This window comes from Micromonospora sp. NPDC050980, assembly GCF_040653835.1.
In the GTDB taxonomy this organism is placed as follows: Bacteria; Actinomycetota; Actinomycetes; order Mycobacteriales; family Micromonosporaceae; genus Micromonospora.
The window spans coordinates 1-47,497 of sequence record NZ_JBFAGS010000029.1 but is presented as its reverse complement, the minus strand read 5'-3'; the positions used below and the strand labels follow the sequence as shown (position 1 = coordinate 47,497).

The 47,497-nt window shown below is 68.4% G+C and carries 38 protein-coding genes; 20 read left to right on the top strand and 18 right to left on the bottom strand.

Annotation, left to right across the window (positions count from 1 at the left end):
* Positions 1-567: 567 nt before the first annotated feature.
* The 11 genes from AB0H28_RS27385 to AB0H28_RS27335 all read right to left on the bottom strand — a co-directional run bounded on the left by AB0H28_RS27385 (position 568) and on the right by AB0H28_RS27335 (position 17,349).
* Entirely contained in the window at positions 568-1,638 is a 1,071-nt protein-coding gene (locus AB0H28_RS27385) for a Wadjet anti-phage system protein JetD domain-containing protein (protein ID WP_358046084.1), read from the bottom strand.
* Positions 1,635-6,128 (bottom strand): hypothetical protein, encoded by a 4,494-nt coding sequence (locus AB0H28_RS27380; protein WP_358046081.1) that lies wholly within the window; start codon positions 6,126-6,128, stop codon positions 1,635-1,637. The genes AB0H28_RS27385 and AB0H28_RS27380 overlap by 4 nt, the downstream gene beginning before the upstream one ends.
* A 10-nt stretch (positions 6,129-6,138) precedes the next feature.
* A complete protein-coding gene (locus AB0H28_RS27375) occupies positions 6,139-6,936 on the bottom strand; it encodes a hypothetical protein (RefSeq protein ID WP_358046078.1) in 798 nt (265 codons plus the stop codon).
* Positions 6,933-8,432 (bottom strand): hypothetical protein, encoded by a 1,500-nt coding sequence (locus AB0H28_RS27370; protein ID WP_358046075.1) that lies wholly within the window; start codon positions 8,430-8,432, stop codon positions 6,933-6,935. The genes AB0H28_RS27375 and AB0H28_RS27370 overlap by 4 nt, the downstream gene beginning before the upstream one ends.
* Positions 8,433-8,826: 394 nt before the next feature.
* Positions 8,827-10,230: a hypothetical protein gene (locus tag AB0H28_RS27365; RefSeq protein ID WP_358046072.1), complete on the bottom strand. Its 1,404-nt coding sequence runs from the start codon at positions 10,228-10,230 to the stop codon at positions 8,827-8,829.
* A gap of 42 nt (positions 10,231-10,272) precedes the next feature.
* The gene (locus AB0H28_RS27360) at positions 10,273-11,538 is read right to left on the bottom strand and encodes an IS701 family transposase (protein WP_358046093.1); all 1,266 of its coding nucleotides are present in this window, start codon (positions 11,536-11,538) and stop codon (positions 10,273-10,275) included.
* A gap of 94 nt (positions 11,539-11,632) precedes the next feature.
* On the bottom strand, positions 11,633-12,442 hold the full coding sequence (locus AB0H28_RS27355) for a DUF262 domain-containing protein (RefSeq protein WP_358046070.1): 810 nt from the start codon (positions 12,440-12,442) through the stop codon (positions 11,633-11,635).
* A gap of 11 nt (positions 12,443-12,453) precedes the next feature.
* On the bottom strand, positions 12,454-13,116 hold the full coding sequence (locus AB0H28_RS27350) for a hypothetical protein (protein ID WP_358046067.1): 663 nt from the start codon (positions 13,114-13,116) through the stop codon (positions 12,454-12,456).
* 654 nt (positions 13,117-13,770) lie between these two features.
* Positions 13,771-15,084: a tyrosine-type recombinase/integrase gene (locus AB0H28_RS27345; RefSeq protein WP_358046064.1), complete on the bottom strand. Its 1,314-nt coding sequence runs from the start codon at positions 15,082-15,084 to the stop codon at positions 13,771-13,773.
* Positions 15,085-15,775: 691 nt separating this feature from the next.
* On the bottom strand, positions 15,776-16,759 hold the full coding sequence (locus AB0H28_RS27340) for a hypothetical protein (RefSeq protein WP_358046061.1): 984 nt from the start codon (positions 16,757-16,759) through the stop codon (positions 15,776-15,778).
* Positions 16,756-17,349 (bottom strand): hypothetical protein, encoded by a 594-nt coding sequence (locus tag AB0H28_RS27335; protein WP_358046058.1) that lies wholly within the window; start codon positions 17,347-17,349, stop codon positions 16,756-16,758. Before AB0H28_RS27335 ends, AB0H28_RS27340 begins: the two co-directional genes overlap by 4 nt.
* A 274-nt stretch (positions 17,350-17,623) precedes the next feature.
* Here AB0H28_RS27335 and AB0H28_RS27330 point away from each other — a divergent pair, with 274 nt between their 5' ends.
* Together AB0H28_RS27330 and AB0H28_RS27325 are read left to right on the top strand one after the other, a co-directional pair.
* Positions 17,624-18,316 (top strand): hypothetical protein, encoded by a 693-nt coding sequence (locus AB0H28_RS27330; protein WP_358046055.1) that lies wholly within the window; start codon positions 17,624-17,626, stop codon positions 18,314-18,316.
* Positions 18,317-18,679: 363 nt separating this feature from the next.
* Positions 18,680-21,079, top strand: a complete 2,400-nt coding sequence (locus AB0H28_RS27325) for a bifunctional diguanylate cyclase/phosphodiesterase (protein ID WP_358046053.1) — start codon at positions 18,680-18,682, stop codon at positions 21,077-21,079.
* Positions 21,080-21,131: 52 nt separating this feature from the next.
* Here the strand turns inward: AB0H28_RS27325 and AB0H28_RS27320 are convergent, their stop codons facing one another.
* On the bottom strand, positions 21,132-22,067 hold the full coding sequence (locus AB0H28_RS27320) for a DUF6545 domain-containing protein (protein WP_358046050.1): 936 nt from the start codon (positions 22,065-22,067) through the stop codon (positions 21,132-21,134).
* A gap of 299 nt (positions 22,068-22,366) precedes the next feature.
* On the opposite strand from AB0H28_RS27320, the gene AB0H28_RS27315 reads away from it, so the two are divergent.
* The 8 genes from AB0H28_RS27315 (at position 22,367) to AB0H28_RS27280 (ending at position 30,071) form a co-directional block, all read left to right on the top strand.
* A complete protein-coding gene (locus AB0H28_RS27315; RefSeq protein ID WP_358046047.1) occupies positions 22,367-23,203 on the top strand; it encodes an SAM-dependent methyltransferase in 837 nt (278 codons plus the stop codon).
* Between the two features lie 148 nt (positions 23,204-23,351).
* A complete protein-coding gene (locus AB0H28_RS27310; RefSeq protein WP_358046044.1) occupies positions 23,352-23,594 on the top strand; it encodes a hypothetical protein in 243 nt (80 codons plus the stop codon).
* A gap of 1,127 nt (positions 23,595-24,721) precedes the next feature.
* Positions 24,722-25,240: a hypothetical protein gene (locus AB0H28_RS27305; RefSeq protein ID WP_358046041.1), complete on the top strand. Its 519-nt coding sequence runs from the start codon at positions 24,722-24,724 to the stop codon at positions 25,238-25,240.
* Positions 25,241-25,281: 41 nt separating this feature from the next.
* Positions 25,282-26,004, top strand: coding sequence for a tryptophan 2,3-dioxygenase family protein (locus tag AB0H28_RS27300; RefSeq protein WP_358046038.1), 723 nt, complete (start codon positions 25,282-25,284; stop codon positions 26,002-26,004).
* Positions 26,005-26,129: 125 nt separating this feature from the next.
* Positions 26,130-27,158 carry an aminotransferase class V-fold PLP-dependent enzyme gene (locus tag AB0H28_RS27295; protein WP_358046035.1) on the top strand — a complete coding sequence of 343 codons (1,029 nt, stop codon included), beginning with the start codon at positions 26,130-26,132 and terminating at the stop codon, positions 27,156-27,158.
* A complete protein-coding gene (locus AB0H28_RS27290) occupies positions 27,155-28,390 on the top strand; it encodes a tryptophan 2,3-dioxygenase family protein (RefSeq protein WP_358046032.1) in 1,236 nt (411 codons plus the stop codon). The genes AB0H28_RS27295 and AB0H28_RS27290 overlap by 4 nt, the downstream gene beginning before the upstream one ends.
* A complete protein-coding gene (locus AB0H28_RS27285; RefSeq protein WP_358046029.1) occupies positions 28,387-29,646 on the top strand; it encodes a nitric oxide synthase oxygenase in 1,260 nt (419 codons plus the stop codon). The genes AB0H28_RS27290 and AB0H28_RS27285 overlap by 4 nt, the downstream gene beginning before the upstream one ends.
* Complete coding sequence (locus AB0H28_RS27280; protein ID WP_358046026.1) at positions 29,607-30,071, top strand: hypothetical protein; 465 nt, start codon at positions 29,607-29,609, stop codon at positions 30,069-30,071. Before AB0H28_RS27285 ends, AB0H28_RS27280 begins: the two co-directional genes overlap by 40 nt.
* A 591-nt stretch (positions 30,072-30,662) precedes the next feature.
* On the opposite strand, the gene AB0H28_RS27275 is transcribed toward AB0H28_RS27280, so the two are convergent.
* From AB0H28_RS27275 to AB0H28_RS27260, 4 genes are all read right to left on the bottom strand, one after another.
* Positions 30,663-32,012, bottom strand: a complete 1,350-nt coding sequence (locus tag AB0H28_RS27275) for an MFS transporter (RefSeq protein WP_358046023.1) — start codon at positions 32,010-32,012, stop codon at positions 30,663-30,665.
* On the bottom strand, positions 32,009-33,340 hold the full coding sequence (locus AB0H28_RS27270; RefSeq protein ID WP_358046020.1) for an APC family permease: 1,332 nt from the start codon (positions 33,338-33,340) through the stop codon (positions 32,009-32,011). The genes AB0H28_RS27275 and AB0H28_RS27270 overlap by 4 nt, the downstream gene beginning before the upstream one ends.
* Positions 33,337-33,861 carry a MarR family winged helix-turn-helix transcriptional regulator gene (locus tag AB0H28_RS27265; protein WP_358046017.1) on the bottom strand — a complete coding sequence of 175 codons (525 nt, stop codon included), beginning with the start codon at positions 33,859-33,861 and terminating at the stop codon, positions 33,337-33,339. Before AB0H28_RS27265 ends, AB0H28_RS27270 begins: the two co-directional genes overlap by 4 nt.
* Positions 33,862-34,188: 327 nt before the next feature.
* On the bottom strand, positions 34,189-34,392 hold the full coding sequence (locus tag AB0H28_RS27260; RefSeq protein ID WP_358046014.1) for a hypothetical protein: 204 nt from the start codon (positions 34,390-34,392) through the stop codon (positions 34,189-34,191).
* A gap of 627 nt (positions 34,393-35,019) precedes the next feature.
* Here AB0H28_RS27260 and AB0H28_RS27255 point away from each other — a divergent pair.
* The 3 genes from AB0H28_RS27255 (at position 35,020) to AB0H28_RS27245 (ending at position 39,669) form a co-directional block, all read left to right on the top strand.
* On the top strand, positions 35,020-35,439 hold the full coding sequence (locus tag AB0H28_RS27255) for a hypothetical protein (protein WP_358046090.1): 420 nt from the start codon (positions 35,020-35,022) through the stop codon (positions 35,437-35,439).
* 1,396 nt (positions 35,440-36,835) lie between these two features.
* Complete coding sequence (locus tag AB0H28_RS27250; protein WP_358046087.1) at positions 36,836-37,819, top strand: DUF5954 family protein; 984 nt, start codon at positions 36,836-36,838, stop codon at positions 37,817-37,819.
* A 32-nt stretch (positions 37,820-37,851) separates the two neighbouring features.
* Entirely contained in the window at positions 37,852-39,669 is a 1,818-nt protein-coding gene (locus tag AB0H28_RS27245; protein WP_358046011.1) for a hypothetical protein, read from the top strand.
* A gap of 218 nt (positions 39,670-39,887) precedes the next feature.
* Here the strand turns inward: AB0H28_RS27245 and AB0H28_RS27240 are convergent, their stop codons facing one another.
* Together AB0H28_RS27240 and AB0H28_RS27235 are read right to left on the bottom strand one after the other, a co-directional pair.
* A complete protein-coding gene (locus AB0H28_RS27240) occupies positions 39,888-40,217 on the bottom strand; it encodes a hypothetical protein (protein ID WP_358046008.1) in 330 nt (109 codons plus the stop codon).
* Positions 40,218-40,349: 132 nt separating this feature from the next.
* The gene (locus tag AB0H28_RS27235; RefSeq protein WP_358046005.1) at positions 40,350-40,853 is read right to left on the bottom strand and encodes a prepilin peptidase; all 504 of its coding nucleotides are present in this window, start codon (positions 40,851-40,853) and stop codon (positions 40,350-40,352) included.
* Positions 40,854-41,493: 640 nt separating this feature from the next.
* On the opposite strand from AB0H28_RS27235, the gene AB0H28_RS27230 reads away from it, so the two are divergent.
* From AB0H28_RS27230 to AB0H28_RS27200, 7 genes are all read left to right on the top strand, one after another.
* Positions 41,494-42,093: a hypothetical protein gene (locus tag AB0H28_RS27230; protein ID WP_358046002.1), complete on the top strand. Its 600-nt coding sequence runs from the start codon at positions 41,494-41,496 to the stop codon at positions 42,091-42,093.
* A gap of 23 nt (positions 42,094-42,116) precedes the next feature.
* Positions 42,117-42,947, top strand: coding sequence for a hypothetical protein (locus AB0H28_RS27225; protein WP_358045999.1), 831 nt, complete (start codon positions 42,117-42,119; stop codon positions 42,945-42,947).
* 83 nt (positions 42,948-43,030) lie between these two features.
* Positions 43,031-43,615: an SAF domain-containing protein gene (locus AB0H28_RS27220; protein WP_358045996.1), complete on the top strand. Its 585-nt coding sequence runs from the start codon at positions 43,031-43,033 to the stop codon at positions 43,613-43,615.
* A 25-nt stretch (positions 43,616-43,640) separates the two neighbouring features.
* Positions 43,641-44,381, top strand: coding sequence for a hypothetical protein (locus AB0H28_RS27215; RefSeq protein WP_358045993.1), 741 nt, complete (start codon positions 43,641-43,643; stop codon positions 44,379-44,381).
* Positions 44,378-45,688, top strand: a complete 1,311-nt coding sequence (locus AB0H28_RS27210) for an ATPase, T2SS/T4P/T4SS family (protein ID WP_358045989.1) — start codon at positions 44,378-44,380, stop codon at positions 45,686-45,688. The genes AB0H28_RS27215 and AB0H28_RS27210 overlap by 4 nt, the downstream gene beginning before the upstream one ends.
* Before the next feature lie 2 nt (positions 45,689-45,690).
* Positions 45,691-46,533, top strand: coding sequence for a type II secretion system F family protein (locus AB0H28_RS27205; RefSeq protein ID WP_358045986.1), 843 nt, complete (start codon positions 45,691-45,693; stop codon positions 46,531-46,533).
* Positions 46,530-47,399 (top strand): type II secretion system F family protein, encoded by an 870-nt coding sequence (locus AB0H28_RS27200; protein WP_358045983.1) that lies wholly within the window; start codon positions 46,530-46,532, stop codon positions 47,397-47,399. Before AB0H28_RS27205 ends, AB0H28_RS27200 begins: the two co-directional genes overlap by 4 nt.
* Positions 47,400-47,497: the final 98 nt, after the last annotated feature.

Here is a 47,497-nt window from a genome sequence, read left to right as displayed (position 1 = left end):
CGACACCGAACAGGCCGATCACACCCCGATCGCCGCATAGCATCAGACCGGATCCAGCGATGGCCGTCTCTTACACCACCAGCGCGGACGTGACCTTCTGCCCGACACTGTCACATCGGCAGAGGCTGTGAACCGGGCCCACGCGAAGACCCGCGCCCGTGGCAAGCGATCGGATAGTCTTCAGCATGTAGATGTTGCCTTCGATCGCACCGCTACTTCAAGGCAGGCGCGTGCACACCGCGTCCCGCGATCGGTGTCCGCGATCCCTCATCGATCCGGGCGATTAGGCTGGTGCGGCCCTGCTACCGGGCGAGACCCAACTGCTCGTACAGCGGCCCGGGGTCGAATCGGCCCATGCGGCTGATCGAACTGGCCGACCGAGACGTTTATATACATCGGCCCGGTGCGCAACGTCCCGGTGATGTCCTCGCCTGGAGTCACCGGGCTCGGGGCGAGCTGCCATCGCGGCACCGGAATCCGCGGGCTGTCACTCCCGGTCGTCGACACTCTGGCCTGCGCGCTACCGTGGCGTCGTCGCCTCAGGCCGTGCCATGCCCCAAAAGGGAGTCAGCGCAAGTCGGCAATCCAGCTGTCGAGGGTGTGGCCGAGCAGCCTGGCCGACGCGGCCTCCTGCGGAATGCGCAGCCCTCTGACCAGTAGATCTTCGACCGTCGCCGCTGGTTTGCCGATCCAGCTTGCGAGCGCGGTGGCCCGGTCCGGATCGATGTGCCCCTGACCTGGTTGCGGAGAACCCTGATCGAGTAGTAGTTGGTACAGGCCGTGGGCTGGACGTATGGGAGGTAGATTCTCGGCGGCGGCCGACACAGCGGCCGATGCGGGGATGCGCAACCCGTCAGCGTCGAGGTCGCCGAAGTAGGCGACGTCGCGTATGTCGGGTAGTTCGCCGATACTGAGCACCGATGCCTCGAAGGCCGCGCCCGCACCCCACGCGATGTGCCCGACCGCGCTGGAGGCGGCGGCCAGCGCCCTGCGCAGGGAGTCGAAGGTGTCGGCGTTCTCGACGACCAGCAGGATTGGGCCGTCGCCTATGCGGCGGACGGGAAATGGTGGACGGGATCGGAAGGTGCGCAGCATTCGCAGGGTGAGACGGTCCGGGCCGAACAGCGACGTGCCTAGCAAAGCGTCGAGTCGCTTCTCGTACCCGAACAGTTCCAGGGATCGCTCTCGCAGGGGCAGGACGTCGTTGTCTCGGCCGTGGTCGCGCAGCCAGGTGTTCACAACTTGGAGCACGCCGACCTGCCCGACGGTGAGCCGCGCCGTTGCCGCCCAGGCGAGTTCCGGGCGCCACGGCACCGCTAGGGCCAGCGCGGCGGCGGACATTGTTGCTATTGGCTGAGAGACCGTCAGCCTTGCCGGCAGGGGCGGTTCGGCCGTTCGGTCGAGGTTCCTCGATGTCGTCACCATGCCGGCCGTGGCCAGTGCGGCGATCGTGGCGGCGAGATCAGCGCGGCGGGTCGGCCGCGTGGCTGAGGCCGGGTCGACGCGGGCGAACAGCGGCCAGAGCTCGGCGAGCGTGATGGTGCGCCTGCCCCAGGCTTCAAGCTCCGTGGCCAGCCGCGCGGCGCGCGGGCTCAGCGGTTGCTCCGCCGGCGACGCTGGGGAGGTCCCGACGCTCATACGGGCCTGCGGTAGACACGCGTGGCGGTGACCGTACCCAACGCGGCCCCGTTCGGCGACGGGTCGTCGTCAGGGAACGGCTCGGGCAGTTGGCGACGCACAACCTCGGCGACGCGAATGTGTTTCAGTCCGGCCCGCAGGTCAGCGTCGTTGCGCATTCTCACCCACAGGGGGAAGGCCGACAAGGCGCGGTCGTCGGACAACCCGGTCGTGTACACCAGTTGCACGCCGAGCGCCGCCGCGACGCCTTGTTGCAGTTCCAGGAGGTATTCGGCGCTGGCCTTGCCGATCGGATTGTCTAGGAATAACACGCCGGAGTGCCGAGCCCGAATCTGGCCACGTTCGTTGGCCCGCAGGGCCGCCATCGTGCAGTAGAGCACGATGGCGGCGGTCAGCTCTTGCCCACCGGAGAACACCTCGTTCATGTTCTCGATCGGCACTCGTTCGTCACGCAGGACCGCGTCGGGTTTGAGGAGGTCGACGAGGAAGCCCTTCGGCACGGCTGCCTCGATGCTGTGCAGCAGCAAAGCAATGCCGTCCCGCTTTGGTGCAGGTGCGCTGCCGGCTCGTCCGGTGGCCGTAGCGGACAACTCGTCCACGACCTCGCCGACCCGGGCGGTGAGCAGGCTCGGATCGGGTTCGGCGAAGCGAATGCGCAGGAACTCCTTGCCTTCCCATTCGCCGAGCCCGGCGGGCAGTTTGGAGAGCCGGGATGCGGTTCTCAAGGTTTTGAGGGCGCCGTCGACGAGCGCGGCCAGCCGATCGACGATTAGCTTGCGATGCCGGCTGGCGGAGTCGAGGTCGCTGGTGAGGGTAGCCAGACGCTGGTCGAGTTGAGTGGCGAACTCGCCCGCGCGGGCCGCCAGCTTTTCCCGATCGAGGCCAACAAGGGCGCGCCGGGCGACGTTGGTCATCGCCTCGAACTTCGGTTCGCTGGCCAGGCGCACCGCCACATCGACCAGCCGGGTCACCTCCTGATGCGCGCTCCGATCGGCTGCCATGGTCTCCCGCAGCCTTTCCTGCGCCGCCGCGGCGGCTATGCGGGCATGCTCCGAGGTGCCGGCGTACGGTTCAACGGAGCCGGTGTCCACGTCGACGTCGGGCTGGTCCAGGCGGGCTGCCAGGGGCTCGCCGACGGCACCGAAGGCACGGGTCGCCTCGCCGGCGTCGCCGGCGCGCTGTTGCAGGCGCGTTGCTTCGGCGAATGACTCCTCGTAGCGTTGCTGGCTGGCCCGTTGGTCAACGATCGCTGCCGTCAGCAATTGTCGGCCGTGTTCAACATTGGTGGGCCGGCGTTCCTCGGGCAGCTGGATCCACACGTTGCGGTTGTCCGACGGTGTCACCGCTTTCAGCTCTCCGGTGACCACGCCGACCTTTTCTTTGGCGGCGCTCATGGCTTCATCGCGGCGAGTCCGTTCACGCTTGGTTCGGGCGATGGCGGCTTGTCGACCGGGTGTATCCGCGCCGTCCGGGCTTCTCAGCAGCTCCGATGCGCGGGCGATGTCGTCCGGGTCGTGGCCGTCGACGTCGGCTCGTAGCCGTGCCGCATCGGAGTCCGCAGTGTCGGCTGCGGCGCGCAGGTCTTGGCCGACCTCGACCGCCGCGTAGGCGGCTGCCGCAGCCTGATAGGCGGAGCGCAGCATCGGGATGTCGTCGGGCGGCACGGTTGCGGGGCGCTCGCCGGTGGAGGTGACAACGTCGCCCATTTCGGCACGGTGACGCTCGGCACGGGCGTTCGCGTTCTCGGCGGCAAGTGCGGCCTCGGTCGCCTGCTCCTGCGCTCGGTCGCGTTGTTGGGTCAGTTCTTCGACGGTCCGCTCGCCCAAGAGGATCGCATCGTCGATCTCGGGTAGTCGCTTGCGCTGCTCTTCAGTAGCCGCTACGGCTGTCGCGAGCCGGTCCAGTTCCCCGGCGCGGTCAGCGGCGGCCCGTTCGATCGGGCGAAGATCGCGGAGTTCGTCCTCAGTCTGCTCAGCAAGCGTCGCAGCCGCCTCGGCTGCAGCAACAGCGATGCCGTCGGCTTCCGTAGCATCCCTCAGCTCCTGCTCACGGGTGGTGAGGGTTTCGCGCAGCTCAACGAGCCGTCCAGCAGGACAACCCCGCCGCCAGGCGGCCAGCTCAGCCTGAACCTCCCGAAGGCTCGTCAGCGTGGCGGTGACAGAGTTGATCTCGTTGCCGCGTTGCTCCATCGCCTCGCGGAGTTGGCCACGTTTAATCTCCGCGGCCTCGGCGTCGAACAGCGCCGTGTTGGGCTGCACGACGAACTGCTCGCCGACTGCCTCGGCCGGATCGAAACCCGACTGCTCGGCGAGGGTGGTCAACATGCGGGCGCCGGTGCCGACGGCCACCGCGGCGGCCGGGAGCAGTCGTGCGGCGTTCAGCGCTTGGCGGGCGGCGGGCATGGCGGCGGGGTCAACGATGACGACACCGTCGGCCAGCTGCGGATGCGCTTCGATCACCTGGCCGCGCTCGGCGGCGGGCACGTTTTCTGCCAGGTAGCGCCAGCCGGCGTGCGCCCCGACACCGGCGGCTCGCAGGGTTTCCAGGCTCGCCTCGACCTCGACGCGCGGCGGGAGCAGGCCGCCGTCGCCGAGCGCGTCGAGTAGGCGCTGGTCTTCGCGCTGAGCGTCGCGTAGCTCGTCGAGCTCCAGCCCGCGTTCCACGTCGTCGTCGTGCAATCGTTCGGCCAGCGCGTCGGCGCTGCCGTCGAACATGTCGATGTCGACGGCATCGGTGGACAGTGCCACCTGGACGAGCTCGTTCGCGGTCAGCCGGGCGGCCGGGTCGAGGACAGCTTGGAGATCCCGGTCGGCATCCTCGTGGCGACTGCGAGCGACGCTCAACGCCTCGCGTGTTTCCTGAGCGGCCTTCGCGGTTTCACGAACGGCGCTCTTCGCGCTTTCGAATGCCTGCTCACCCTGTTGCATTCGCTCGGCGGCGATCCTGGCAGCCTCCTTCGCCTCGGTCGCTGCCTCCGGCACGCCCTGGCCCGCCGCGAGCAGGCCCGCTGTGACGGCGGCCTCCACCTTCACCCGGCTGCTAGCGACCTCTCTCATGATCGCCTTTTGGTCGGCCCGCTGCCCTTCGATCTCGACGAGGGCTTGTCTGCCTTCCTTGTCTAGTTCTGCGGCGCTGCCCAGGTGCGCCGCCGCGAGCTTGTTCTGTCGATCTCGCTCGTCGCGGGCGGCTGCTGCCTCGGCGCGCAACTTGCTCAGCAACGCACCGGCAGCCCGATCGCGTGCGTCCAACGCCGGCCGGGCATCACGCTCGGCCTGGGTGATGTGTTCAGCGAGCCGGGCCGACCTCTGCTCGGCCGCCGCCTTGCGTTCAATCAGGTCGGCGAGCGCCCATGCGCGCAGGTCGGCATCGGCGGCGTCACGCCCAGCTTTCGCCTGATCATGCGCTTCTTGGGCGTCGGCGCGTTCCAGGACGAACGTCTGTCGGCGGGTCTCGTTGACGACGTCGCGCGCCCGATCGCGGTCGCCTTCCCGGGCAGTAGCAGTCGCCGCGGCGTCCTTGGCCAGCTGGCGCAACCGCTGCGTGGCCTCGGCTTCGGCCGCCTCCCGAGCCCGGATGCGCAGCAGCAGCGCGTTCCCGTCGTCGACGGCGCTCTCGCGGCTGGCGCGTGCGGCCCGATGACGCTCGTAGGCGTCCGCCACAGGCCGCAACGCCGCCACAGCACCAGCCGCGAAGTCACGCTCCAGCAGCATCGCGTGCCGGTCGCCGACCGTTCGTGCGTAGCTGGCGAAGTTTCCCGCAACGCTCACCGCGTCCTCGGCGTCGAGAACGATCTTCAGCAGCCATTCGACGAACTCCCGGCTGGACTTGAACTTGAACGCGCTGGCCGCGTCGCCCTCGTCCGCGTTCATCCGTCGCTGGATCCCGAACAGGTCTGGTTCGATCCCGGTGTCCCGCAAATGGTCGGCCCAGGCGCCCACCTCCGCGCCGACCCAGGTCAGCTGAGTGATCGGTGCCGCGCGATCGATCTCCTGCAGCGCCTCGCGGAACCCCTCCAAGCGCAGCCGCCGGCCGTCGGTGGTGAACGGCAGGGTCTCGATCTCCACGCCGTGGTGAGGGCGTAGCGACCACCAGTGTTCGGCCAGCCGGTCGGCGGCCGAACCGCTCCGTCGCCGCTGCAGCGTCTTCCCAGTGATGACACGGTCACCGGTGCGGACATGCATCCATTCCAGGACAACGTGAGCCGCGTCGTCGCCGAGAACGAACTTCTCCATCACCGCGGCCGACCCTCCGACGGCGTTGCGCCGGCCCGGCAACACGACGGAGAAGAGGAGCTTGAGCAGCACGCTCTTGCCTCCGCCGTTCTCCAGCAGCAGCAAGCTGTACGGACTGGGGCGCCGCACGGTCGTACCGAACAGGTTGCCCTGCCCGGCGATGACCTGCCCGACACCGGACAGGTCCAGCGTGACATCCGTGTACCGGGCTCCGCGCGGGCCGACACAGAACAACCGGACGCGGTTGAGTTCGTACATCGTCTTCTCCCTACAGCCGCGCCAGCGACTCGGCCGTCCAGCCGACCGTGACGGTCCCGGTGCCGTCGCTGATTTCGGTGATCCCGAGCCGGAGCAGTTCCTCGAACATGACCACGCCGGCCTCGCGCACCTGGGTGCGGTAGCGGGGTGTGGTCCGGAAGGTGCCGCCGCGTTCATCACCCCTGCGCATGAGAAGTCCTTGATCAGCCAGGAAGGTCAGCGCTTTGCTCACGATTCCCGTCGTGCTGCTGGCCAATTTGCGGCCATCGCCGGTGCTACCGGTTCGTGCGCGCCGCGTGTAGACACGCCAGGCTGCCTCCAGCCCTGGCTCATCGGTCGCAACGTCCGCGGTGTCGGTCTCGATGGCCGCCTCGGCGAGACGGCCGGCGGCTTCACGGACAAACGCCTCGACGCCGTCGACGGTGATGCGACCCAAGTAGGTCTCGTTGGCCAGGTCGGCCGGACGAGGAAAGGCCAACGTCGCCGCGCCCAGGTGAGCTAGGGCGTGTAGAACACGCTCGGCCGCTTTGCCCTCGCCTCCGGTGCGGCGCGCGTAGTCTGTCATCTTCACCGCGAAGACGCTGTCCTCGGTGGAGCCGAACACGATGCCGCTGCGGTCGCTGATCTCTAGGACGACCAGGTCGAGGCCCGTAGCGACCGCCTGGACCGCCGCCGCGAACTCATCGTCGGTGCGGGCACGCAGGACGAGGTCGCGGTACGTGTCATCGCGGGCCGGTACGAGCTTGGGTCGAAACCCGTAGCCGATCAGCCGGGCCGCATCTGCCGTGAGCTGCGCTGCGGTTGTCACGCGGCATCCTCCTCCGGTATCGACGTCGATATGCGAGAAACAGGGCGGTCGGCGGCGTAAACGCGCTCGATGGCGATACGCGCCACGAGGAGATCGGCTCCGCCGTACTCCGGATCGTGCAGCGGCGTTCCGTCGTCGACGGCGATAAAGACGCTGGATGCCCGATGACGCATCGCCGGGTTGATCTCCTGCGCGGCGAGCGCGATGACCCGGACCACGACGAGCGCGGCGAGTTCCGGGTGCCGGATGCGGGCCTCTTCCAGCAGACCGGACAGCCTCCGCGGCGCTTCCACATCCAGATCGAGCAGGTCATCGAGCAACTCGTAGCACTCGGCCGGGAAGGCCGGTTCCTCCACGACCTCGTCAAGATCGGGCTCCTCGACCTCGCCGCCGAGCAGCTCCCGCTCGGCCGGCGCGGTCACCAGCGCGGTGAACAGATCGACAAGGCGCAGCGCCGACGAAACCCGCACGCCAGCCCCGCGCACGAAATACGCGGCGAGAACCTCGTCAGCATGCGCGACCGGCAGCGCGAGGACCGGCACGAGTAACTGGGCACGCAGATCCAAGGCTGCCCCAGCGCTGCCCGGAGCGAACGTCTGCCGGTCCTGCTGCACCCGGAACCGCCGACCCGCGCCCTGCAACGCTGCCTGCAACTGTTCATGCCGGCGCAGACAGTCACGGACGACCTCGACCAGTTGGGCGGCCAGCAACTTGCGGGCCGCGGTATCGGCGGTGTCACGCGCCTCGGTGATGTTGACGAGAATGGCGTTCTCCGCCTTATAGCGGGCCTCGATGTGCTCGATCGCCTCGGCGATGAACTGCGGCATCTCGTGCAGCCAGTCGACGGTGCGCACATCGCGCTCGGTCGCTTCCAGACGCTGGCGCAGCTTCTCCCCGTACTGAATGGTCCGGTAGCGGGCGGCCTGGGCGGCGGCCTGAGCGTCGGACAGCCGGCCGCGCCGGATGAGCGTCTCCAAGCGAAAGTCTGCGGCGATCTGTGCCGACTCGATGTCGATTTCGAGCGCACCGACGAGCACGTTGACCGCCTCGTTCGTAGCCCGCAAGAAGATCCCGCCATCCGGCGCAGAGACCTCTTCCAGCAGCTTGAAGTCGAACGCGTAACGACTGTAGACGCCATCACCGGTGGTCATTCCGTAGACCGCGCGGAAGCCCCGGTCGGTCGAGCCGACGTTGAGTAGGTTCTCCAGCACCCACCGGGCGACCCGGCGGTGTTCGGCGGCGTCGTGGTCGGGCGCCTGACGAGCAGCAAAGCGGGAAAGGTCAACTTCAATCTTTTCGGACGGAGCCCCCGCGTCGAAGTCCATCGCCAAGGTGACCAGATCGATGGCGTTCAGCGCCAGCTCGCTCATCTGGTAGACGGAGAAGTCTCCGGTCTGGACCTGCGTCTTACGGTTATCAAGATCGTGCAACGGCGCAGTGCAGGCCAGCGCCTTGACGCGCTGAGCAAACCCGGCATCACTCCCTGTTTCCGCCACGTCGGGACAGTAGCGCGCGGGTATGCCAGAAAACACGGCCACAGGTTCACACTGGACTTGCGAACGGGGGACGTCGGTGCGGCCGTTCTCGCCGCACGCTTCGGGCCCAGCTCTGGCACCCTCGACCAGCCAGCTCGACTCCGCCGCGCTCGTCGCTGGCGTAAGAACTCCTAACGAAATGATGTTGGGCGTGTCCTCGGGAGGTGAGGATCGTTCTGTCTGAACGTGAGGAGGGGTGAGCAGCCGCCGTGGATTGTCTCGGACGCACCCTGGGCCGAGATCGAACCTCTGCTGCCACGGGCCGGGCGAGCTCCCGGCGACCAGTACGGACGACCAGGGTGCCTGGATCGAGGTAGGCCAAGTGGCGAGCAGGTGCCGCGTGATACCGGAGGCTCTAACGGGCTACCTGTTCGAGGTAGCGCTGCCGGATGGTGTCGAGCCGCTCCTTGGTCCCTTCGACCTCCCAAAAGGCCCAGCCGTTGCTGGCTACGCCGACCGCGTCTTCCATCGCTTTGGTAGGCGCGCTTGCGACTCCGGAAGTGGTCTCGATGCTTCCTTCTGGGCGGACTCGGGCGTAGTACAGTTCGCCACGTCTGCGGCCGACGAGCCGGTCTCCCACACTTACCAAGCCTGCCTCGACCAAGTCCTGGAACCGGACTCCGTAGCGAGTGCGCTTCCCGGGCGCGAGGGGGCCGGGCGCTGGCGGCGGGGCCAGTCTGAGTGCGTCTAGGCTCCATATCTTCTTGGCGACTTCGCAGTAGAAGCGACCGCGCGCCTCGATAAACGGCTCCAGCGCGGTGCTTGCGTCATAGGTAGCGATCATGCCGTACAGGCCTTCGCCGGTGAGGAACTTCCGAAGCCGGACGTTGCCTCGTTGGAAGAAGTCCGGGTTGAGCATCCCGGCCAGCAGAGTGTCCTTCCGGTACGACGCGAGCTTCTGCTCCAAGAGCATCCCGCCGTAGCTACCGTTGTCCAGGCCATCCAAGAGCAGGAGCGCCCCAATCCGATTCCGCAGGAAGCCGTAGTAGCGGGCGTCGGGTGCCTTGTGCGCATACTTCGACGCCGTGCTGGTGAAGAGGTGTTCGATCTCGAAGTCGCGGTCACGGTCTCGGCGCAGGAGGAAGCGGTCGGTGGGATCTGCCTCGCCATTGGTCGCGCCCATTTCGACCCATGCGGTCAGGCGAGTCAACACGTAGTGCACGAATCTGCGTTTGGTGTCGTAGCGCAGGTCCGGGATGAGCTGCAGCCGGACTGGCCAGTCTGCGGCGTGCTCCCCGAGGGCGCGGCTGAGCTCCTCAACCGACTCGGACAGTCGTACGGCAGGCATGACCGCGGAGACGAGCTCATCGATGTGCTGCTGCTCGACCGGTTCGTCGCCAAGCGTCTGCGTCACGTAGAAGAGATCGAGAAAATTGGCCACCAAGCCGGCCTTCTGTACCCGCTCCGTCTCCGAGTCACCGGACCGCAGGGCAGCGAGGGTGAGGTCAAACTGCTCGGCTATGCCGTTGAATGTGTTGTACCGCACGGCCCGCAGCTGCGGGTTGATCCGGGATCGTGCTTGCAGCAGCGTGGCGTATGTGGTGTGGAAGGGGTACAGCACCTCGGTGATAAGGCGGACCCGGTCGCCGTTCTTGCGGTTGGGCCAGATCTCTGCCTCGTGCGCCCGCACCCACTCGTGTGTTGCGTCGTTCAGGCTCGGCCCCGGCTTGTGCGCGGCCTCAGGAAACCTCGCCCGGAAGACGGTCCGAAGGTAGGCGAACGCTGCGCCCTTCTCAACGTCTTCCAGAGCCGACACCATCGTGGTCCATGCGCCTTCTAGTACGGCAGCCGCCGTTCGGGATCATGACTGAAGTTCGAGCTTGAGCCGGCGTGTGTAGTGGGCTCGTCGGGCTCGGGCTTGATGCCGTCGTCGCCAGCCTGACCAGTGCAAACGATGGGCGAGGTCGGTGATCGGGCGGATGAGGCAGGCGTTGATCAGGCGGCGGACCTCGTTGACGGTCAGCGTGATCAGTTCCGTGTCGGTGGGCTCGTCGTGGGTGGCGTCAGCGGCGCTGATTGTCAGCACGGCGAGGGCGGCCAGGGCGAGGGTGGTGAACCGGTGCCAGGAGTTCCAGCGGCGGACCTGGTGCTGGTCCAGGCCGACCTGGCTCTTGGCGGCCTGGAAGCTCTCCTCGATGCTCCAGCGGATCCCGGCGACCCGCACGAGTTGGGCGAGGGTGGCCGGTCTGGGGGTCCAGCAGCGGTAGAAGGCCAGCTCACCGGTGGTGGTGTTCTTCCTGATCAGCAGGCTGTGCTGGCCGCCGTCGTCGGGGTCGGCGTCGGTGCACACGTCATCGAGCCAGGCCCAGTCGTAGAAGCGTGGCCCCTTCGATCCGGCGCCGGCTGAGCGGCGCTGCCACGCCGAGGCCGGCAGGTCAGCCGCGATCCGGTCAGCGCGAAGCCGGGTTTTGCCACCGTCGATCGGCACCAGGTGGCTGCGGGACACCGCCAAGACGTAGCCCAGTTGGTGTTCGCGTAGGCCAGCGCGGAAGTCGGCGCTGTTGCCGTAAGCCTCGTCCGCAGCAGCCCACCCGGCTGGCACTCCGGCGTCGAGGGCCGCGGTGATCATCTGCGCGGCCAGCTCCGGCTTGGTCGCGAACTCGACCTCGTCGGGCACGCCGGCAGCGTGGCAGCGGTCCCGGTCGTCGGTCCACGAGGCCGGCAGATACACCCGCCGGTCGATCAGGGTGTGCCCATCGACGCCGGCGTAGCCGAGGAATACCCCGACCTGGCTGTTCTCGATCCGCCCTGCCGTGCCGGTGTACTGGCGTTGCACCCCGACCGTGTGCATGCCCTTCTTCAGGTCACCGGTCTCGTCGACGGCCAGGACCGCGTCCGGGCAGCCGAACCGGCCGGTGATCAGCTGCCGCAGGTCGTCGCGGACGGCGTCGGCGTCCCATACCGCCCGGTACAACAGACGCTGCATCGCGTCCGGCCGGGCATGCCCGGCCTGCTCGGCCAACTGCCAACACGTCTTGACCTCAAGGTCAGCCAGCAATCCCGTCACGAACTGTCCGGCCGCACGGCGCGGTTCCACCCGACCGAACCGGCCCGCGAAGCAGCCCAGCACCTCGGCCAGCACGCGTTCCCATCGCCCAACGGCTACGCTGTGGCACGCGGCCACCGCAAGATCTGAAGTTATGTCCACAACATACAGACGATCACGCGGTGGTCGCCTCGCGTCCACCCCGGTTCACCAGCAAGATCTCAAACGGCGGCTGCCGTACTAGCTCACGTGGATCCCCGTCGGCGTCACTGAGCAGGAAACGCTTGAGGTGGTCCATCGGCGAGAGCCGGACGCCGCAGTCGTTGATCGACTGGAACATCTCCTCTGCCCGATCGCGGTCGCCTGCGTCCATCACGACCAGGGAGACCCGGTAGAGCAGCCAGTCGATGAACATGACCAGGACATCGCCGCGCAACTGTGCAGGGTAGTGGATGTCGATGTACTGGTACGCCTGCCAGATGCGGCGGATAGGAGGCCGCGCGGCTGCGCCGTCGAATCCACGGTCGTTCAGCAGAGCGTTGAAGCAGGCGCCGTACTCGTCGACGTCTACACGGAACGTCCGCCTGCCGAACCGCTCGGACATGATCAAGGTCAAGAGTTTGCCGGCCCTGCTGCTTGCCTTCGGAGTCGTCGCTGCCTGCCGGTGCAGATAGATCAACAGTAGTAGAAGCGTGATGATGCGCTGCTGGCCGTCGACCAGCGAGGTCCGCCCGTCCGCGGTGCAGATGATGTATGGGCCGAGGAAGTACGGATCGTACGATTTCACGTCGGCCAGTGAGTGTTCGTCGCTCCACTGATCGAGAAACTTTCGGGAGAGGTCGTTCATCAGTCGCGCGACCTGCGGTTCGTCCCAGACGTATTCGCGCTGGTAGTAGTCGAGAGCGAACGACTCTGTGCTGAACAATGCGTCGATCGATTGCTCCCGGGCACTGACCAGCTTCTTGGTGCTGCGTTTCTTGGCCATGGCGGCCCGACCTAAAGGACCACGATCGCTTTGGCGGCTACGATAGGTTCACCCCTTCCGCGCCAGATATAGCCGGAGCGTACGACCCGAACGACGGCTCCGGTGTCCGGTGCACCCGACTCGGCCTCGTGGGAGTCCGGGTCGAATGGGAGACTCTCGCCGGGCCGGCCGAGCGGCCACAGCCGCTTGCGCCGCGTCTCATCCGTGAGGAGCTTCACGACTTCTGTGATCGTGTCGCCGCGAGACTGCAGGGCCTCGACTGCCACGGCAAGATCGGCAACCAACCTGGCCTCCTCGAATTCGTGGTCCCATCCAGAGGCGGTCGTCCCACTGGCGTCGAGCGCAGCAGCCACGTTCTGCACGAGGTGTTGGGCGACCCAAGGCGGCAACTTCTTGAGCGGATAACCGGCCAGCACGTCGAGTGAGCTCCGGGCAGACTGCCGTTCGGCCGACCATCCGTACTTCTTATTCACGGCAGTAATCTGTGGATGCCACTTGACCCCGCGTTGGAAAAGCCTCCAGCGGTAATCGGCGTCTACCTTCTTGACACCTGCCTCAATCACCTGGGCCTTGATCGCTTGCGCGTTGATCGGCTCGGGTGCGGTCCGAATCACGTTGAGAAAGACCGATTCTGAGTCTTCCGCAAACTGCTTAGCGACGGTTCCTGCGCCCAACACGTACCGCCTCCCGGCCCGAGCTTAATGTAGCTTGCATGGTAAGCGCATAGGTCGCCATGCATCTCTGTCTGATGCGCGACAGTCGCTCCATGTTCCGTTAAGCCCGCCTTCTTGCTATGCACCCGGACAGTTGACTTCCGTTCTGGTCGAATTACGGTGTCCGGTTTCGTAAGTCTTGTTCTTCACCTGGCGCCTACGGCGAAGCTCGTCAAACCCGGTTGATCTCCCTCTTCGTGTCGACGAGGGAGGAGGGCGTTTGGTCAAGCTCGGCGTGGCTAAGTCGCGCGGGTCGATGGCTGGATCACTCTGGCGATCCGATGGAGGTAAGGTGTTCGGGGGTGCTATGCATCAAATGAATTGCTCGGCGTGACGGCCACCGGATTCCACCGGCCGAAGCCGATCAAGCCAGGGGGTGATGAACGTCCGTCGGCGACACCCGCTCATCGGCTCCAGATCCGGACGCCGCCGGGTCGACCACCCTGACTGACTGCAGGTGGTCGTTGCGGAGCAAGCTCGGCCGCGAGCCGTATCCGCACTCGCAGATGTCGATAGCATCCGTGTACTCGGTGACGTACCCGGCTCTGCACCCGAAGCCGTACGCCGATAGCCGCCACCAGTCGGCACCTTCGGCGCCCCATTCCGCCTCGCCTATCACGCCTGCGAAGCCTCACCCAGGTTCATCCTGACTCGGGCGTGTGACCGCAGTAGCTCCGCCGTTGTGGCGACCCCGGTGTGCGCCAACTGGCGAAACACTGTCCAGTACGTGTCGGCGGTGGTGACTGCACTGGAATGGCCGAGGTCGTGCTGGATCACCTTCAGTTCGACCCCGGCCGCACCGGCCAGGCTCGCCGCACCGTGCCGCAGGTCGTGTAGCCGCACCGGCGGCAGCTCGAGCTTGCGGACTAAGCTGCGGAAACGGTGGCTGAGCCAGTCCGGTCGCAACGGCCGCCCGTCTGGTTGAGTGAACAGGTAACCGTGCGGGTTACGGCCGGTACTGGCGAACCGACGCTCCTGCGACCGACGGTGCTCACGCAGCAGCTGGTTGGTGAACTCATCAAGCGCGAGCGTCCGCACCCCGGCCGCTGACTTCGGCGGTCCGAGGTGCGTCTTGCCGTCAACGACCAACAGCTGCCGCTTCACACTCAGCTCGCGGTACCGCGCGTCCAGGTCGGTGCCGCGTATCGCGACGGCCTCGCCGCGGCGCAAGCCGCGCAGCGCGATCAGCCACCAAAGCGGGAACAGCCAATCGTCCTGCACCCCCTCCAGGAACTCCGCAACGTACTCGACGTCCCACACCGCCACCGGCGGGCGAGCGCCGGTGGCACGCCACAACGCCTCCCGCTCCCGCGTCCACGCCACCGCCAACGGCCGAGCGCCCCGCGGCAGCCGAAGGCGCCACGCCACGTTCATCGACACCAAGCCCTGCCGTCGGGCCTCACTCAGCGCGCTGCGCAGCACCCCAATTACCCCGTGCACCGTGCCCGGCGCGATCAGCTCGCCATCGGCTACTTCCTGTCGGCATATCGCGTCGACCACCCGCTGGACAGTCTTGACCCCGCGGCGGCCGTCCAGGTCCGCCACCCGGAACCGGCCCAACCAGGGAATCAGATGCGTGCGGGTCACCGACCGGTACGCCCGCAGCGTCGACGGACGCAGCCGATCCTCCGACAGCGACAGCCAGTACTCCAGCCATCGCTTCATCGTCCAGGTCTCGGCCATGGCGTCCGGACCGTCCAACTCAAGGACCTCGGCCAAGCCCTGCTCAGCCGCTGCGCGCGTCAGGAACCCTCCCCGCCGCAGCCGCTTCTGCCGGCCATCCGGGCCGGGCACGTGCGCGTCGTAGTACCAGCGGCCATGACCCGGCTGGCCGCGCTGTGGGCAACGGGCGCCCAACTGGCGGCCGGTCTCGGCCGATCGGCACGCACACCGTGCGAAAACTATGCCGTTGCTGGTGGCGGCGGTCATCGCGACCACCCGCTGCATACACGGACCGGCAGGCCGGCCTCGATGCCGGCTGCGTTCGAGCCCTTGAACAGGTAAAAATCGACATAATTTCGGTAGATCAAAAATCCTCTTTCTAGCACAAAGGCCAGCCCTGAGAACTTTCAATCCATAAGTCCAGAATTCGAGATTCCGGCGAACCGCCGTGACCAGCCAGCATGTGGGGCTTGACCGTGCCCCACATGTGCCTCACATCGTCCGCGAAGGACGTCGACGCTCGGCTATATTTCCTGGTAGATAGTGGTGGGCCGCCAGGGACTCGAACCCTGAACCTATGGATTAAAAGTCAGGCGATGCCCTCCCAACCGTACTCTTCTTTAATATCATGCTGACCTGCCGAAACGCAACCAGCAGGCACGGCAAAGATCGACCACAGTGGATGCTGGGTGTTCCTAGGGTGATCGTCTGCCGAGGGTCGTGCCAGTCCAGGTTCACGCCGACAATCCAGGACCGTGGTCGCCAGTCCAGTTATTGGATTCCTCGGAATGATCATGCTGGCCGGGTTGCATTTAGAAGATGACGGTCCTGCCGACCGTAGGTGAGGGCAGCGCCGCCGCGATCAGGGACCGGCGAGCATGGCCGACCGGTCGCCGGGCGATGCCGGGCAGTTCATGCCAGAGGCGGCTCTCATCTGACGGCCCCGCGGACCGATGGATCAGTACCGTGTCTTGCGGAGCTCCTCGGTGAGGCTGCGATGCCAGGCTCGCCGATCGTCGTGATCGCTGGGGGCAGGGCCGAGGGCGACGACCGGATCGTTTACCTTGTACATGATCCGGTACACCAGCAGCGATACCGCTGTGTCGATCCAGCGCTGGGTTCCGGTGGCGGGCGGCTGATGGCCAAGCGCGATGGTGAACCATGACGGGAGCAGCGCCGCGTCGGTGATCACCTTCGTCAAGCGCTCACGCAGCTTGCTCTGCAGGGTGGTGCGCGCCGACTCACCTGTCATCACGTTCGGTCCGTGCACTGCCCGCCGCTCGTCATCGTCTCGCAGCACTTGAGTGGCGCTCTCGGCTGCTGCGGTTGTTGGACCCAGTTGCGCCCTGGCCGTAGTCCACGCCCGATGCGCCTTCAGGAATGCGGCGCCGGCCTGGCGGTGCTCGGCGCTGCTGCGGTCGGTCGTAGCCAGCGTCGCGCTGTGTCGCAGCGCCTGCTCGCCAATGGAGCGGATCCGCTGGCGAAGCTGCCGGAGCGCCTCGATGTGGTGTTCGTGAATCGCGCGATCGTCCGACGAGAGGAGGACCGCCGCGGATTGACGGCCCTTGAGCGCCCGGTCGGCGAGATCACGCAATGGCTTATCAACGTGGTCAACGTCTACCGGAGTGATGTTCTGCTCGGCGCGGACCCGCCGCTCCAGCCACCCGATGGTGGCGGTAAGCGACTTCACCGCGGCCTCGATCTCGGCGACGTCGTCGGCCACTTCCTCGCGCAGCCCGTCGTGCGCCTCGCGCATCTCTTCGGCGGTCTGGTCGAGGCTGTCGAGCCGCTCGTCGAGGGCACGGACCTGCCCGTCGAGGGCGTCGTGCTTCTCCTGTAATTCGTCGACCTCACTGGACGTCACGGACGCCTGCCGGCCAAGCCGGTCAACGGTCTCGGTCAAGGTCCGCAGATCCGCCTGCGGGTAGGTGGCGGACGTCATGTCGTGCCCTCCGCCTCGGCGCCATCGGGTAACCAGCAGCTCAGCACGATCACCACCAGAGGTATCAGTGCCAGCAGCCAGAATGCTGACACCACTCGCAGCACCGCGACCGCTACCAACGCGGCGCAGGCCACGGAGATGAGCGCGCCGGCTGCTCGGCCACGATGCCCGAGGCGCCGAGCGCGCGGCTCACTCACCGTGATGACGATGGCCATCAGAGCCACCGGAACGACCGGCGCTAGGTACCAGCGGCTGACCCAGCTGGCCATGATCGCTCCGATGATGACGAGCATCGCCGCCACCGTGACCACCCCGGCGGCATACACGACGCGGCTACTGACCCGCCTGCGCTGCTCGTCTAGCAGGACGGGGAGTTGGGCCTCGAAGCTCAACAGCTGTGTCGTAGCTGCGAACACTTCCGATCGTTGCGCGCGGTAGGCGGCCGTCCCGGACTCAGTCGCGGCCAGCTCGTCATGGCTGATGCGCAGCGCCTGCTGCAACCGCTCTGCCTCGTCGTGATGATCGAAATTTGCCCTACCCACAGACTGCACCACCTTCGTCCACTGCCGCCCGAGCCGGATCCACACCATCGGTCGATGTCACTCTAAGCGGCCAGTCGGACACTTATCGACATGTCGATCATGGATAAGTTGTGGCGGCACGTAGTCCAGCGCTCTCTATTTGCGGAGACGGCCGGCCATCACGGCTGGAGGATGGCGCCGAGTAGTTCGTTCCGGGAGTTGTCTGAGTCGATCGAGGCGGCGGTCAGGTGGCCTGGCAGGAGCCCCGTGGTCGCCGACCGAGTCCCCGCTGGACCGCCGGTACGGCCACAATCTGCGTGTGGCTACACAGCGAGAACGTCTCATGTCCAACCTCTTGTGGAACTTCCTCAACGACGGGGGGTCCGAGGCTGCTCGGGGTGCGGTCCTTCGCTCCCTGCTTGGCAACGCGCCACCGGCACCTGAGGACCAGCGCCTGTTCTGTTGGCGAGGCCCCACACCCGGCGTCGATCTCATCTTCGCCGACCAGCACGATGTCCTGCAGGCTTGTGTCGAGCTCAAGCGTCTGCACTCCCCGGCCCAGTACTCTGCCGTTCGGCACGCCCAGGCAGCCGACCTGTTCCGCTCGGTAACAGGCGAAGCCGATGCGGTCTCTGCGACGATCCACACCGTTGCCGCAGGACTCCGCCAGGATCGCCACCCCGCCTCGAATGACACGTGCGGCGCGGATGTTTGGCACACCCAACGTCGCCGCAACAAAGACGGCGAGCACCAGTGGTGGTGCGCCATCCCGCAGATCGATCTCTACCGCGGCTACTGCCTGCTTCCTCGCGACAAGCACACCGCCGTTCAACCTCAGGACCCACGCGACGTCGCTTGGATCCTCATATCCGACGACCAACGGCCCGTCGCTGACCGTTACCCCTCAGCGAAAAGCGCTGCCTGCTGGACGCCTCGCTCCTGGACGGAGGTGCTCGCCAGCCTTGCTACCGCCGCCACGCGACTCGGGGACCCACACCTCGAAGCCCTGCGAAGCTCGATCAACGAACTGCGCTGAGCTACTCAGCTCATACGCCTTAACGGCCTGACCACGGTGCCGCACTCGATCGTACGCATAGACGGACGCCAGGGTGCGCTGAGGTATACCAACTGAGACTATCCGTAAAGGCCCCGTCCTCCGTTAGACGTATTATGACCATTTGGACAGCTCTGCCTGGATTCCCGAAGTAGTTACGCATACCTTCCCCGTGGAACCGGAGAGAGGAGGGTCGATGCGTAAGGGCCTGGAGTGGAGCTGACGTCACGCAGCGGTGCTACTGTGGACGATTCGTGTCGGTCGTAGCACTCGCACGGGGGCGGAGTGGAACGAATTCGTGGCACATCACTGACCTTGAAACTCTTCACTGCTACGTTGTTGATCATGGCGCTTGCCAGCGTGGGTTGGGCTGTGGCCTACCTTGTCTGGCCGGCGCCGTTTGACATCGCGTTCGCAATCGTCGCGGCAGCCCTGGTCGCCGCCGGAAGCATCTTCTCCGTGCCACTGCCGGCGCGGATGCCAATGCGGGTCACGATGACGCCGACGGCCTACCTGGTGTGCGCCGCTGTATTGCCGGCACCATGGCTGGTGGTGTGCACCGCGGCGGGTGTGATCGCCGCGAAGATCCTCACGCGGTATCCGCAGTCCGCGAGCGTGCATAAGGCGATCCACAACACGAGCAAGGACATTCTGGGATCCACCGCTGCCGGGTTGGCCATGTCCGTCGCCGGCGCTCGTCCTGCGCTCGACAGCACCAACGGCACTGAGCCTTCCGTGGGCTCCTACGTGCTCGGGCTGGCGATCGCCGCCGGCGTCGTGGTGCTGATGGAGGAAGTCGTCACATCCGCGGCGGTGTCGCTCGCCACCGGCCGCCGCTTCGCGTCTATGGTGCGGTACCTGTGGCAGACGCGCATGTTGGTAGGTGCCGTCGAGACGGCGTTGTCGGGTATCGCTGTCGCGGTCGTCATCGTCGACGAGCGGGCGCTGGCCGCGCTGCCCATGGTGATGTTGGTCCTGCATCTGGTCCTGTCTCATCGGATGAAGCTGCGCGAGGAGCGCAGGGCCTGGGAGCGCCATGCGGCACTGGCCGATGCTCTCACCTCCAGGAACCTCGACGCGGTCGTGCAGACCGCTGCGCGAGGGGCGGTCGAGCTGTTTGGGGCGCAGGCTGCGGAGATCGAACTTAACTCAGACCGACGGCTCGTTCGCGCCGACGGACAAGCCCTTGTCGTCTATGACGGGCCGGCGTCTGCCGCGAAGGATCTCGGACTCGGAGCGCCTTCAGCGGTGTATGGCCTCGGTGCGGATGCGACGGGACTGCAGGGTCTACTGCGGCTGTACCTGGAGAGTCCGTCGGCGGCCTTAAGTAACCGCGAGCAGGCCACCGCGAGAGCGCTGGCGGCGACTATCTCCACGAGCATCGATAACGCCACCGCCTATCAGCGGCTGGCAGCGGAGTCGGCCAGCCATGCCCTCGCGGCAACCAACGATGGCTTGACCGGGCTGCCGAACCGCCAGGCATTCGCGGCCTCGGTCGCGGACCTCGGCGGCGCTGAGGTTCACGTCCTGGCGGTTGGATTCGAGAATTTTCGCCTCATCAACGAGACGTTCGGGCGAGGGGTTGGAAACCGCCTCATCGTGGAGCTGGCCCGCCGGCTGAGTGGGTCCTTTCCGTCGTCGGAGTTCCGCGTCGGACGGATCAGTGGCAGTGCGTTCGCGGTGGCGATTGGCAACGCGCCGACAGAGGTTGCCTATCACAAAGCATGCCGGGCGGTTCTCGCGCTACGGGGAAAAGTCACGCTCAACGACCTCGATTTGTCCGTGCGCGCGAGCGCGGGGATGGCACAGGGCTCGCCGAGCAGCGCCGTAGCGCTGCTCACCGCGGCTGAGGAGATCATGTGGGGTGCACTGCAGTCAGCTCATGATCAGCTTGTCACGCTCGAGGACGACAGGCCGAGCGGCCTCGCCGCCGGGCTAGCCCGATCGCGGGTGTCGCTGTCGTTTCAGCCAGTCGTCGACCTGGTCGACGGCGAGGTTCGGGCGGTGCAGGCCCTACCGGGGTGGTTGTTAACCTCCCATGGCTTGCTGCCCGCCGATGAACACGTCTACCAGTTGGCGACCGATCGCGGACTCCTCATGGAGATCACCGAGAGGATCCTGGCCCGCTCCTTGTCGGCCGCGCAGACCTGGCGACCTGCCCTGCCGCACGTGCCGGTCATCGTTCCGATCTCACCGCACGCCATCGCCGACGAGACCAATATGACGATCGCCCGTTTGCTGACCAAGTACTCCATGCCCGGTTCGGCGCTGATTCTCGCCCTGAGTGAGTCTGCACTAGTGGCGGATACGCGGGCGGCTCATCGGCTGCGCGAGACAGGAGTACGTTTTCTGCTCGATGACTTCGGCAGCACCTCTCATAGCTTGAAGTCGCTGTCGGTTACCCAGTTCAGCTTCGTGCGCGTTCATGCCGCCTTCGCTATGGAGCACCGCTGGCGCGAGTCGGCCGCCGTGATCCGTGCCGCTGTCGATCTCAGCCTCGACCTCGATATGTCGGTTGTCGTGCCACAGGTGCAGCACGGACCGCAGCGCCGGGATCTGGTCGAGCTGGGCTGCTCTCTGGGCAGCGGCCCCCTGTTCGGTGATCCGTCCTTTCCCAGCGAGTTTCGGGAGCATCTCGCCCGATGGGTGCCGCCGGCCGCAGAGGAACTCAGAGCTGCAGGCCGAAATGTGGTCCCGCTGTGGCGACACCGTATCCGGCCTTCCCAACACGCTGTCGGCTCTTAGCCGAAGCCGGCCTCAGACGTCGCACGTCACGCGCGATGCGGACCTGGCGTCCTCATGCCGCTCGGGCCAGCCTTCCCGCGTGTCGAGGCCGAAGCTCGATCACGGTGGCGGGGCCGTCACCGGTGACAACAGTGCCCCATTTGGCGACCTCGGCAGTGACCAGGGGCGAGTGGTGCAACGCGCGCGACAGGCGTGCCAGTCTGCGTGCGGCGGGTTTGAGGCTAGCAGGCAGGTCGATGCACGCCTCCGAGTGGAGAGCTTCGATGTCGCCGTCGACTCCGGCGATCTTGCGGCGAAGTGCCACGGCAATAACCGCGGCCTCCGCGATCAGTTCCACCGATGCGGGGTCCAGCCGGTTACACTGCGCCCGCCGTCGCGCGCTGAGGTACACATCCGGGCAATACCACGGCCTCAGCTGCCGGAGCGCATCGTGGATCTCAACGACCTGGCGGTGTCGCCGACTTCGCCGTGCACCCAGAGGCGACGGTACCTCGTAGCCGCCTTCAGGGGAGGCGTCCAGGCAGACCTCTGGTGCAGCAGCCCGCATGGCCGTCCAGAGTAGGTACAGGTCCCAGTCGGCCTGACGACGCTGCAGCCAGCCGGAGCCATCCCCCGAACGGAACCCTCGGATCGGCCTTGGCGAGCCCTCAGACTGCTGCGCAGCTCGCGCCAGGCGCAGCGCCAGAAAATCCGCGGCGATCTCCGCTTCGCGCTCCGCCCGCTGGTCCACGTCCTCGTGCAGAACATTGACCTGATGATCGAGCAGCAGGTGCGCTACCTCGTGCAGCAGTGTCTGCGTCCGTGCCATCGGCAGCAGAGCAGCGTCGAGCACCACGAAGTCCTGCGCCTCACCGGTGTACACGAAACCTGGCGGGATTTCGGCGGTCAAAGGCCTCGCCATCACACGAATCGCGCGTTCACGCTGCCTGGCGATCGCCTTGCACCATGCCTCAGCAGTGAAAGGCGGCGGAGGGTCAGGAAGATCCATAGCCCGTAGCCGGCGAGCGACCCGCACACGTGTCCAAAACATCGGAGCCTCCTCGGTGTGCCCCCGCGGCAGTCACCCTCGGCGTGCGTCCAAAGATCGGAGTGTAGCCGCGCGGCAGCTCGTCGTGGTACCCGCGTCCGCGACGTGTCTCCTGGTCACCGCCGCCAGAAGCCCCGGTGGGCACGGCGGCGCCTGCGATCTCTCCTCAACGGGGACACGAGCGGACCGTCTGTTCCGGTAGGGTCTGCTCTCCATCTAGGACCGCATCACGGCGTTTTCTGGCGGAAGGGGAGTGAAGTATGGACGGCGAGGCGACCGACAGGGACACGAACGTAGGCGCCGGTCGGGCGACTGTCGCGCGGATTTATGACTATTTTCTTGGCGGAAGTAACAATTTCCCGGCCGACCGTGAGGCTGGAGACCGCATTATCCAAGCGGTGCCGGAAACGCAAGCCATCGCTCGCGCGAACCGTATGTTCCTTCAACGAGCCGTACGCAAGCTCGCAACACTGGGATTTCGGCAGTTCCTCGATATCGGCTCCGGCATCCCCACCGAGGGAAACGTTCACGAGATCGCCCATCGGGTCGATCCGCGAAGCCGCGTGCTCTACGTCGACATCGATCCTGTCGCCGTGATGGTCTCCAACGAGATGCTTGCGGGACGCCCGTACAGCCGCGCCGTCGTCGGCGACATGACGAAACCTGACGAGTTGCTCGCATCGCTTCGTCAACCCGACCTCGCCGCGATCATCGACCTCTCGCAGCCGACCGCGCTGCTGTACCTCAGCGTGCTGCAGGTAGTCCCTGACGATCAACTACGAGGTGTCGTCGATCCGATCAAGAACGCACTACCCACGTCCAGCGCCCTGGCGATCTCGCACATCAGTCCCGTGATCGTCGACATCGCTGGAAGAGATCCGGTCAACGACGGCCTCGACGTCTACCGGACACACGCCGCCACCAACATCACACTCAGGTCTGCCGAGCAGATTCTCCCGCTATTCGACGGATTTACGCTGATGGAGCCCGGCGTAACGCGATCTACGGACTGGCACCCCGACGTAGACTACGAGGATCCTCACCACGACCAGCGTGAACGGTCGCCGCTGCTGTGCGGAATCGGTCTTAAGCGTTAGGCAGCAACCCGACGCGGGCACACGAGCTGACCGGACGGCCCGCCCCAGCAGCCGATCCACCACCAGCTATGTCGGGTCAGGACGTTGAACGCACCCGAGATCGGTTGCGGATGCCGAATCGATCTACGGCAGGTGGCACAATCCCGTCGTGGCAGAGACATGGGGCGAGCGAATCGATCGACAGATGCCCGCCGAGCGGGCCAAACGAGATCAGGGCGTGGCGGCTCTCCGCGAGAAGATCGAGCGGTTGGGTCCGGAACTGGACCAAGCCGGCCCGGAAGCCGCACGCAGGCGGCTTGAGTTGATCTTTCGTGGTGCTATTCCTGAGCACGGCGCCGACGCGCTCGCCGTGGTGGCAGCCGATTACGTCATGCGTGACCGGAGCCGCTGACGGCTGCGCAGTGGCAGGGTGTGCCAACAACGTCATGACCTACGACAACTAGCGATCCGCGTCCGTGAAGGGCCTACCCGACGCAGGCGCATACGACGCAAATGAGCATCACCCGCGACCGGGAATCGAGCAAGTCCTGCCCGACCGCAACTCCGCACTGCCGGCAGCACCGCGAATGGCTTGACGTCGTATTGGCCGCCCGACATGGCTGTGGCGAGGGCTAAGGTGGCCTCCAGTCGCGCCCGCTGACCTATATGTCTTCAGTCTGACGTGGTAGTCGCCACGTCGGACCACACGAGTCGCTGCGGTGGTTGGTACGAGCAGACCTCCGGACGCACGAAGTGATCTGCGAGCGACCTACGCCGGTCGAAAGATGGCCCGCCGCGTGCTGGGGGCGCGCCGGTGGACCGGCGATGAGCGTGCGGGCCCGGAAGCCCGCCATGGGTCGCCTTCATCGTCGCTGAGTCGCGCTGCGCTTGGCCGGTGTGCTGCTGATGCCTGCGTGGAGCGGCGGGTGGTCCGGGGGTCGGCGTGGACGGCGGTTGCATGCCGTGCCTGCGGCTCACAGTGGGTTCGCTGTCGGTCCCTAGGTGCCTGAAGACCGTCGACACAGCGGCGCCTCCGAAACGAGATTCCCGTTTGGCAACCGTCTCTGCGCAGGACTCGGTCGACCGGACCCGCGACTTCGGTGCGAGCGGCGGCACGCCTTGACGCTACGCAGGTTCGCTCAGCCAGTGTGCACGGCGGGCATGCACTACTGCTGCAAGTGCCTCCGCCTCGGTCCAGTCGCGCTGAGCGCGTGAGGAAATGCTGCTGGAACCAGCAGCATTTATGGACATTCTGCGGACCAGCGTGCTGAATTGAGTGCGGTTGGTGGTGCCGCCACCAGATACCGAAAGAGCAGTTTCTTGCCCTGCCGCAAGCCCTGTGGTCGGGCCGAACACTCGCGTCCCGGATGGGTCTTCTGAATGAATTCTCTGACGCTATTATCGCGCATAGCCGCGCGGCTCACTGACCAATCGTCAGCAGTCCGGCTACGTCGCTCACCTGTCGCCCTTCTCGTGGGCGTCGGCCTGGTGGGGGCGCTCGCACCGGGATGCGCCACGACAACGGACAGGTCCTCCGCCGTGGACGCACCGCTGTCTTCCGGGACAGTGCGACCGAGCGCCGCGATGGCAACCCCTTCCCCTTCGACCTCGTACCGCCCGCTCGACGCGCTGTGCGCCCGACTGGACCTGCGGATGGTCGCCGATCTTGTGGGGCAGAGTGGCGATCATCGTGACGTCGCCGCCGTTAGCTCGGGCTCGACCGGTTCGGCGTGCGCGGTCACGGTGGGGCGCCTGCCCGGTGGGGTGGTGGTGACGGTCCGCGCTGATGTCGGCGCACCGAATTCTGGTCGGCTGATGTATGAGGGGCTGCGTCAAGTGCAGCTGGGCGGCGGACCGGTCACCGAACTCACCGGCGTCGGGGCCGCCGCCTACGCCTACAGCGATCCAATAGCCGGCATCTCGGTCGTGACTTATGACGCGAACTTGTACCTGACGGTCACCGCTGCACCGCTGCGCGCAGGCGCTGACCTGCCGGATGGCCTGATCGCAGGGCTGAGCGCTACCGCGTCGTCGGGTCTGTCTGCGCTGCGTGCCTGAAAGCCGAACCCGCCGATTCACTCTCTTTTGGAGGTCTTGTCATGCTCGCGTCCCCGCTGCCCGCTGTGTTGCCGGGCCCTGGCGGCACCGACTACGCCCGCTATATGCGCACCAACGAGCTGCTGGCCCTGCAGAAGGAGCCAGCCGAGTGGGTGCACCCCGACGAACTGCTGTTCCAGATCGTGCACCAGAGCAGCGAGCTGTGGCTCAAGCTCACCCGGTCCCACCTGACGCGCGCTCTGGCGCACATGGGCGCCGAGCAGGTCGGGGCGGCGGAGCTGCTCGTCGACCGGGCGGCGGAAGCACTGCGGCTGATCACCGAGCACCTGCGCATCCTGCGGTCCCTGCCCCCCGCGCACTTCGCGGTCATCCGGCCTGCGCTCGGTAACGGCTCGGGATTCGAGTCCCCCGGGTGGCGACTGCTGCGCACAGCGACCACCGAGCTGGACATCGCGTTCAGCCAGCTGCTGTCCTCGCTGCGCGTCACCGCGCTCGACGTTTACCGCGGTCAGCCGTCGGACCCGCTGTACCGGCTCGCCGAAGCTCTGGTGGCCTTCGACGAGCGAATCGCCCTGTGGCGCGCCGAGCACTACAGCATCGCCACCCGCGTCATCGGCCAGGGTGTGCTCGGCACCCGCCGCACGCCCGTCGACAGCCTCGCCGCGCTGATCAGCCACCGGCGGTTCCCGACGCTCTGGGAAGCGCGCACCGCCCTGACGCTGGCGGCCTCGCACGGCATCTGCCCTGCGCGGGGGCAGGCGTGAATGCCACGACCCTGATCGGCCCCGCATCCGTTCGGCAGCGGCTAGCCAACCCCGTGACGCACGCGCACCTGGCGGCATGCAGTATCGCTCCCCGCACCCTTGACACGGAGCAGGCTCTTTCCCAGATGCTCGATGATCTGGCCCGACCCGGCTTCTGGCAGGCGTGCGAGGAGCAGGTCTTGCAGGCTCGCCGGTTGTTCGCACAACTCGTCGGCGCCGACGTCGATCAGATCGCGGTCCTGCCCAACGCCAGCATCGCCGCGCATCAGGTGGCCTCGAGCCGCCGTTGGCGGCGACGCCGCGACATCCTGGCCACGCCCGCGGAGTTCCCGGGGATCGCCCATACCTGGCTTGCGCAGCCGGGATCACGGGTGCGCTGGGTTAATCCGTCCGGGGCAGCGGTCAGCACCGGCGACTACCTTGCGCAGATCACGTCCCGAACCGGGCTGGTGTCGGTGCCCGCCGTCACCTACCGCGACGCCGTCCGCCTCGACGTGGCGCGGATCGCCGATGCCGCGCACAACGTCGGTGCGGCGGTGTGCGTCGACGCCTACCAGGCCGCCGGTGTGATGCCCCTCGATGTCGACTCGCTTGCCTGCGACTACCTGGTGACCGGCACCGGCAAGTACATGCTCGGGCTGCCCGGCCTGGCGTTTCTCTACGTTCGGCATCCGGGCGGTCCACCGCCGGCGCTCACCGGCTGGCTCGGTCGCACCGACCCGCACGCCCTGCGCGCCACCGTTCTGGACTTCCCGCCGCATGCCCGTCGCTACGAGACGGGCACGCCGGCCGCCGCGGCGGTGTATGCCGCCACGGCCGGTCTGTCCCTGATCGGCGGCCTGGACCTTCGACAGGTTCGCCACCATACGCAGCGGATGATCGCCGTGGCCGCGCAGCGCCTGGCCGCGCAGGGTGAGGTCGTGCGTTTGGCGGGCCATGTCGAGGCGCAGGGCGCTCACCTCGCGGTCGTCGAGCCGCACGCGGAGGCGATGGCGGCCTGGCTCGGGCACCGCGGCGTCATCACTGCCCCTCGCGGCGGGGTGCTGCGCCTGGCCATGCACGCCTACACCCTCGACGACGACATCGACGCCGTGTGCGAGGCGATCGCCGCCTACCGGTGCCGCAGCCGCACGCAACCGGGAGGGCTCCGATGAACCCTGAGCCCCTGCGGCGCTGGCTGGCGCAGCCTAAGCCCAGCGCCCACCGCTTCCCCTACGACCGAGTGGTCGACGTGTACCAGCGCTACGGCAAGCAGCTTGTGCCCAAAACGTGGACGACGCTACTAGGCGCAGCCCGTGAGCGGCTGCCCGAGGTGTCCGGGCCCCGGCGACAGGTGGCCGCGTTCCTGGACGCTGTATTGGATAAGGTCGACGGCCGCTTCGACTACCGCACGTATCTCGCCCTGCCACTGCTGCCCATACCCGATCCTGACAGCGAGAGCGAACCTGCAGATCGGCTGTTGGCCCGCCGGGACCGTCTGCACGTCCTGCTCCTATCCGACCTCGCCGCCTTCGAGCTTCGCGGCCTGGATGGCACCGGGACGCCACTATCTGAGCTGCGCCCTGACCCGGTGCTCGCGCGCAAGCGTCTGCACCATGCGGTACGAGCCGCCGCGCCCGCTCTACGGCGGCTCAGCTTCGACCTGCATGCCGCCGATGATCCGGTGGCGCTGGCCCGCCGGCTGGTCGCCCTGGCCTGCATCGATCGCACCTCAGATGATCGGCTGGCCCTACGGACCACCATGCTGCCGGTGTCGAACGTGCACGACGAATGGCTGTTCATCCGGACCCTGCAAACCTTCGAGCTGACCTTCGGACTGTTGGCCGTCGACCTCAGCGCCGCCGTCACGGCCGTGGGCGAGGACCGCCTGCCCTCCGCCGGCATCCGGCTAATCCTGGCCGCCACTCTCCTACGGGAGACCGCTGCGCTGTGGTCGCTGCTGGCCACCATGCAGCCAGAGGCGTTTCATCGCTTTAGGGTGCACACCGACGGGGCCAGCGCCATCCAGTCCCGCGCCTACAAACTGGTCGAATCGCTGTGCCGCGCACCCGACACGCAGCGCTTTCACTCGGCGGCATACCGGTCGGCGCCCGACGTGCGCGCCCGCATCCGCAGCGGACAGATCAGCCTCGATGACGCCCTGAACGCTATCCGCGCCGACCACCGCACTCTCGGAGAGGTTCCTGCTCTGGCCGACGGGATGCAGCGGTTCACCGCCGCCGTGCATCAGTGGAGGCGTACGCACTACCGCCTCGCCGTGCGGATGCTCGGTACCGAACGACCCGGCACCGGCGGCACACCCGGCACCCCCTACCTCCTGCACGGCCGCGACAATGCCGTATTCGGCAGCCGAGGCCCCATTACCGCAGGCAACGAACGCTCATGAGCGCCGCGATAGTTCCATCGCATCCGCGCGGTTCGGTCAACGACCTGTGCGTGCAGGCGCGCGGCTTCCTGCGCCAATACCACGACGAGACCGACACGCCAGGGCATATTCAGCGGTGGTGGGATGTGCGCGCCGAGATCCACGCGACCGGAACGTGGCGGCCGACCTACGACGAGCTGGCCTACGCGGCGCGGGCAGCTTGGCGCAACGCCGGCCGCTGCATCGGCCGGGCCCGCTGGTCCAGCCTCATCGTCCGCGACCGCCGCCACATCACCAGCCTGCAGGATCTACGGCGCGAGCTGACTGGCCATCTCGACGAGGCCACCAATGGCGGACGTGTTCGCTCCGTGCTCACCGTCCTCGCCCCGGGCACCGAGTCCGCCCCAGCGCCGCTGCGCGTCATGAGTCCGCAGCTGGCCCGCTACGCGGCTTGGCCCACTGACGGGGGCATCGTCGGTGACCCCGCCAACGCCGCCCTGACTGCACTCGCCATGGACCTCGGCTGGTCGGGTCCCGCCTACCGCAGCGCGTTCGACCTCCTGCCCTGGATCGCCGCCACCGCCGACGGACGCCTAAACCTGCTACCGGCAGAGCATCGGCACATCCGGGAAGTGCCGATCCATCACCCCGAACACCCGTGGATCGCCGAGCTCGGCCTGCGCTGGCCGGCGGTACCCGTCATCAGCAACATGACTCTCGACGTCGGTGGCCTGCGGTTCCCGGCACCCTTCAGCGGCGCTTTCATGGCCGGCGAGATCGCCACGCGAAACTTCGCCGATCAACACCGCTATCACCAACTCCCCGTCATAGCCGCTGGTCTCGGCCTGTCCGAGCGCGACCGGCTTCGCATCGACAAGGCTCTGCTCATCCTGCACGAAGCCGTCCTGTGCAGCTTCGAGACAGCTGGTGTGTCGATCACCGACCACCACCGGGAAAGCCGCAGCTTCGCCCGCTTCGTTGCGCAGGAGGAAGCCGAGGGCAGGACCGTCAGCGGTGATTGGAGCTGGCTCAACTCCTACCCCATGACGCCCCAAGATCCCTCCTGGAGCCGCTACTACGACGACGGCCAGCCCGCACCGGCGCTGCGCCCGGACCCATACAGCCTCGCCCTCATCGCCGACCACCCGCGGCTCGGCCACGAACCCTCACCGCGTCAGCACGCCGTCGTCCCCCCGGCCGCTGCCGCTACACCCATCGGAACCATCCGGGAGGACCTATGTCCGCACGCACCACCGCACGCCCACGTCAGCGGCTGAACCGTCTGCTGGCGGCGGCGGTCACGCTCATGACCGTGACCGCCGGCCTCGTCGCCGTGGCCACGCCGGCGCAAGCCGCCGGCTGCCGGGTCAGCCCGTACAGCGCCAAGATGGGCGCCATCGACGCGTTCATGGAATACAGCGGCCCCGATATCTTCAGCTACCCCACCTATCCCAGCTACTACCGCGCCACCAGCCAGTGCAGCGACATCCAGATCCGCAACGTCGGCGACGGCCGCGACTTCGGCCCCGTCGACGCCTGCATCAACTTCTACGGACGCGCCACCTGCAACTACTGGACTCACGTGCCCGTCGGCCAGTGGCGCAACCTCGCCACCGGTGTCAAGGACGGCACCAAGTTCTACGTTTGGATCCGCGCCGACTTGGGCCGCTACTACGGATTCAGAGCTGTCGGCGACTGGTGACCGAACGTCCGGAGCCGCCCCAGCGGATCCGGGACCACGCGATCTCAATGAGTGACCGAGCGGTGAGGCGGGCCATCTACAAGCCCGCCTCACCGCTCTCGCCGCGCCCCGCTGGACGTAGGAGCAACTGCGGGCATCCAGCGTGTTGCGGGAGCTGGTACCGGACCTCGACGTCGAAGCTGAGCTTGGCCCCCAATGGACGCCGCCAGCCAGAGGGCCGGCCCGACCGCGGTGCGCCCGCGTGGGACGCATCGTCGCGTGAGACCCAGCGGCGGTGTCGCGTCGCGCGGATGCCTTGCGCCCTCCTGGCCATCGTCAGGCCGCCAAGCTCACCTAGCGCGATGTATGGCGCGGCCCGGCTGAGATGGGTTTAGACGGCCTGTTGAGGGGTGCCGGCCGAGGCACCTTCTCTCGTCATATGGCGACGCCGACAACTTTCGTCTCGGCGGGTTCAACGTCAAGGACGTCTGACCAGGGCGTGGAGTCATTCCCGTGCTGTGGGCACAATCATTCAAGCCATCTGCGAGGTCTCCGTCCGTCGACAGCCTGCGAGCTTGGCTGGCGGATCGAGCGGGGCACGGCTCGGAGCGCCTATGCCACCTGCCGGGCACCATGGCCCGACGTCCACGCTAGGGCGGCACCGACTGTCGGAAGGGCCGCGATGACGGTGAGCGCGGTAGCTGGTCCCGAGGTCTGCCACAGGGCAGCGCAGAACGCGGCACCGCACCCGCCGCCGAGAAAGAGCACAAGACTAAGTAGGCCGATCGCACCGCCTCGAAGTTCGACGGCGGTGTGGAAGGTGGTTTGCGCGGTGAGCAGTGTCTGCGCGACGGCGGAGGCGGTGAACGCCGCCGTGCTGGCCGCGGCGACCGCCCAGGTTCGCGGATCAGCGGCGGCGTAGCTCAGGGCCGCGGCCTGCAACAGACTTGCTGCGGCCAGCACACGCCCGGCGGGAAGCCGTCGCGCCGATCGTGCGGCGGCCCAGGCGATCGCCGCCCCGACGACGGCGCCGGGCAGCAGAAGGAGACCGATGCTCATCGTGCTGTGGCTTTGGTGGCTGAGCAGGTGAGGAGCGGCGTACAGCACGGTGAACAGGCCCGCGTACACGCACGCCCCGGTGGTTGCGGCGTGGCGGAACCAGCGGGCGAACAGCATGTACCGACCGAGAAGCCTGTCAGGGTGCGTCCGCTGACGGATCACCAGGCTGACGGCGGCGGCTACGGTCGTGACCGTGCCGATCACGATGATGCTCGCGCCGGCCTTCCCGGTGGCGTGCTGCGCGGTCAGGAGGAGTCCGGCGGCTACGACGGCGAGCAGACCGGCGGCGGGCCAGTCCACCCGGTTACGTCGTGGCGCGTGGGCGGTGAGGGGCCAGCACAGGGGAACCGCGGCGAGGGATAGCACGGGCAGGACCAGCGCCGCCCGCCACGACCAGTGCGAGGCGATCGCGCCGGCCAGTGGGGCGGTGGCGGAGGAGCCGGCGAGGCAGGCGCCGACGGCTGCTAGCGCCGCCGGACGATGACTGGGAGGTAACTGCGCCATGCTGGTGAGGGCGGTCGCGATGACTGCTCCTGACCCCACCGCCAGAACGACGCGGCCGATCACCACGGTCCCCAGCGTGGGCGCCACGGTGCACACCAGGGCGCCGGTTGCCAGCAGAGTCGCGGCGCAAAGCAGGACCTGACGGGTGCCTCTGGCGTCGGCAAGGCGTCCGGCGGTAACCGCACCGACGCCGACGCCTGCGGCATAGGCGGTGAGGATCCACGCCAGTGCCGCGCCGGTGACGTGAAGATGCCGGGCGGTGTCGGGCAGGGCGACGGCGGCGGCGCTGACTCCGTACACAGCCGGCCCGTACAGGACGCCAAGCCGCCACCCCGACGCGGACCCTCCCGTCACCACGGTGAGGGCCGACCTGGCTGCGGCCGGCGGGCGGGCAGTCATCGGAGTCGTGCCAATACCGCCAGCGGGTGCGCGTGCAGGCCGCTGAGAGCATCCTGTCGTGCCTTTTCCGTGCCGGCCGAGGGCGGGTCGGTTGGGGGTGTGGGAGTACGGCGTCGCCGCAACATCACGGCGACGGCCACGGCGGCGGGGGCTAGGAGGAACGCTCCGCTGAGTGCGGCGACGACGGCGACGGCGAGTGCGGCCACCGCGGCGCAGGTGCGCTGACGCGGCAGAGGGAGCAGCCGCACCGCAGCGGCGAGACCGACCAGGGTGACGCAGGCCAGCAACGCGGCGAATAGACGCATCAGCGTCTCCACCGTCACCACGTGCGGCACGAACGCGGCGGCCAGCGCGACGATCGCGGCGCCAACGGCCTGCACCGTTACGTTGCGCCGGGGCTCGCCATCGCGCGCGGTCACGGCGAGCGCGGCAGGCAGGACGCGGTGACGGGCGAGGGACATGCCGGCGCGGGCACCGGCGGCCACGAACGTGACACTGGCCGCCACGGTGAACAGCACCGCCGCCACCGCGATCATCCCCGACGCCCACGGCCGGTCAACGGGGGCGAGCAGACGCATCAACGGAACCGCCGTGTCGCCCGCCCCGTCGCCAAGAACTCCGACCGTGCAGACGGCCAACCCGGCGTAGAGCGCGATGACGACCGCAAGGCTCACCCCGGCCGCTCTGCGCACCTGCCGAGGATGAGTGAACTCCGCGGAGAGGTTGGCCGTGGCCTCCCACCCACAGACAGCCGTGAACAGCACGGCGACCGCGCTGCCGACCCCGGCGATGCCGTGTGGCGCGAACGGAGTGACCCGCCCGACATCGACACGCGGCCCGGCCATGGTGACCACGACGACCAGCAGCGCGACCAGCACACCAGTCAGACCCAACTGCACCCGCGCGGACAGGCGCAGCCCGACCAGATTCGCCGCGTACACCGCGGCCAGCAGCGCCACGGCCATCGCGGCGGTCACCGCCTGCGAGGCTCCGACCGCGGCCGAGGTGTAGCGGGCTCCCGCGATGGCACCGGCCACCACCCCGGCCGGCACCGCCGCATACAGCCAGCAACCCACCACGGCGGCGGCGCGGTCACCGAAGGCGCGTTGAGTGAACGCGGCAACCCCGCCGGCGTCGGGATAGCGGGCGCCCAAGGTCGCGAACGACGTCGCGATCAGCGCGGAGACGCACAGCAACGCCGCCCACGCCACCAGCGACGCCGGGCCCGCCGCCCGCACCGCCATCGCCGGTAGGACCAGCACTCCAGGGCCGAGAACCGCACCGATGCACAGGGCCGCCCCGCGCGCGGTGCCGATACCGCCGGTCACCGGGCTTTCCTCGTGTCAGCGTTTCCGCCGTCGGGGCGAACCCGGCCGGCCAGGACCGCGAGCACGGCGGCGAAGTCGTCCTCTCGCGGCATGCCCGGAGCGGCGAACAGCTGCGCTTGTCTGGCCTCTACCCGTCCCCGCAGCGTCCTTGCCAGCGCCGCACCAGCGGGGGTGGGCCGAAGCACCACCCGCCGCTGGTCATGCTCGTGCAGCTCACGCTGGACTAGGTTCCGGTCGCTCAACACGGCCAGGGCGCTGGTCAGGGTGGCCCGCGCGATACCCACCTCGGTCGCGATGTCCGGGGGCTCGATCACCTGGCGCGCGCAGACGAGTTCGAGTACGTCGTAGGTCGTCCACGTCATCTCCACGTCGCGCAGTACTGTGCGCTCCAGGTGCGCCCGTACGGTATTGGCGGTGCGGCACAGCTGCGCCACCGGGTCGAGCTCCGTCCGCCGGACAACGCGTCCTTTTACCGCTGGGCGGTACACCCCTGCGTTCGGGCGGCGCGCCACCGAACTCACCGCGACCACCTGATCTGGCGCGGGCGTCGAACGGTTTGCCGATCGCGGCGCCGACCGCGGTCACCGCGGCGGTCTGCGGGTGGCGACGGCAGCGCCGCCGCCGCGCGCGACTGATGTGACTGCTGCGAGAACATGCGTGTACCCCGTTTCAGGACATGGATTTGCCGGGCTGAGTGCGGCGTGGGCTATTCCTGCTGGGCGTGGCGCAGCGGCGGCGCTATCGTCAGGGCGCGGCCGGGCGACCTACCCGGATCGAAGCGCGGCCGTAGCCGATGTCCGCCGTAGGTGCACCTGGTGTGGCGTGAACACACACCCGGTCGGGAAGCGTCAGGCCTGCTGCGGCTTTTCGGTCGCGCCGGTCGCTGCGCCGAGCGCGGCGTTGACGCGTTGACCGAGAAGACGTAGCTGGTGATGAACGTCCACCAATGCCGCGCGCCGCGACAGGGTGGCCTCGGAGCCGGCTGCGTTGACGAGGGCCTCGATGTCAATGCGCAGTCGTTGCAAGTTTCGTCTGGCAGTGGTCAGCGGCAACTCGGCGCCGTGGTCCTGTGCGCTGCCGCGGCGTCGTCCCCTGACACGCAACGTCCGTCGTCGGCCTGCCGTCCCCCGGGTGCCCCTGGCAGAGTCGGCTCGTTGTATTTTGACCAATGCTCTATCTCCTTCTCGACACCGGCGTTGGGTGCGGGCGGGGAGTCATCTCGGCTCGGACGGATTGGCTGGGGGGATGGGGGGACCCGCGGCAGAGCCCTCACTCCACCTGCGGGTCCCCACTCGCCGCTGCCGCCCCCACGGGGGTGAAGGGCAGGCTGGCGAGCTGAGCGCAGTCATCCGGCCATCGCCGTGTCCTCTCGACGAGGCGCGCGGCAGCGGGCAGCGTCGGTTCGACGCGGGCCAGGACAGGCGGTGCTGCCGCAAGGCGTGGCGGGCAGATGACGCGTGCGCCCGAAGCGACGACAGGTCCCCCTCTGACAGTCGTCACCCGCAGTCGGGGCGCCTATCGCGCACAGCTCCCCGATCCGCTACGCTCCAACCAACTTCAGTTCGAACCATCCGAACCGCAGTTGTTGAGGCGATACCGAGAGCTAAGCATGGATCACGTCCTCCGTCAACTAGAGTTCGCTGCTTACCAACCACAGTTGGGAGGGTTGCGTGAGTGACATGCCTGCCGACCAGGTCGATGAGGCCACTTCCCGGCTGATCCAAACTCGGCTGCGGGAACTCTTCGCCGCCGACGACGAGGACCGACCGCCCTACACGGAGGTTGAAGTCGCTCGAGTGCTCACCGCGCGGGGGCACCGCATCAGCGTCGAGGGCATCCGCAAACTCCTGCAGGCTCCCCGGATCAACCCCAAAGCCACCACCCTGTGCGCTCTTGCTGACTTCTTCGGCGTTCCTAAGGGCTATCTTCTCGGCGACGACGAGCCCGAGCCCACAAGTCAGATGGCGCGGGTTATGGCGAGGTCCTTCGATGAGTTGAGCCCCAGGTCCAGGACGACCTTCGCTCGGCTCATCGACGAAATGCGAGAACTTGAAAAGGCCGCAGGTGCGGCGACAGAGCACTCAGGCGCGGCGGACTGACGACCGCCTCTGGCGTAGTGCGTCCAGCCCGGCCCCGTAAGCCTCGGCAGTTCCACCCGTGCCGACTCCGACCCTTGTACAAAAAGTGGCCGAGTCGGAGCGATCCATCCCGCCGCCCCTGAAGGCGTCCATCCCGCCGAAGGTCATCGCGGCGACGCTTGGCCATCGATGGCTCGGGAAGGCCCGCTGCTGAGCTGTTCGCGCCACCGCCCGGCGGTGTCCGCGCGCAGCAGGCGATCAATCATGAGTCCGGCATCTCGCTCCGTGTCGAACTCCCACCGGAGCACCTTGCCGGTCTCACTGTCGCCGGCACGCGCTATCACCCTCCAGCGTGTCTGGCGGACGAGCCAGACATCGCGACGCGCGAGGCGCCCCCAGCTGCCGTTCCACCACCTACGGACTACGTCTTCCACTCGGCGATCGTACGCATGTTCGACTGGTGATCGTGAGCTCAGGGAAGAGATCGTCGTGGCCCAACTGGCGGGTTGTTCTCGGCGATCATCGGCTGTGTCGAACCGCGCGTAGCAGTCGCAGCGGCGAGCGACGCCGTCGTTGGGTCGGTCTGAAAAGCGGCCAAACTGCGGTAGTGCGACGGTGAGGAGCCGGCCCCCGCGCGCAACGGCGGCGCGGGGACCGGTGTCGGTGGCCTGCGGCCTGGGCTGCTCCACCTGCGCGTGACCGTGGCCAGCAGCCGAGCGGTGACCTCGCCGACGTAACCAGGCTCGCCGGCGTCCCCCGCCGCGAGCTAGTCCGACCCGGAGGGCTGGGGATAACTTCCAAGGTTGTGGATAAGAACCTGATCATGCGCGGGTGTGGTAGCGCCTTCGGCACCTGCGTCGATGCTCCGGACCCCGGTGAGGCGGATCCTCGGCGTTGCGAGCCGCGCCGGTAAAATCCCATCTCGAACGCGGACCGCAGATACTGACCGGTCGTTCGATGGCTGGCCACACGGCCACCCGGGTCGTAGCCTGACAATGCCGCTGCGGCGGGGGCCGCGCCCGGTCCCCCGTTCCGGACGACTCCCGCCGCAGCCTTCCTGAGATCTGCGGTAGGCAGATACATCAACCCCTCGTCGGAGTGCATCGACGCATGCGGGCCGACCGTCACGAGCGACCAATCCCTGGGGCCTTCGCTGCGCTGGAGCGGCGTTTATGGCGTCACGAACCGGGGCCGCGGGGTACGGGCCTCGTAGGCGGCCTCGGATTGCCGACAAACCGCGAGCCGGCCCAGCGGTCGCCGTTAAAGATCGACCCCTCCCGCCAACGATGGCCTTAGCCAGCCGCGCCACCTCCCGCAGACCGATCAGATGTCGGCGCGTCACCCAGACAGCCGGCCGGCTCCGTCGGGTCGCCGTGGTGACTGGCGCGCCCAGCACGGAGGTCACAGACTGTGTTCTGTGAGTGACGATCGTGAGCAAGTGGTGCCGTCGGTTGTCGTGCGGGTCGCCCGGCCGGAGCATCCGGTGGCGGCGGTGGCCGACGACGACGAAGCCCGCCGTGGCACCGCGTATCCAGCCGTGCGGGCTGGTGGTCCGCTGTTCGGTCACGCGGCGGATCTCGGCGATGGCCGATGGCGGGTCCACTCGGTGGAGGAGGACACCCCGCAGGCGGCGCGCGACGCACTGGCGCACCGGTTGCGGAAGCGCTTGGCCATGAGCACTGATGCCATGCTGGCAGCCGAGTTGGCAGCGGTGGGTCAGGTGTTGGACTGGGAGAAGGTCAACGAGGTGACGGTCGCGGGTCGCCGGCACCGGGTGGTGCGCGCTGACACCTTCGCTCGCTTCAGTGAGGACGGGCCGGAGCCGCCGCGACCCAGCGATCCGGACACCGGCACCGGCGGCCAGTCGCGTGATGAGGGCGTAGTGGTCGACCCGGGGTCGGTCACCGGGCCCGCGCAGGCGCTGACGCGGGTGGAGCTGCTGACGGCGTACTATCCGAGTGCCCGTGTTCCCGCCGAAGTGTACGCCGACAGCGTCGCCGCGATCCGGTCGCATCCCGACGGGGTGCTCTTGCCGACGGAGTACGCGGTGTCGGAGCTTGTTGGTGGCGGCTGGGAGCCGGTCAGCCATCACCACGCGTCCCCACAGGCTGCCCGTGACCAACTCTGCTTCAAGTTCCGCTACATGATGCCGCGATTCGGTCAGCTCGGTGAAGAGGAGATCGCTGCCTACGGGCGCGCCGCGGACAAGGTCGACGCCACCAGGGCGAACGAGGTGACGGTGCTCGGCCGCCGGTTCCGGGTGACCCGGGTGATAGCGTTGCTGCGCTTCGGGATGGACGGGCCGGAGCCACCGCGGGCGTCCGACTACGATCCTGAGCCACCCCCGGAGGCACACTTCAGCGACCTGCGGGCGCGAGGACTCCTGCCTGAGCCGCAGTGACAGCGCGCGAAGCGCTGCCGACGGTGAGCGGCGTGACGGCGGCACCGACGGGCGTGCGGCGGATCCGGTCGGAGGCCGACGCGGTGGCGCTGGCCCGGTGGCTGCGCGATGGGCGACGCGACTGGCCGGTGGTGCTCGTGACGATCTCGTCTGGGCAGGCGGAGCCGTTCGGCGACCCCGACGCTGTCGCCGAGGCGGTCCATGGCCTCGCGGAGGTGGTGCTGCTGCCCACCCGCGGTCCGTCGTGGGCGTTCTCCCGGTCGATGCCGCCGTCGACGCAGGTGTACGGAGGCGCCGGCCGGGTCTACCCAGTCGGCGACGACTGGGTCACCGACCCCCACCGGGCTCGGCTGCGGTTCGCTTACTGCGCTGAGGACCGGGCCCGGGTCACTGATCAACTTGTCAGCGATGCCCTGGCCGCCGCCGGCACAGCCGGCCTGGGCCGAGTGAACCCCTACTCGCAGGTGCAGAGCCGCACCGGCGTGGTGGAGGGGATCGTCGGTTCCCGAGCCCTGATCCGGCTCAACGACGCGTCGCTCGCCGTGGTGTGGGAGGAGCTGACAGTACCGGGCGTAACCCTGGACCGAGTGCTTACCGCCGGCCAGCAAGTCACCGGCCTCTATGATCCCGCGTCGCGCCGTCTGGATGTACGGCCAGCGCTGCTCCATCCCACCCCGGCCGCCGCCCGCGACGCCGTCACCGACACCTATCAGGAAGGGGACGTCATCTGGACCGACGTCGCCGCGATCACGGCTGACACGGTGACCCTGCGGCTGCTGCCAGGCCTCACCGCTGTCGTGCACCGCGACGCGGTCACCGGCAACGCCCAAGACCTCATGGGTGAGCTGTTCACCACGGGCGAGGCCGTCGCTGCCCGCATCAGCGCCATCGATGCCGGCGGGGTACGGCTGCGCATCGACAGCGTCGACGGCGACACACCCCAATCTGCGCCCAGCCTCCTGCCGGGCGGCCCGGCCTGGCTACCACCACCCCCAGGTGAAGCGATCGCCGCTCGCGCACCCATCGCCGCGGTGGCGTCCCCACTCGCCGCCGGGGTACCACGTCAGGCCACACCGCTGGATCTGGCGCGACGCCACACACCGTCGGCACCGCCCGACCCGGCACTGCCTGAACCGGCGCCGCCCGGCCCAGCGCCGGACGCTGTGGCGCCCGTCGCGCCGAGCCCCGCCTTGCTGGCTCGTGCCACCCGCAGCGCCGCGTTCGACGCCGAGAGAACAGCGCGCGATAGCGCCGAGCGGGAACTGGAGGCGTTGCGGACTCACGCCGCCGCGCTGCAGAACGACCTCGCGCGGGCAGAGCAGCGCATCGAGAATCTGCAGACCCGGTACCGCACCGCCGACCTCGCCCGACAACGCGCGCTGAGACAACTGCGCCGACACCAGGACCGCAGCGACGCCGGTGGCATCGAGCCCAGCGGCGACGCTCCGGCGTTCCTCGACGACGAGGACCAGTTCCGCCACGAGGTCTACACCGAATGGGCACGACGCATCCCGGCCGCCGAGAAAGCCACAAAGCCCTTGGCTGACTATTGCCTCGCCTCCGGCTTTCTCACCAGCCTGGACAATCTGCAGGGCATCAGCCGCGTGAAGGTCGTGTCCGTCGTCGTCGAGGTCCTCACCGGCCAGGCGCCACACCTCGCGGGCCGGGACCTGCACCAACTTCGCGCAGGCAGCAATGGAAGCAACTACCACACCCGCGCCGACGGTGCGACCTGCTGGCGCGTCGCCCTGCAGCGCGGCACCGCCTCCGCCCGCCGCATGCACTACTGGCGCACCGCCGATGGCTACGAGCTATCCCGGGTCACCGTTCACGACGACTATCAACCCTGACCACCGCGCCGCGCCCGTGGCTACAAGGTGTTGGCGTCCTCCGCCGCTCACCAGGCGACACACACTGCACAGCGACGTGCACAGCGAGTAGCTGCCTGCACTTCACCGGACCGACGCACCGCGCTCGACCGCCTTCATCGACGTGCGCCAGCGGGGCAGCTTGTCGGGTCATCGAGTAGGTCGCCGCCGGCCGCCGCCCCGGCGGGCCGGGAGCCTGTTTAGGTGAGGTCGGGCGGTCCGTCGGCGACGAAGTGCCCGTCGGTGAACGACAGCTGGTCCTCGTCGTAGCTGGCGTTCTCCAGATGCCCGACGATCCGCAGGTGGCAGGCCGCGCACGTCAGAGCCCATTTCTGCTCTGCCGCGATCTTGGTCTGGACTCCGGCGATGGAATAGGTGCCGGCGGGCCTGCTGGCCAGGATCGGCTCGATCGCGATTGAGCCAGTCGCGCCGCATCTAGGACAAGGCTTCATCCGTGCGTCACCTCCCTCGTCGCGGCACCGATCGGGTACCTGCGTCGACGATACGATCCGGCTGGCGGATCCTTCCACGGGATTCCTCCCCGGCGGCCTCGGCGGTGTCCCACGGAAGGATGCAGATCCCACGGCCGTGGCGGGAGCGGTCCTGATGACTAGGGCCCCTGTCGCGCAGCCGGCGGATGCGGCTTGCGACCGTTGCTGAGATCAGTGACCGGCAACGACGACCGCAAGGACCCCGCCGGCGATCAGGTAGGGGCCGAAGGCGAGGTCCGGCTTGCCCACCGCGAGGCGGGTCAGGGCCTCTGGCGCGGCCAGAACATAGGGTAGTAGAGCTCCCCACAGCACCGCGGGCCAACCGAGGGCTCCCAGTGCCGCGCCGAGCAGAGCCGCGAGCCGGACATCGCCCATGCCGACTGCGGTGATCCCCAGGGCGGTCATCAGAAGGTAGCCGCCGCCCAGCGTGCCCGCGGCCAGCAGCGCAGTGAGCAGAGTGCGGGTCTGGTCGGTGACCAGCGTGTGCACGCACAGCGCTGTCGCCACCGCGATCGACGCGGCCCCAATGATGGGTGTGGGGAGCCTGCGCGTCTCAACGTCAACGCCGGCGAGCAGTACTCCGGCGTACAGCACGATCAGCCATACCCCGACCAGTAGTGGTCCGCCCGATCGTCCAGCCACCAGCTCAGCGATGCCGGTCGAGGCGGCGGCCATACCGAGACCACTGCCGCACACCGCTGCCAGACGCCATGGCCACCACCGAATGGAAGCCGGAGCGCGGCGCCACCTCCGAAGGCTTCGGTCGCTATCGAAAGACGGTCGTAACCCGTCCACAATGCAGGCACATACCGCCGGCAAGACTGCCCCTGTTGCCGCCGTGCACAACCACCACACCCAGGTCATCGCCCGACTCCCTCGTACCCAGACCAAGAGCTGAAGAGAAGTTGGCAGCGACCCTTCCGATGCCCGCCCTGCCGATCGTCCGAGCGGGACAATGCCGACACAGAGGTCCTGTCACCACCGGTGGCGGTGCCCAGTTTCGCCTCGAGCGCGATGCCAACCGACGCAACCGCACCTCCTAACCATAGTTGGTCGACCGCGAACTGTGGTTGACGAGTGTTGTGGGCGTGTGTTTAGCTCACCTCTGAAGCTCCAACTGTGGTTCGCCCCTGGCGAACCATAGTTCTGCTGCTGATTCGTCCGCTCTTCTCCTGCGGGGAGCGGGGGTGCGGGTCCCTGCCGACCTTGCTTACGACAGGCCCGAGTCGGCCGAGGCGACGCCAGTTCAGCTAACACGCGATGCCCAGGACCGCGAGACCGGTCGTCTCGCCGATTCGAGGAGACGAGATCACGCATGACGACACAGATCACCACTGGCCGCCACCGGGGTGCTAGGCCCTGGGGCCACGGGCTTCGGCTCGTCGGGCTGTCCCTCGGCCTCTGCCTGGCCGCGGCTGTGAGCGCCTGCGACAGCGACACGGCGGACGACGACCCGGCCGAGACCCGGATGCCGTCTCAGTCCGAGACGCGGGTAACCGCGAGCGCGAACGACGGCGACGCGGCGTTGACCGCCTACCGCGGGATGTGGCGGGCGTACGCCATAGCCGGCCTTACCGCCAACCCGCAGGAACCGGAACTGGCCCGCTACGCCACGGGCGACGCGCTGTCGGCGTTGACGTCCGGGCTGACGAAGCTGCGCGCGGACGGGGAGGTCATCAAGGGTGACTACACCTCGGCGCCGCAGGTCGTCAGCGCCTCACCGTCAGCGGCCCCGGCGAGCATCGCCGTACAGGACTGCCTGGACACCACCCGCTTCCTGACCTACAAGGCGGCGACCGGCGCATTGGTCGACGACACCCCGGGCGGTAACCGCGCCGTGCGGGCGACGGTGATCCGCGATGGCACAGTGTGGAAGGTGTCCAGCTTCGGCGCGCAGGCGGTGGGCACATGTTGAGGTGTGCGCTGCGCGCAGCCCTGGTGACGCTGCTCGCCGCCACCGCCGTGACTGCCAGCGCGAGCGCCGCCGCGGCTGACGATGGCATCGGCCATGTCGACTGCGCGCAGAACCCGTCTATGCCGGGTTGCGACCTCACCGCCGAGAGCCCCGGCAACCCGAGTGAGGCGTCGGGTGGGTCGGGCAGCGGCGACGCCGAAGACGGTTCCACCGGTGCAAGCGGCACCTGCTACTGGGCTCCCGTGGACGGTAACCGCCCCGCGCCCGAGGGCAAGGGCCCCCAGGGCGGCTGGTATGCGCGGACCTGCCTGAGCAACGGCATCGGTTCGCAAGGCACCCCGGTGTGGCTCGACCAAGCCCCTGGGGTGGACCTGGCCGCGTTAGCGCAGTCGGCGAGGTCGCAGCTGCGTCTGCCCGCGCCGGGGATCCGGACGAACCCTGACGCGGCGCCGTTCGTGCTGGTGCGGGTACCGGTGTGGTTGTGGGTGAATCCGGGGTCGTGGGGCACCCGGTCGGCCTCGGCGTCGGTGCCCGGGGTGACGGTGACCGCGACAGCGATCCCCACCACCGTTCGGTGGTCCTTCGATGACGCAACTGCTGATCTGACGTGCAACGGTCCGGGCAGGCCGTGGAAGCCTGGCACGGACCCGCGGGCGGCCTCACCGTGCGGGCACACCTATATCCGCTCCTCGGCTGCCGCACCCAATGAGGCGTTTCGACTGCGGGCGACGGTGACGTGGTCGGTGACGTGGTCCGGTCCGGGCGGCGGAGGCACGCTCGCGCCGCTGACGACGACATCGACGGCAGCGGTGCGGGTCGCGCAGTCGCAGGCGATCATCGGCAGCGCGCGGTGAGTGTCACGACGGATCGCCCGCCGACGAGCACAGCCGTGCCAGGCGCCCCGGCGCGACGGACGGGCAGGCGCAGTGGACGGCGTGTGGCCGCTGGGGTGCTGCTGGTGCTCGCGACGGTGGTGACGTTCCTGCAAGTGGACGCGCGTCGCCACGCCGAGGAGCGGTTTCTGGCGGTGACGCGGCCGGTGCCTGCCGGTGCGGTGATCGGCGATACGGACGTGCGAGTGGTGCGGGTGGCGAATCCGTCGCGCCTAGCCCTGGTCAGCGCCGATCGGCGCGACGAGGTGGTCGGGCGAACGGCGGCGGTGCCGCTGGCCGTCGACAGTCTGGTGGTGTCGTCGCAGGTGGGGCCCCCGGTGTGGCCGCCGCTCGGGCAGGCGGTGATCGCGGTCGCGGTCAAGGTCGGACGCGCTCCCGCCGGCTTGGCCGCGGGGGCGCGGGTCGTGGTTCTCGCGGCGCCGGCAGCTGGCGCCGAGCAGGCCGCCGGGTCCCCGCCAGCCGGGCAGGCGGCGGGGAGGCGGCGGGCGGTCGCCAGCGTGGTGTCGATTGCCGGCGCGGATCAGGCCGGCGCGCAGGTGGTGACGCTGCTGCTGGCGACGCAGGAGGCCGAGGCCGTTGCCTCGGCGGCGGGAGATGTGGCGCTGGTGCAGCTCGGGCCAGGGCAGTGAGAGACGGACGGGAAGGGTCTGCGTGATGTTGGTGATGCTCGCGTCGGTGTCCGGCGCTCCAGGCGTGTCGACGGCCGCGGTGGGTTTGTCCGCGTTGTGGCCGAACAGGCCTGGCCTGCTCGTGGAAGTCGACCCGTGTGGCGGGGTGCTCGCGGCGCGGTTCTCGGTGCCGCAGGAGCCGGGCTTGGCCGCGTTGGCGGCGGCGGCCCGTCATGGTCTACCGGCGGTCGGGCCGGCGCAGTTCGTGCAAGCGCTGCCTTTAGGGGTGCACGCGGTTGTGGGGGCGGGTGCGGCCGAGACCGCCGCGGGGGCGGTGTCGGTGCTCGCCGGTCAGCCGGAAACCCTCGCAGGGTTGGCGCCGGTGGTGATCGCCGATGCCGGACGTCTCTACCCCGGCAGCCCCGCCCAGGCCATGGTGAGCCGGGTCGACGCGTTGGTGCTCGTGACGGCCGGTGAGACCGAGCACCTCGACCACCTCGACACCCGGCTGGCGGCCCTGCGCACCGACGCGCGCACGTCGCAGGTGGGCGTGGCGGTCGTCGGCAAGTGCGCCTACGAGCCGCAGGAGATCAGCGGGCGTCTCGGCGTGCCGGTGTGGGCGCACCTGCCCACCGACCGGTGGGGCGCGGCTGTGCTGTCGGGCCGGTTGAGCGGGCCGGCATGGACGCGCACGCGTCTGGCGCAGGCGCTGCGTGGTCTGGCCGCGACCCTCGCGACTCAGTCGCAGCCGCAGCAGGTCCGCGCGCCTCTTGAGGTTGTCCGATGACCGCGCCCGCCAGCGGCGGCCCCAGCGGCATAGTGGCGCCGGAGCTGGTGGCGCAGTTACGCGCTCGGGTCAGTGACCGGCTCACCGATCACGGCGGGCAGTTGCCCGACGCCCAGCGTCAAGCGGTCATCGCCGGCTACATCGCCGAGGAACTACTCACGCACGCGCGCGAAGTCATCAGCGCGGGCCGGCAGCCGCCGAGTCCGCAAGCCGAGGCGGCGCTGGCGCGGGCCCTGCGTGACAGCTTCACCGGCCTGGCAGGGCTGCAGCGGCTCATCGACGACCCCCTGGTGGAGGACGTCTTCGCCAACGGCTGCGACAACGTGTGGGTCCGCACCACTGGCGGACAGATGCTGCGGGTGCCGCCGATCGCCGCGTCGGATGAGGCCCTCATCGACCTGGTGCGGGTCGCGGCGGCGCGCAGCGGCCAGGAGGAGCGCCGCTTCGACCGCGGCTCCCCGGGCCTGTCGCTGCGGCTGCCGGGCGGGCAGCGGCTGTTCGCCGTGATGGCCGTAGCCAAGCGGCCCAGCGTGTCGATCCGCCGCAACGTGCTGCACCAGGTCACCCTCGACGACCTCGTGCGCCGTCGAGAACTCACCGCCGGGCTGCGCGCACTGATCGAAGCCATGGTGCGGGCGCGCAAGAACGTGGTGATCTGCGGCGGCACCGGCGCCGGTAAGACCACCCTGCTGCGCGCCGCCGCCGGGGCCATTGACCCGCACGAGCGGATCGTCACCGTCGAGGACGCCTTCGAACTCGGCCTCGACGAGAACACCCACGCGCACCCCAACTGCACGGCGCTGCAGCAGCGCGAACCGAACCTTGAGGGCGTCGGCGGAATCGACATGGCCACCATGGTCAAGTGGGGGCTGCGGATGCGCCCCGACCGGGTCATCGTCGGGGAGTCCCGCGGCGCTGAGGCCGTACCCATGCTCTTGGCTATGAGCCAAGGAAACGACGGCAGCATGTGCACCTTGCACGCCTCCTCCAGCAAGCAGGCACTGACCCGGCTCGCGATGTATGTCATGCAGGCTCCGGAGAAGCTGACCTTCGACGCCGCGAACGTGCTCATCGGCCAGGCCGTCGACTTCGTCGTGCACCTCGACGTCGCCACCGACGGCACTCGCGTCCTGTCCTCCATCCGGCAGGTCCTGGAGACCGACGGCACCCAGGTGCCCTCCAACGAGATCTACCGCCCCGGTCACGACCGCCGCGCGGTCCTGGCCGCGCCGATGCGCACGGACACCTTCGAAGAGCTCACCGCGGCCGGTCTCGACGCGGGTGCGCTCGCCCGGGACCGGTGGTGACGATGACCCTGCTGCCGCTCGTTTTGGGCCTCGGCTGCGCCGCCGGCCTCGTTCTGGTCGCCGACGGGCTGCGCCGACGCCCACCCGGCGCCCCTGCAGGTCGACGGCGACGTGCGTGGACGAGCGCTGAGCGCACCCGGCTGCTGGCCGCCGCCGGCGGCGGGGTCGCGGCGGCGGCGGTGACCCGCTGGCCGGTGGCGGCGCTGCTGGCCGCCGCCGCCGTGTGGGCGCTGCCCCGCGTGCTCGGCCCCGACCGTGAACACCAGCGCGCGGTCGCCCGCATCGAGGCGGTCGCCACCTGGGCGGAACTACTACGCGACACCCTGTCGTCTGCGGCCGGGCTGGAGCAGGCCATCACCGCCACCGCGCCGGTCACCCCTCAGTCGATCCGCCCCCAAGTCCAGGCCCTGGCCGCGGCTGTGCGGGGCGGAAACCGCCTGCCCGACGCGCTGCGGGTGTTCGCCGCCGACCTCGCCGACCCGACCGCCGACCTGGTCGTGCGGGCGCTGACGCAGGCCGCCGGCTATCACGGCGGCCAACTGTCACAGTGTTTGTCCAGCCTCGCCATCACGGCCCGTGAGCTGGCCGGGATTCGGATGCGGGTGGCGACGAAGCGGGCCGCGACGCGCACCGCCGCCAGGGTGATCACCGGCACCGCGGTGGCGATGGTCGCCGGGCTGATCGTGCTCAACCGCGGGTTTCTCGCCCCCTACCGCAGCGTCACTGGGCAGCTGGTGCTCCTCGTCGTCGGGGCGGTGTTCGCCGCGGGCTTCTGGTGGCTGGCCCGCGCCTCCCGCCTTCCGCAGCCGCCGAGGGTCCTGGCCGATGGGAGGCAGGGGTCATGAGCGTCGTGCTGGCCTGTGGGATCGCCGCCGGGCTCGGCCTGCTCCTCATCGCCACCGGCCTTCTGCCGGCCCGGCCCAGCCTTAGCCAGGCTCTGCAAGCACTGCGCCGCTCACCGGCGGCACGGCAGGAGGCGACGCCGGCCCGGGCCCGTCTGCTGGCCGCGCCGCTGCGCGCCCTCGGCCTGCCCCGCCGGCGCATGCGCGCCGACCTGGCCGTGCTCGACCGCCCGGTCGCGCTGCACCTGGCCGACCAGACCCTCGCCGTCATCGCCGGCCTGATTTTGCCGCCGGTAGCCATGGCTGTGCTCGCCGCCGGTGGGGTCAGCTTCGCCTCTGGCATGCCGGTGTGGGCGTCCCTGGCCGGCGCGGCGGGCGGCTGGTGGCTGGCCGAGTCCACCGTGCACGCCGAAGCTGGTCGGCGCCGCGACGAGCTGCGCTACGCCCTGTCCGCCGTCCTCGATCTCGTGGTGATCTCCCTCGCTGGTGGCGCCGGCCTCGAACAGGCCCTCGACGACGCCTGCGCCGACAGTCGTGGCTGGGCCGCGCAGCGGATACAGCGAGCGGTCGACACGGCTCGGCTGCTACGGGTCGCCCCGTGGCAGGCCCTCGGGCAGCTCGGCGAGGACACCGGCGTCATCGAGTTGCAGGAGCTGGCCGCGACTATGAGCCTCGCCGGATCCGAAGGCGCCCGCATCCGTGACTCTCTGACCATCCGCGCCGCCACCCTGCGCGCTCACCAGGCCGCCGCCCTGGAAGCCCGCGCCAACGCCGCGACCGAGCGCATGTCGATGCCGGTCATGCTCCTGGCCGCCGCCTACATGCTGTTCCTGCTCTACCCGGCGGTCAGCGCCGTCGACACGTTCTGACAAAAGGTCCGTGAGTTCACGAATTCCGAAGTGTCATTACGCCGGAACTGAAGGGAGGTACGCAGCTATGAGGCTATCTGAGTCCGTGGGTTCACGAA

What these genes read in the sequence shown, in the direction of transcription:
- AB0H28_RS27340 (WP_358046061.1), bottom strand. Translation starts at nt 16,759, where the DNA reads ATGACGTCCGCCACCTACCCGCAGGCGGATCTGCGGACCTTGACCGAG.
- AB0H28_RS27380 (WP_358046081.1), bottom strand. Translation starts at nt 6,128, where the DNA reads ATGTACGAACTCAACCGCGTCCGGTTGTTCTGTGTCGGCCCGCGCGGA.
- AB0H28_RS27300 (WP_358046038.1), top strand. Translation starts at nt 25,282, where the DNA reads ATGCTCGCGTCCCCGCTGCCCGCTGTGTTGCCGGGCCCTGGCGGCACC.
- AB0H28_RS27205 (WP_358045986.1), top strand. Translation starts at nt 45,691, where the DNA reads ATGACCCTGCTGCCGCTCGTTTTGGGCCTCGGCTGCGCCGCCGGCCTC.
- AB0H28_RS27295 (WP_358046035.1), top strand. Translation starts at nt 26,130, where the DNA reads ATGCTCGATGATCTGGCCCGACCCGGCTTCTGGCAGGCGTGCGAGGAG.
- AB0H28_RS27315 (WP_358046047.1), top strand. Translation starts at nt 22,367, where the DNA reads ATGGACGGCGAGGCGACCGACAGGGACACGAACGTAGGCGCCGGTCGG.
- AB0H28_RS27285 (WP_358046029.1), top strand. Translation starts at nt 28,387, where the DNA reads ATGAGCGCCGCGATAGTTCCATCGCATCCGCGCGGTTCGGTCAACGAC.
- AB0H28_RS27210 (WP_358045989.1), top strand. Translation starts at nt 44,378, where the DNA reads ATGACCGCGCCCGCCAGCGGCGGCCCCAGCGGCATAGTGGCGCCGGAG.
- AB0H28_RS27365 (WP_358046072.1), bottom strand. Translation starts at nt 10,230, where the DNA reads ATGGTGTCGGCTCTGGAAGACGTTGAGAAGGGCGCAGCGTTCGCCTAC.
- AB0H28_RS27325 (WP_358046053.1), top strand. Translation starts at nt 18,680, where the DNA reads ATGGCGCTTGCCAGCGTGGGTTGGGCTGTGGCCTACCTTGTCTGGCCG.
- AB0H28_RS27255 (WP_358046090.1), top strand. Translation starts at nt 35,020, where the DNA reads ATGCCTGCCGACCAGGTCGATGAGGCCACTTCCCGGCTGATCCAAACT.
- AB0H28_RS27320 (WP_358046050.1), bottom strand. Translation starts at nt 22,067, where the DNA reads ATGGATCTTCCTGACCCTCCGCCGCCTTTCACTGCTGAGGCATGGTGC.
- AB0H28_RS27335 (WP_358046058.1), bottom strand. Translation starts at nt 17,349, where the DNA reads ATGGTGTGGATCCGGCTCGGGCGGCAGTGGACGAAGGTGGTGCAGTCT.
- AB0H28_RS27215 (WP_358045993.1), top strand. Translation starts at nt 43,641, where the DNA reads ATGTTGGTGATGCTCGCGTCGGTGTCCGGCGCTCCAGGCGTGTCGACG.
- AB0H28_RS27230 (WP_358046002.1), top strand. Translation starts at nt 41,494, where the DNA reads ATGACGACACAGATCACCACTGGCCGCCACCGGGGTGCTAGGCCCTGG.
- AB0H28_RS27330 (WP_358046055.1), top strand. Translation starts at nt 17,624, where the DNA reads ATGTCCAACCTCTTGTGGAACTTCCTCAACGACGGGGGGTCCGAGGCT.
- AB0H28_RS27290 (WP_358046032.1), top strand. Translation starts at nt 27,155, where the DNA reads ATGAACCCTGAGCCCCTGCGGCGCTGGCTGGCGCAGCCTAAGCCCAGC.
- AB0H28_RS27280 (WP_358046026.1), top strand. Translation starts at nt 29,607, where the DNA reads ATGTCCGCACGCACCACCGCACGCCCACGTCAGCGGCTGAACCGTCTG.
- AB0H28_RS27235 (WP_358046005.1), bottom strand. Translation starts at nt 40,853, where the DNA reads ATGGCCGCCGCCTCGACCGGCATCGCTGAGCTGGTGGCTGGACGATCG.
- AB0H28_RS27385 (WP_358046084.1), bottom strand. Translation starts at nt 1,638, where the DNA reads ATGAGCGTCGGGACCTCCCCAGCGTCGCCGGCGGAGCAACCGCTGAGC.
- AB0H28_RS27275 (WP_358046023.1), bottom strand. Translation starts at nt 32,012, where the DNA reads ATGACTGCCCGCCCGCCGGCCGCAGCCAGGTCGGCCCTCACCGTGGTG.
- AB0H28_RS27200 (WP_358045983.1), top strand. Translation starts at nt 46,530, where the DNA reads ATGAGCGTCGTGCTGGCCTGTGGGATCGCCGCCGGGCTCGGCCTGCTC.
- AB0H28_RS27345 (WP_358046064.1), bottom strand. Translation starts at nt 15,084, where the DNA reads ATGACCGCCGCCACCAGCAACGGCATAGTTTTCGCACGGTGTGCGTGC.
- AB0H28_RS27355 (WP_358046070.1), bottom strand. Translation starts at nt 12,442, where the DNA reads ATGGCCAAGAAACGCAGCACCAAGAAGCTGGTCAGTGCCCGGGAGCAA.